We start from the raw sequence: 57,421 nt of genomic DNA, 5'->3' as shown, positions 1-57,421 counted from the left end.
CGCGGCGAGGATCACCGCGTACGCCAGGTACGGGTTGCACGCCGAGTCCAGTGAGCGGATCTCCACCCGGCGGGACGACGACTTGCCCGGCGAGTACATCGGCACGCGCACGAGCGCCGACCGGTTCGCGTGGCCCCAGCACACGGCTGTGGGCGCTTCACCGCCGACGATGAGCCGCTTGTAGGAGTTGACCCACTGGTTGGTGACGCCGGAGATCTCCCGCGCGTGCCGCAGCAGCCCCGCGACGAACGCCTTGCCGGTCTCCGAGAGCTGGTACGGGTCCTCGGCGTCGTAGAACGCGTTGCGGTCGCCCTCGAACAGGCTGACGTGCGTGTGCATCCCGGAGCCGGGCTGGTCGGTGAACGGCTTCGGCATGAAGCTCGCCCGCACGCCCTGCGTGATCGCCACCTCGCGCACCAGGTAGCGGAACGTCATGACGTTGTCCGCCATGGTGAGCGCGTCGGCGTAACGCAGGTCGATCTCCTGCTGGCCGGGCGCGCCCTCGTGGTGGCTGAACTCCACCGAGATGCCCATGGCCTCCAGCGCCTCGATCGCGTGCCGCCGGAAGTGCGTGGCCGTCTCGTGGCTGGTCTGGTCGAAGAAACCGCCGTTGTCCGCCGGGAGCGGCTCGCTGCCGTCGTCCGGGAGGCTCTTGAGGAGGAAGAACTCCATCTCCGGGTGCACGTAGCAGGTGAAGCCCGCCTCGCTGGCCTTGGCCAGGGAGCGCCGCAGGACGTGCCGCGGGTCGGCCCACGACGGCGAGCCGTCGGGCATCGCGATGTCGCAGAACATGCGGGCCGAGTAGTGCGCGCCGTCCGGGGTCTGCCAGGGCAGGACCTGGAACGTGGACGGGTCCGGCTTGGCCACCATGTCCGACTCGTACACCCGGGCGAAACCCTCGATGGCCGAGCCGTCGAAGCCGATGCCCTCGCTGAAGGCGCCCTCCAGCTCGGCCGGGGCCACCGCGACGGACTTGAGGAAGCCCAGGACGTCGGTGAACCAGAGCCGGACGAACCGGATGTCCCGTTCCTCTAGGGTGCGGAGCACGAACTCCTGCTGGCGGTTCATGGCACGAAGCCTAGGTAAGTCCGGTGGACCGCGCGTCGGCGACTCGTGCCAACGGCGGTCGGCCGGGTACAACGCCCAGGTCACGCGGAGTGGCGGTGTGGTTCGGCACAGTTCCGGCCCGAAGTGGACCTACGATCCCCCACATGTCCCGTCGCCGCGTCCTGGTAGGCGCGTTCGCACTGCTGCTCGCGAGCTGCACGTCCTCCGGTGACCTGCCGGACGGCGCGCAACTGCTCGACAAGTCCGCCGCGGCCATGCGGTCGGTGGACAGCACGCACTTCACCGTCAAGGTGGACGGCGAGCTGCCCGATGTCACCGTGAAGGACGCGGAGGGCGACCTGAACGCCAAGGGCGAGTCGAAGGGTCGCGCCAAGGTGGAGCAGTTCGGCCAGCTGCTGGAGGTCGAGTACGTCCTGGTCGACCGCGACCTGTACGTCAAGGGCCCGACCGGCGGTTTCACCAAGCTCCCCGCGGCGCTGGCGGGCCAGGTGTACGACCCGACCGCGATCCTCGACCCCGAGCGCGGGGTGGCGAAGGTGCTGGACCGCGCCGAGGGCGCCAAGACGGTCAGCGCGGGCGACGGCGCGGCCGTGGTGGAGGCGACCGTGCCGAAGGACGTGGTCGCCGGGTTGGTGCCGGGTATCGGGGACGACGTGCGTGGCCGGTTCTCGCTGAAGGACGACAAGCTCACCGACGCCGTGTTCGAGCTGTCCGGTGGGGCGAAGGTCGCCATCGGGCTGTCGGACTTCAACAAGTCGTTCACCGTCTCCCCGCCGCGGTGACGTCCCGCCGGCTCGCGATAGGCGCGGGCGCTCTCGCCGTCCTGCTGGGCGCGTTGGACGCGTACGTGGTGGTCGGTGTCCTTGTCGACGTGGTGCGTGATCTCGGCGTCCCGGTGAACCACCTGGAGCGCGCGACGCCCGTGGTCACCGGGTACCTCCTCGGGTACGTCGCGGGGATGCCGCTGCTCGGGCAGCTCTCCGACCGGCTCGGGCGCCGGTTCGTGTTGAACCTGTGCCTGGCCGGGTTCGCCGTCGGCTCGGTGGTCACGGCGCTGGCGGGCGACCTGCCGGTGCTGGTGGCCGGGCGGGTCGTGCAGGGCCTGGCCGGTGGCGCGTTGCTGCCGGTGACCATGGCGCTGGTCGGCGACCTGTGGGACGAGCGGGGGCGGGCGGGCGCGTTGGGCGTGGTCGGCGCGGCGCAGGAGCTGGGCAGCGTGCTGGGCACCCTGTACGGCGTCGGCGTCACGTCGTTGTTCCACGCGTGGTCGGTGACCGAGTCGCTGGAACCGCAGAGCTGGCGGTGGGTGTTCTGGGTGAACCTGCCGCTCGCGGCGGTCGCGGCGCTGGTCGTGCGGCGCACCGTGCCGGCGGGCGGCGGGCGGCCGGTGCGGGTCGACCTGGTGGGCGGCGCGTTGCTGGCGCTCGCGTTGTCGCTGCTCGTGGTCGGCCTGCACAACCCGGACCCGCGGCACGCCGTGCTGCCGCCGTGGGGTTGGCCGGTGCTGGGTGCTTCGGCGGTGGCGCTGGTGGCGTTCGCGTGGTGGGAGCGGCGGTCGCCGGTGCGGCTGCTCGACCCCGCGGGTGTGGTGGCGCGGCCGTTCGCGGCGGCGCTGGGCGTGTCGTTGGCGGCGGGTGCGGCGCTGATGGTGACGTTGGTGGACGTGGAGCTGTTCGCGCAGACCGTGTTGCGGATGGACGCGACCGCGGCGATCGCGTTGCTCGCGTGGTTCCTGGTGGCGTTGCCGGTGGGCGCGGTGCTCGGCGGGTGGCTCGCGGGCCGGGTCGGCGACCGGTGGGTGGCGGTGGCCGGGATGGCGGTGGCGTGCGGCGCGTACGCGTTGATGGCGCGGTGGCCCGCGGACGTGGCGTCGGGTGTCCTGCACCGGGACCTGGTGGTGGCGGGTCTCGGGTTGGGCCTGGTGATCGCGCCGGTGTCGGCGGCGGTGCTGCGGGTCGTGCCCGCCGACCGGCACGGGGTGGCGTCGGCGGCGGTCGTGGTGGCGCGGATGACCGGGATGCTGGTCGGGGTGGCGGCCCTGTCCGCGTGGGGGCTGCACCGGTTCCGGGAGCTGACCGCCGAGCTGGACACGCCGCTGCCGTTCGGGGTGCCCGCGGCGGAGTACGCGCGGCGGCTGGCCGACTACCAGCGGGCGTTGACCGACGCGTTGCTGACCGAGTACCGGGAGATCTTCCTGATCACCGCGGTGGTCTGCGGTGCGGGTGCGCTGGTGGCGGTGCTGCTGCCCGCGCGGGTGCCCGTCGAGCGGACATGACATGCGCGGCGGTGCATGTCAGCCTGGAGGCATGGGTGATCCGAATGCCTGGTACTACTGCCTGACGCACCAGACGGCCGAGAAGGGCGTCGGGTGTCGCGGTGGCGACCGGATGGGGCCGTACCCGGACGAGGCGACCGCGCGGCGGGCGCTGGAGCTGGCGGGGCGGCGCACCGAGGCCGAGGACGAGGCCGACCGCGAGTGGAGGGACGAGTAGCCGGGGTTAGGGTGCAGACGTGGCCTCGATGGTGATCCGCACCGGTCGCGCGGGCCTGGACTTCGCCGGCATCCGGGCCGAGTTCGGGTTGCCCGCCGAGTTCCCGCCCGCCGTGCTGGCCGAGGCGGAGCGGGCGGTCGGCCGGGACGTGGCGGCGGGGCGCGTGGACGCGACCGCGCTGCCCCTGGTGACCGTGGACCCGCCCGGTGCGAAGGACCTGGACCAGGCGCTGCTCGTGGAGCGCGTCGGCCGTGGTTTCCGCGTGCGGTACGCGATCGCCGACCTCGGTGCGTTCGTCGAGCCGGACGGCGCGCTGGACGCGGAGGTCCGGCGGCGCGGGCAGACCCGGTACCTGCCGGACGGCAACGTGCCGCTGCACCCGACGTCGTTGTCGGAGGGCGCGGCGAGCCTGCTGCCGTCGCAGACCCGCCCGGCCGTGCTGTGGACCTTCGAGTGCGGGCCGGACGCCGAACCGGCGGACGTGCGGGTGCAACGTGCTGTGGTGCGCTCCACCGCGCAACTGGACTACGAGGGCGTGCAGGCGTCGTTCGACGCGGGCACGCCGCACCCGTCGGTGGCGGCGCTGGCCGACTTCGGGCGGCTGCGGCGGGAGCGTGCCGTCGAGCGCGGCGCGGTCGAGCTGCGGTTGCCGGAGCAGGAGGTCGAGCCCGACGGGAACGGCGGGTGGCAGCTCGTCGTCCGGCCGCGATCGGCCGTGGACGCGTGGAACGCCGAGGTGTCGCTGCTGACCGGCATGGCGGCGGCGCGGATCATGCTGGACGCCGGGGTCGGTGTGCTGCGCACGCTGCCGGACGCGGACAACGGCGCGGTGGACGCGTTGCGGCGCTCCGCCGCCGCGCTCGGCGTGCCGTGGCCGGCCGGGATGACGCCGGCGCGGCTGCTGGCGGGCCTGGACCCGATACGACCGGAGTCGTTGGCGTTGTTCGTGGACGCCACGCGGTTGTTGCGCGGCGCCGGGTACACGGTCTTCGACGGCGAGATCCCGGCCGTGACGACGCACGCCGGGGTGGCCGCGCCTTACACGCACGTGACCGCGCCGTTGCGGCGGTTGGTGGACCGGTTCGCCGCGGAGGTGTGCCTCGCGGTGACGGCCGGTCAGGACGTGCCGGAGTGGGTGCGGCGGGCGTTGCCGCGGCTGCCGGGCGTGATGGGCGGCTCGGACGCGGTGACGGGCAAGGTCGAACGGGCGTGCCTCGACCAGGTGGAGGCGTGGGTGCTCGCGGATCGCGTGGGTCAGGACTTCGACGCGGTCGTGCTGCGGTCCGACGGTGACGGCGCGGACGTGTTCGTGACGCGGCCACCGGTGATGGCGCGGTGCACGGGCGCGGGTCTGCCCGAGGGCGAACGCGTCCGGGTGCGGCTGGTGCGGGCCGACCCGGCGTCGCGCGAGGTGGCGTTCGCGCCGGTGAGCGCCTGATGCTGCCGGTGGACGACCTGGGCGAGCCGGTGCCGCTGCCGACCGCGCCGCGCCGCGTGGTGAGCCTCGTGCCGTCGCTCACCGAGGCGGTCGCGGGCGTCGGCGACGTGCTGGTGGGCGTCACGGACTACTGCACGCACCCGGCGGACCTGTCCGCGGCACGCGTCGGCGGGTCCAAGTACCCGGCGGTGGACCGGGTGCTGGCGCTCGCGCCGGACCTGGTGCTCGCCAACAGCGAGGAGAACCGGCCCGAGGACGTGGCGCGGCTGCGTGCCGACGGCGTCCCGGTGTGGGTGACCGCCGCGCCGGCCACCGTGCCCGCCGCGTTGAAATCGCTGCGGCGGCTGCTGGGCACGGCGTGGGACGTCGAACCGGACTGGCTGGTCGAGGCCGAGCGGGTGTGGCGCGTGGTCGAACCCGCCCGGTTCCGGGCCGTGGTGCCGGTGTGGCGCAAGCCGTGGGTGGTGCTCGGCCGCGACACGTTCGCCGGCGACGTCCTGCACCGGCTCGGCGTGGTCAACGCCTACGCCGACCACGCCGAGCGCTACCCCCGCCCGACCCTGGACGAGTTGCGGGCCCGGGACGCCGACCTGGTGGTGCTGCCCGACGAGCCGTACCTGTTCACGCCCGACGACGGTCCGCAGTTCTTCCCCGGGCTGCGCCCGGTGCACGTGTCGGGCAGGCACCTGACCTGGTACGGGCCGTCGCTGGTCGCGGCACGCGCCGAGCTGGCCCGCGCGCTCGCGGGCTGACCGTCAGGGCCGGAAGCGGTCGGTGGCGGCGAGCAGGGCCCGGAGGATGCCCGGCTCGTCGTAGGCGTGACCCGCGTCGGGCACCACGACCAGCTCCGAATCGGGCCACGCGCGGTGCAGCTCCCACGCCGTCATCGCGGGTGTCGCCACGTCGTAGCGGCCCTGCACGATGACACCGGGGATGCCCGCGAGCTTGCCCGCGTCCCGCAGCAACTGGCCCTCCTCCAGCCAGCCGCGGTGGACGAAGTAGTGGTTCTCGATGCGGGCGAACGCGAGCGCGTACCGGGGTTCGGCGAACGCCGCCACCAGCTCGGGCCGCTCCAGCAGCGTCACCGTGGAGCCCTCCCACACGCTCCACGCGACGGCCGCCGGCTCGTGCACCGCCGGGTCGGGGTCGGCGAGCAGCCGGGCGTACGTGCCGATCACGTCGCCGTCCGGGGCGAGCGCCGCCACCCGCTCCCACAGCTCGGGGAACAACGTGCCCGCGCCGCCGCCGTAGAACCAGTCGAGTTCCCGCTGCCGCACCGTGAAGACACCGCGCAGCACCAGTTCGGCGACCCGGTCGGGGTGCGACTCGGCGTAGGCGAGGGCGAGCGTGCTGCCCCACGACCCGCCGAACACCTGCCAACGGTCGACGCCCAGGTGCTCGCGCAGCCGTTCCATGTCGGCCACCAGGTGCCAGGTGGTGTTGACGGACATGTCCACGCCGGGGTCGCTCGCGTGCGGCGTCGACCGCCCGCAACCACGCTGGTCGAACAGCACGATCCGGTACGCGGCCGGGTCGAACAGCCGCCGGTGGGCGCGTGAGCTGCCGCCGCCGGGACCGCCGTGCAGGAACACGACCGGCTTCCCGTACGGGTTGCCGCACACCTCCCAGTAGACGCGGTTGCCGTCGCCGACGTCGAGCAGGCCCTGGTCGTATGGCTCGATCTCGGGGTACATGAGCCCCACTCTGCCGGACGCGGGCGGGGCGAAGATCACCCCGGCGGGGCCGTCGGACCGGGCCGACCGCCCCAACCGGGGATCAGCCGATCAGTGGAACGTGTGCTCGGGCCCCGGGAACTGGTGGGCCTTCACCTCGGCCGCGTACTCGCGGGCCGCGCCGAGCATCACGTCCGCCACGTTCGCGTACCGCTTCACGAACCGGGGCGACTTGCCGCGCCGCAGGCCCATCATGTCCTGCCAGACCAGCACCTGGGCGTCGGTGTCGGGTCCCGCGCCGATGCCGACGGTCGGGATCTCCAGGTCGTGCGTGACCTGCTTGGCCACCTCGGCGGTCACCATCTCCAGCACGACCGCGAACGCGCCCGCCTCCTGCACGGCCCGCCCGTCGGCCACCACCTGGTCGAACGCGTCGTTGCGGCCCTGCACGCGGTACCCGCCGAGCTGGTGCTCGCTCTGCGGCGTGAAGCCGATGTGCGCCATCACCGGGATGCCGGCGCGGACGATGGCCTCGATGTGCGGCGCGAAGTGCCGGCCGCCCTCCAGCTTCACGGCGTGCGCGCGGCCCTCCTTCATGAACCGCACGGCCGTCGCCACGGCCTGCTCCACGGACACCTGGTAGGAGCCGAACGGCAGGTCCGCCACGACCAGCGCGCGCTTCACCGACCGCGTCACGGACCGCACCAGCGGCAGCAGCTCGTCCACGGTGACCGGCAGCGACGTGTCGTAGCCGAAGACGTTGTTCGACGCCGAGTCGCCGACCAGGAGCACTGGGATGCCCGCCTCGTCGAACAGCTCCGCGCTGTACATGTCGTAGGTGGTGAGCATGGGCCACGGCTCGCCGCGTTCCTTCAGCTCACGCAGGTGGTGGATGCGCACCTTCTTGGTGGGCGTGGCGGGTGCACTGGCCCCGCCGCCGTAAGGCGCGGCTACCTCGGCAGAGGTCATCGTCGACCGTCCTCCCTCGAAGCCCGCCCCATCGCGGGTCTCCGGGCGTCGTTGCACGGTTACCAGCCCAGAGTGACACCCTCCGGACCGGATGTGCGCGGTCTGCGAGTCACCTCACACGGCCCTGCTCAGGAGCACCGCTTGCCCGGCTGGGGCAGCTCCAGGTCGATCAGGTACGCGTCGCCGACCGGGTCGACGCACGCGTTGCCCTGGAGGTACGCGGTGTGCTGGTTGCCCTCGAACGTGAGCAGCCCGCCGCCCAGCGCCTGCGCCAGGTTCACGCCCGCCTGGTAGGGGGTGGCGGGGTCGCCGGTGGTGGAGATGACCAGGACCGGCGGCAGGCCGGACACCGGCTTCTTCTCCGGCGCGGTCGGCGGCACCGGCCAGAACGCGCACGAGTCGAGCGTGCCCACCGCCGGGTTGCCGTCGTCCAGGAACGGCGCGGCGGCCTTGTAGCGGCGTGCCAGGTCGTCCAGCACGGCGCGGTCGGTGATGCGTGGCTCGTCCACGCACTTGATGGCGGTGAACGCGTCCGTGGTCGTGGAGTACCGGCCGTCCGCGTCGCGGTCGAAGTACGCGTCGGCCAGTTGCAACAGCACGCTGCCCTGGTTGTTCTTCAGCTCCGCGAGACCCGCGTTGAGGGGGGTCCACAGCTCCTCGGCGTACATGGCCTGGATGGCGCCGGTGATCGCGTCGCTGTAGGAGAGCTTGCGCGAGCCGACGTCGACCGGCCGTTGCGCGAGCGGCAGCGTCAGGTCGCGGAACGCCTTGCTCGCGTTCGCCGGGTCGTTGCCGAGCGCGCACTCCTGGCGCTGCGCGCACCACCGCGCGAACTCCTCGAACGCCTTCTGGAACCCGCTGCCCTGCGCGATCAGCGACTCCACCTGGTTCTGCGTCGGGTCCACCGCGCCGTCCAGCACCAGCGCCCGCACGTTGCCGGGGAACGCCTGCGCGTAGTTCGCGCCGATGTGCGTGCCGTACGAGTAGCCCAGGTAGGTGAGCTTCGCGTCGCCCAGCGCGGACCGCAGCACGTCCAGGTCGCGCACCACGTCGCGGGTGCCGATGTTCGCCAGCAGGTCCGGGCCGCTGGTCGTGGCGCACTTCTCGGCGTACGCCTTGTTCTCCGCCTCGGTCTGCGCGATGCCCGCGGGCGACGTGTCGAGGTCGACGTCCAACCGCTCCTCGTCGCGCTCGGCGTCGCTCAGGCAGCGCACCTGCGGCTCGCTCGCGCCCACGCCGCGCGGGTCGAACCCGACCAGGTCGAAGCGCTCGCCCAACCCGGACCGCCCGACCTGCGTGCTCAACCCGGCCGCCGCCGACATGCCCGACGCTCCCGGACCACCCGGGTTGACGAACAGGGAGCCGATCCGGTCGCCGGTCGCCGCGCGGCGCAGCAGGCCGATCTTGATCGTGCGGCCGGTGGGCGCGGCGTAGTCGAGCGGCACCTCGACACGGGCGCACTGGATGCGCATGTCCTTCCTGGTCCGGAACTGCGCGCGGGTGGTGCCGGTGGTGGCGTAGTCGGCGCAGTCCTCCCAGCCGATCCGCTGCCCGTAGAACCGCTCCAGGCCCGCGGGCACGGCCCCGGCGGGCCCGCGCTGTTCGAGCGACGTGCGCGCGGTCGGTGTACCCCCGACAACGGACGTGCACGACGCCAACACGGGCAGGACGAGGAACAGCATTAGGGAACGACGCACGACATCGATCGTAGGTGTGACTCGTCGGCCACAACGGTCACCAAGGCCGGGCGAGCTGAGCGAGAATGCCCCCATGCCACAGCTCCGACTCGCCCTCGCCCAGGTCAACGCCTGTGTCGGCGACCTGGCCGGCAACTCCGAACTGGTCGTCGCCTGGTCCCGCAAAGCCGTCGAGGCGGGAGCGCACCTCGTCGTCTTCCCGGAGATGGCGCTCACCGGCTACCCGGTCGAGGACCTGGCGCTGCGCGAGTCGTTCGCGCGGGCGTCCCGGCAGGCTCTGACCGAGCTGGCCGTGCGGCTCGACGACGCGGGGTGCGGCGGGCTGCCGGTGTTCGTCGGCTACCTGGACCGCGACGAGCACGGCACGCGCAACGCGGCGGCCGTGCTGCACGGCGGCGAGGTCGTGGCCCGGCAGCACAAGCACCACTTGCCCAACTACGGCGTGTTCGACGAGCGGCGGTACTTCACGCCCGGCGACACGTTGGACGTCGTGCGGCTGCACGGCCTGGAGATCGGCATGGTGATCTGCGAGGACCTGTGGCAGGACGGCGGTCCCGTCGCGGCGCTCGGCGCGGCGGGCGTGGACCTCGTGGTGTCGCCGAACGCGTCGCCGTACGAGCGGAAGAAGGACGACGCCCGGCTGCCGCTGGTGGCGCGGCGCGCGGCGGAGGCGAACGCGCCGCTGGCGTACGTGAACATGGTCGGCGGGCAGGACGAGCTGGTGTTCGACGGCGACACGATGGTCGTCGCCCGGGACGGCGCGCTGGTGACCCGCGCGCCGCAGTTCGTGGAGCACCTGGTCGTGCTGGACCTCGACCTGCCCGGCGGCGCGGCGCGCACCGAGGGCGAGGTCAACGGTTTCGAGGTGCGCCGCCGGACCCTCTCCGCCACGCCCGTGCCCGCCTACGAGCCGCTGCCCGTGCCGCAGCCCGCGGAACCGCTGTCCGACGAGGCGGAGGTGTGGCACGCGCTGGTCACCGGGCTGCGCGACTACGTGCACAAGAACGGGTTCCGGTCCGTGGTGCTCGGGTTGTCCGGCGGTATCGACTCGGCGGTCGTGGCGGCGTTGGCCGTGGACGCGTTGGGCGGGGACTCGGTGTACGGCGTGTCCATGCCGTCGGTGTACTCGTCGGACCACTCGAAGTCGGACGCGTACGACCTGGCCCAGCGGACCGGGCTGCACTACTCGGAGCAGCCGATCGCGGACATGGTGCGGGTGTTCGTCGACCAGCTCGGGCTGACCGGTCTGGCCGAGGAGAACGTGCAGGCCAGGTGCCGGGGCGTCACGCTGATGGGGCTGTCCAACCAGCACGGCCACCTGGTGCTGGCGACCGGCAACAAGACCGAGCTGGCGGTGGGGTACTCGACCATCTACGGCGACGCGGTGGGCGGGTTCGCGCCGATCAAGGACGTGTTGAAGACCCTGGTGTGGGACCTGGCGCGGTGGCGCAACGCGCAGGCGGAGAAGCTGGGCGAACTGCCGCCGATCCCGGAGAACTCCATCACCAAGCCGCCGTCGGCCGAGCTGCGGCCGGGGCAGCTGGACGCGGACTCGCTGCCCGACTACGAGCTGCTGGACGCCGTCCTGGACGACTACGTGGAGGGCGACAAGGGCTACCACGACCTGATCGCCACGGGGTTCACCCACGAGCTGGTCGACAAGGTGCTGCGGATGGTCGACCGCGCCGAGTACAAGCGGCGCCAGTACCCGCCGGGCACCAAGATCTCCTTCAAGGCGTTCGGCCGGGACCGCCGCCTGCCCATCACCAACGGCTGGCGCGAGGGCTGACCCGCGCGACACGGCCTCCCGGTGCCGCCGGGAGGCCGTGTCGCGTGCTCAGGCCGGTGCGGCGTGCCCGGTGCCCGCGTCGCGCTTCGCCGCCGCGGGCACGGCGCGTCCGCCCGACACGGCCGCCGCGATGGCCACCACGCCGAGCACCAGCAGCGTGATGCCGAACAGCCAGGCCAGCGCCACCATGCTCGACAGCGGGGCCACCAGCACCACGATGCCGGCGATCACCGTCACGATGCCGGAGAACACGGCCCACCCGCTCTCGCCGAAGCCGTGCAGCACCTCCGCCACGCCGCCGACCACCCAGATCGCGCCCAGCAGCAGCGCCAGAACGGCGATCGTCTGGAACGGCGAGCGCAGGCACAGGATGCCCGCGATCAGCGCGAGCACGCCGGTCACCGCGAACAACACCCGCTGCCCGGTGTCCGCCCCGGTCCGGGTGAACGAGCTGACCAGCCAGAACACCCCGGTGACCAGTAGCTGGACGCCGAACAGGACGGCCGCGGTGAGGATCGTGATACCGGGCCACAGCAGCACCAGCAACCCGATCAGCACCGTGATCACGCCGAACGTGATGCGCAGCGCTTTCGACCGGCCGAGCAGCGCGAGCGGCTGCGCCGGACCGGTCGCACCGCCCGCATCGGTTTCGAAGTGCGCCATGGCGACCAGGGTGCGCCCGGCACCCGGACCGCGCAGCGCTACCCCTCGACCGGGTGACCGCAGCCCCACCTCCGTTCCCACCGGGGTGACCGGCGGCGGGCCCGGCCCGGTGCGCCGAGGCCGAGGCACCGCGGGTCGCCGAGCGGCGGGTCGTCGGGCGGGTGAGCGGGGGTGGGGTGGTCAGCGGGAGGTTCCATGACTCACCGAGTGACGAGCACCGGCGTTTCGTACATTTTCGGTTCGGTCTTCACCCGAACGTGTCAGCGCTGGGGTGGTGACTGGACCGGCAGCGGCCCCGACTGCGGCTGCTGCGGCACGGGGAAGCCCCGGGCCGGGGTGTTCTGGTTGGCGTTGGCGTAGTCACCCGGGATGGGGTCGAGCACCGACACCAGCACCACGCGGTTCTCCGGGTCGTCGATGCGGGTCCCGTTGCGGTCCCGGTAGACGAGGTCGCCGTCCGCGTCGATCTCCACGATGGCCCCGACCTCGGCCAGCTGCTCCTCGTCCAGGTCGACCAGGCGTTCCCGCCGGGACGGGACCACGCGGTACACGGGCCAGCCCAGGTGCGCGAACGACCGGTGGAACTCGGACAGCAGGTGCGTCATCTGCTGCTGCCACGGCAACGGCATGGCTTCGACCAGCGACCTGGGCAACACGGCGTACCCGGCGTCGACGCCGGGTGGCTGCGTGTTCAGGTAGTCCCGGACCGGTGTGCTGGACGCGGGCGGACCGGCGTGGCGCTGGATGGGGTCGGGGGTGAACATCGGTGGTGCCTCCCTGCACGCGATCACACGCCCGGCCGAACGGCCAGTGGCATCAACTCGTGGTAGTCCCAGTTGACCTTGCTGATCTTCACCACGTCCCCGGTCTGCGGGGCGTGGATGTACTCGTCGCCGCCCAGGTACATCGCCACGTGGTGCACGGTGACCGGGTTGGCGGGGTTGGTCGCCCAGAACAGCAGATCACCCGGCTTGGCCTCGCGCACGGGGAGGTGCGCGCCGCCGGAGGTGTACTGGTCGTTCGCGACCCGGGGGATCTTCACGCCCGCCGCCGCGAACGCCTTGACCAGGATGCCGGAGCAGTCCCACTGGTCGGGCCCGTTGCCGCCCCACAGGTACGGCTCGCCGAGCTGCTGCTTGGTGAACTCGATGGCGGTCGCGGCGGCCGAGGAGGCGAGCAGGAAGTCGCCGACGCCCGCGCCGCAGCCGGCCGGGTCGACCACGTTGCCCAGGTCGCCGATGAGGAACGCCGCCATGGCCTCCCAGTTGTGGTACCGGTCGGGGAACGCCGAGCGCTCCACGGCCTGCGCCGAGTCACCGGGGCGGCGGGTCTGCCAGTCGGGGACGTTCTCCAGCACGTCGAAGAACTTGTTGATCGCGTAGATCGGGTCGGTGACCTGGGCGGGCGAGCCCCAGCCCATCGAGGGGCGCATCTGGAAGATGCCCAGCGAGTCGCGGTCGCCGTAGTTGAGGCTGCGCAGGCCGGACTCCGTCATGCCCGCCTGGATGGCGATCTGCCACGCCAGCGGCGGGAGCTTGCGCTCCTGGCCGATGGAGATGATCTTGGCGACGGTGCCGCGCTGCTCGTCGTCGAGCCGGCTGGCGTCGTAGCGGCCCTTCTCCTCGCCGCCCGCCTCCCAGGGGCCGATGGACGCGTTGCAGCCCACGGCGCGGATACCGCCGGCCTCGTCGCTCGGCGTGGTCCCGTTGACCACGGTCGAGACGCCGTTGGTCACGGTGACGGTGACCACGGCGACGACCGCCACGACCACCAGCGCGATCTTCAGCATCTCAGCCCACCCTGCTGTACTTGTGCACGCGCCAGCCCTCGGGCAGCCTGGCCACGGTCAGCACGAGCTTGCCGGTTTCCAAGTCGGCTTCGAAATCGACCGAATCGGTGGTGGACCGAACGGCCTTCACCTTGCTCTTGATCTCGCTCGGGACGTTCGCCGGGTCGACCGACTTGAGGGTCGGCAGCAGCTCGTCGGACGTCCACCGCTGGAGACCTTCGAGCCACTTGGCGTTCGTGGTGCCCGCCGGGTGGTCGAGCCACGCGTCCACCCAGCCCTCCGCGGCCAGCTGGGCGTCGGGGCTGACCGGCGCGGACGGCGCGGCCGCGGTGGGGCTCGGCGCCTTGGTCGGCAGCGGCGACGTGGTGCCCGCCGAGGGCAGCACGCCGACCTGGTTGCCACCGGGCGCGCCCGACGGCGAGGTGGTGAGCACGCCGCCCGCGGTGTTGCCGCCGCTGCGCGGGCCGACGGCGTTCTCGACGACGATGCTGGTCGTGGCGACCAGCGCGATGACTCCGACGATGGTGGCGATGAGGTGGCGGGGCGAGCGCAGCGGCCACCCCCACAGCCTGCGGTAGACCGCGGCGCGCCCCCGGTTGGTCCTGATCGGCATCAGCTGTCCCTGACTTCCAGCCCGCGCGAGGGTCGGTAGATCACGTGGACCTGCCGCCCGGCGACCACTTCGGTTTCAGCTCGGCGCGGTCCCGGCACGGCCGGGCCCTCCGAGACGCGGGAGAACCCGTTCGTGACGCGTGAGGGCACCAGGACCGCGTCGTCCAGCCGGTCCCAGTTGCGGTCGGCGACGGGCGGCGTGTCCACCACCCGCGACCGCCCGGACGGCAACGCCGCCGGTCCACCGTGACCGCCCGCGGGCAGCGCGGCGTGCCCGACCCCGGCGACCGCGCCGGAGCCCAGTTGCCCCGCCGCACCACCCGTGCGGTCGAGCCGGTGCGCCGTGGCGACCACGGGGTTGGCCGCCTCGGGCCGCACCCGTCCCCGCCCGCGCTGCGGCACTTCGGGGCCGTCGGGATCCGTGTCGCGCACGGTGTCCCAGAACTCTTCCTGCGGCGTCGGGCCGGCGTCCTTCTTGCGGCGGAAGCGGGACAGCAGGCCGCCCCGCATGGGCAGCGCGTTCCCGGCGGGTCCCACGGACACCTCGACCATCTGCCACATGCGCCGCATGGGTTTGCCCACCATGAAGCACACGAGGGTCAACATGAGGCCGAGCAGCGTGCGGGTGAGCAGCGACAGCCCGGTGGCGTTGAAGATCGCCTGGAGCAGCAGCGCGTGGGTGCCGGCCAGCACCGCGAGCACGAGCACGTTGAACACCGTGACGGCGGCGGCGCGACCGACCTTGCGCAGCAGGTCGTGCTGGATCAGGGCGACCAGGCCGATCAGCGGCCCGGCGAGGGTGAGCAGTCGCAGCAGCAGCTGGGCGAGCAGCACGGCCGCCTTGGCGAACAACTGGAACAGCGAGAACGCGACCGCTTGGAGCAACGACAGGAAACCCGCGCCGGTACGGCCGCCGTCGGCGCCGGTGAAGTAACCCTTCGCCGGTCCGAGCTGCTGGGAGATGAGCTTGTACTCGTCCTTCTTGGCTTGCAGGGCGGTGGCGTCGCCGTCCTTCTGCTGGTCCAGCTCGACCACGGTCCACGCCTGGGAGTTGAGCAGCCGGGGACCGAACTCCTTGGCCTGGGTGGCGTCCGGCGTGCCGAACTCGCCACGCAGCCAGCTCTGGTAGACGACGGAGTCGTGCAGCTGGGAGGGCAGGACGTGCAGCGTGCCCTGTTCCTCGGGGTTCTCGATGAACCCGGCTTGGATCTCCGCGGTCTTGGTGACGAGTGTTTCGTCGAGGAGCTTGTAGAACTGCGGCAGTGCCAGTGCCGAGGTGGCGAGCCACATCGCGGCGAGCGCCCACAGCCCGCGTTTGCTGATGGCCGCGAGGTCGCCGCGCCAGATCTGCCGGAACATCAGCACCGCGAGGATGAGCGCGACCAGGCCGAACCACCGCAGGTAGACGTTGTCGTAAACCCGCTGCACGCCGTCCTTGACCGCGTCGTCGAGCGGCTTGAGCAGGCCGTTGCCCATCACCGTGTAGTGCAGCGCGTTGGTGATGCCGACGATGTTCTTCGAGACGTTGAACAGCTCGTTGCCCATCCAGGTGTCGAGCACCGCGGTGGTGTCCGGCAGCCTGAGGCAGGTCTCCTGGTACGCGTGCCACACCAGGCCCGCGTACCCGTAGGTCAGGTACGGGGTGTCCTTCATGCCCTGGCCGTTGGGCGGGTCGAGCGCGCCGACCATGCCGGAGCCCGGCCGCTCCGGGTTGGGCGCCTCGCCGCACTCCGCCGCGTTCGCCGCGGGTGCGCCGATCACGACCTGGAGGCTGACGATCGCCGCGACGGCGGCCGTGGACACCCAACGCGTCCCACGTGACCGGACGCGGGCAGGCCGGGTGTCACGGCCCGCGGCGGCGGTGGGTTTGAACCGCCGCCGCGCGAGGAGCGCGGCGGCGATCGTCGCCACCAGCAGGAGGGTGCTCATGCCGCACCTTCCCGGCCCGGACGGCGGTTTCCTCCCTCACCGTGCGTCGAGTCGACCAGCTCCGGGTCGACGAGGCCCACCTCCAGGTCGGCCGCCAGCTCGTCGTCGAACTCGTCGGGTTCGTCGGCGTACGCGAACGGGTCCTGGGGCGGGGACGAGAGTTCGACTTCCGGCTGCTCGTGGCCGTCGCGCAGGGCGTCCGGCGTGGTGTCCAGGGAGTTGCGGAGGTGTTCCAGGTGGGGGCCGGAGAAGTCGATGCGGATGCGTTCGACGCCGCCCGCGCCGTCGCCGAAGATGAACTGCCGCGGCGCGCGGTCGCGCTCGGTGTTGTTGCGGACGCCGCCGGGGCGGCGGCCGAGGGACGCGACCACCTGCTCGTAACCGGCGCCGATCGGGACCTTGAGCAGGCGCAGGGCGTCGGCCTGGGCCTGGTCGTCGTCCAGCCGGCCGACGAACACCGAGTCGAGCAGGGTGACGAAGCCCTGGATCTTCAGGAAGTCCGCGGGGATCTGGGACGACAGCAGGACGCGCACGTTCCACTTGCGGGAGTCGCGGGCGAAGCGGTTCATCAGGACGCGGCCGGTGGGCACTTCCGACAGGAAGAACGCCTCGTCGATCCACACGCCCTTGCGGAGGTCCTTGGGGCGCTCGTAGATGGACCGCTGGGTGAGCCACGCGGCGAGGTTGAGCATCTCGACGCCGAGGGCTTCGGCGTCGGTCCAGTGCTCACGCCCCACGCCGTCCTTCGGCAGGTTGAGGCCCGCCATGGTGAGCACGGTGAGCCGGTCGTCGCGCTGCTCGTTGTACGGGTCGGCGTCGACCTCGGGGATGAGCAACGACATGCGCTCCCGCATCTCGTCCAGGAAGTCGGCGACGACCACGGCGTGCTCGTGGTGCTCGGAGGCGTCACGCCGCAACGCCTCGAACACCTGGCCGGGGTGCGCGTCGGGCCGACCGCCGACCGTGCGCACGGCCCGCAGCAGCACGATCCGCGTGTGCGGCAGCCGGGCCACCTCGAACGGCAGCAGGCCGGACAGCACGTCGAGCACGAGGCGGCGACGCGTGGCGGCGGCGAGCGCGCGTTCCCGCCGCCAGGTGCGCTCCGGGTCCTCCTCGTCCAGGAAGTGGTCGAGCTGCGGCTCGGCGACCACCCGGTACGGGTTGAGGATGCCGGGCTGCGCGTTGAGCAGGTTGATCGGCCGCGCGTACGGCCGCAGCTCGGGCAGCTCGCACAACGCGGCGAGCGGACCGGACGGGTCGAGCAACGTCCAGTGCGCGCCCGCGCGCAGCGTCTTGTAGACGATGCCGCCGCCGAGGAACGACTTGCCCGCGCCGAGACCCGCCACCATGGCGGTGAGGCCGGACGCGTCACGCAGCTCCTGCGCCATCCACGGGTCCCACGCCACGGGGCGGCGGGTGGCGGTGACGGTCTCGCCGAGCAGGATGCCGCGCCGGTCGCCGACCTCGGCGGTGGCGGTGGGCACGGCGGACGCCGCCCACAGCACCGACCCGCGCCGCAGGTAGGCCGACGACGACAGGGGCTCGCCCGGGATGAACTCGCGGGCGATGGCGTACTGGGCCTCGGGGTGCTCGATGGCGACCTTCGGCTTGTACAGGTCGAGCAACGCCTGCGCGAGCCGCAACGCCTCCCGCTCGGTGGGCCCGGACACGGCCAGCCGCCACCACGACCGGACGCGCGTGCCGAGGGCGGTGAAGCCCGAGGTCATCTCGTCGTCGATCTCCAGCACGCGGGACGCCTGGCGGGCCAGCGACTGGGGTGGTTCCAGCTCGTGCTCGTCGGTGTAGTGCCGCACCTGCGAGCGCACCTTGTTCATCTGCCGCGTGAGTTCGCCGGACACCTCTTCGGGCCGCCGCACGTAGATGCGCGCCGACCACTCGACGGCGGCGGGCAGGCGGTCGGACCGCTGCACCCACGGGTCGTCGACCTCGGGGATCTGGAGACCGTGCATGAGGCCCACGGTGAGCACGGCGACGTGCCGCTTGATGCCCGCGTTGGACCCCGTCCGCCCGCGCACGGTGACGGTCGGCGCGTACGGCTCCTGGTGGAAGTCCGCGGCGTCGGTGAACGACGCGAGGTCTTCGGGTTCCCACGGCGCGCCCGGCACGGCGGGCAGGTTGCGCGGCGCGGGCAGCCCCAGCGAGCACGACCGGTGCATCAGCCAGGACATCTCCTCGGCGGTCACCGGGCGGCCTTCGAGGCCGGCCGAGCCGATCACCTGGTCGAGGTGGTCGACCTCGGACTCGATGGCGACGAGTTCGGCGTCCACGGCGTCGGGGAAGACCTTGCGCAGCACGGGCGCGGCGCGTTCCACGGCGCGGTCCATCATGTTGCGGGTCTGCACCTGGACGCCGAGGTAGACCTCCTTCTCCGCCATGGACCGGCCCATGAGCTGCTGCTGCTCGCCGACCATGTAGTCGTCGAACGACAGCGTGCCGGGCGTGTCCGGCAGCCGGCGCACGGCGTTGTGGACGTGCGCCTCCGCCCACATGCGGATCGGGTACGGCCGCGTGGTGACCCGCAGGTGCATCCAGCGGCCCTGGAGTTCGGCGTACTGGCCCGCGATGGCGGCGATCAGGTCCTGCCGCTGCGAGTCCGAGCGGAACGACCAGCGCTGCGGCGCGAGCTTGTACCAGGCGTAGACCTCCTGGCCGGTGCGCAGCAGGTGGCCGTCGATGCTGCGGGCCGCGATCGACGGGGTGTAGCTCGGCACGGCCTGCTCTCCGGGCAGGCGTCGGCCGCGCTTGGAGTAGACCTTCCGGTCGTCCCGCGCCGCGGCCGCGTGCTGGGCCACGTGCTGCGCGGCGGAACGTCGGTTGCGGTCACGCCGGCGTCCGAACACCGCGAACCTCCTTCTTACGGCGGTCTGGCTGCCCGCGGTGCGGGGATCGGGCCGCGCGGGCCGCGCGTTTCACGGCCTTGGCGGAGGTGCTCCTGCGAGGTCGGTCGCGGTTGACCCGGATGCGGGCGGCGCTGGCCGCCCCGCCCGCGCCCGCCGTGCGCTCGCGCGGCGAGTTCAGCTCGCGCACCCACATCGTCAGCACGGACGACAGCGGGCGCTCGTGGCTGATCCGGGCGCAGATGAACCGGGTGAGCGCGACCGTGATCACGAAACCCCAGCCGGTGTTGATGAAGTCGAAGCCGAAGCCGACCTGGCGCTGCACGGCGGTGACCAGGATGAACACCACGATGCCGACGCCCCAGGCCACGTAGCGCGCGCGCCACGGGAAGGTCGCCTTGGGCGGTCCGAGCCAGACGGCGTCGACCCGGTAGACCTCGTCGTCAGTGCGTACCCGCAAGGGTCACCCGCCGGTGAACAGGCCGGCGATCCACTGGCCGATGTTCGCCCCGGCGTTCGTGGTCACCGCCAGTCCGATGATGGCCAGCGCGATGATGACGCCGCCCAGGCGGCGCATGACCCCGGCGTTGTCGCCCTTGCCCCCGCCGAGCCACAGCAGCAGGACCGCGACGGTGAGCAGCAGCAGGGGGACGAGGTTGTCGAGGATCCACTGGCGTATCCCGCCTGTGCCCAGGCCGGGCCCTGTCTGCTGAGCGAGTGTTACCAGGGTGTGGGCGGTCATCTCGTACTCCTGAGTACGCAGGACTTCGCCGGGCGGGCCGAGGGGTGCCCGTCCGGTTCGTGCGCTATCGAGTAGAACACGTCTTCGTCACGAGGTGTGTCGGTTGGTTTGCGGTGGGTAGATCAATAACCGTTCCCCCGGGAGTCGATTACGTCTAATCTGGCCACAGCCATCATGGTTCGAGGGGGGCCAAGGGAGAACCGGCGGCACTCGATTCTCCCGATTGCTGAGATAGTTCACCCGACTGCGGACACGCTGGTCACGCACGGTGTGCGCGTCTCTGGTGCCCCCTGTTCGCCCGACTTCGCCAATAACCCGTCCGGCCGAGCGGAAACACCCGTTCGGACCGCACGTCGGAGTGACGACGCCGAGGAGGCTCACAGATGTCCCAGCCGCCCGAAGCCGCACCCGACCCGGCCGCCGACGTGAAAGAGATCACCGTCGCCGTGACCGTCCCGGGTGACGATCAGGCTACCGGCACGGAGGCGCACCCGGGGCGGCGGGTGCAGCGGACGGTCAACTTCGACCGGGACGTGCTGGAGCGGGCCCGCGCCGCGGCGACCTACCTGGCGGCGTACGAGCCCGCGGCGGGCGTGCGCAGCCTCGCGGACATCGTGAACCCGGCCGTCGAGGCGTACGTGGCGGACCTGGAGCGGCGGTTCAACGGGGGCGAGGCGTTCCGGCCCGTGCACCGGATGCCGCCGGGCCGACCGGCCCGGCGCTGAACGACGCGCGGCGGGGCCCTTCCACCCCCCAGTGCGGTGGAAGGGCCCCGCGCGTCCTCAGCTGGTCCCGGAGATGCGCCAGAAACCCCACGTGGGCAGGGTGTCCGGGCCAACGGGGCCCTTGGTCCAGAAGTAGTCGTCGACGTTGGCCAGCCACGAGGTGCCGATCGGGCCCATGGTCGCCCACACCACCGACGACGGCTGCGTGTCGATGGACGCCTGTGCCCACGCGTCACGGACCTTCATCGGGCGGTTCCACCACAGGAACGGCGTGCGCAGCAGGTAGTTGCCGTACCGGCTGCCGTGCACCGCGCTGTGCACGGCCCCCGTGTCGAAGCCGTTGATCTGGTGCAGGCCGCGGAACGCCCGGCCCCACCGCTGCGCCCAGGACTGGCCGCCCGCCGAGGACCGGAGGATCGAGCAGGTGTAGAGGCTCATCCACTCGACGTCGCGGTTGCCCCACCGGGCGTCGTTGTTGGACAGGAACGTGTCGGTGTTGTTGCTGCACCCGGCGAACGAGAAGCCGTTGGGCGAGCCGTTGCCCTGCCAGTAGGTCATGTCGACGTCGTCGGTGTACAGGTGGTCCCAGCCGTTGGGCAGCGACGGGTCCTTGAAGTCCCGCTCCCACGCGTTGCGGTCGAGCCAGCTGAACTGGACCGGGATGCCGCGGCTGGAGAACTGGTTGTTGAAGCCGTTGACGTTGTAGCTCGTCCACGGCAGGCCGGCGCACCGGCCGGTGCCCTCGCTGCCCACGTCGATCCGGTTGGTCCACAGCGGCGAGACGGCGTTCTCGACGCGGGGCGGCTGGCTCGGACCGGGTTCGGGCAGGGTCGCGTCGACGGCGGCGGGCACGGTGACGGCCTGGACCTCCGCGCCGTCCGGTGCGGCGCCCGCGCACCGGATGCCGGGCTCCAGCCTGCCGACCTTCTCCGACAGGGCGGGCGCGTCGTACACGTACGACACGCCGGTGAGACGGGTGCTCGCGGTGAGCATCTTGGCGCAGCGCTCACGGGCCGAGGTCAGGTCGAGCACCGGCACGGTGCCGACCTTGACCACGTCGCGGGTGCTGTAGGTCAGGCCGGACACCGCGCCCTGGCCGTCGAACGCGATGCGCAGCTTCGCGCCCGCGCCCTCCAACGGCACGCCGTCGAGGGTGAAGGCGTACGACACGGCGGTGTCCAGCGGGGCGGACACCACGGTGTTGTTGTTCGCGTCGACGACCTCGAAGGTGGTGTTCCGCGCGGCGGCCACGGCGTTCGCGGGCAGCAACCCCGCGCCGCGCAGGGCTTCCTGGGTGCGTTTCACGGCGGCGTCGGCCGGGATGGCGCGCAGCTGCTTCAGGGCGTCGACGTCGATCCGGGACTGCGTGGTCGCGATCCCGTCCTCGTCCGCCTTGCCCGCACCGCCGTCGAGGCCGGGGACTCTCAGGTAGGTGGCCTCGTCGGCGAACGTCACCGCCCCGTCCTGGTCGCGTTGCACGGTCTTCAGGCCGAACGCCCGCTGTAACGCGGTGGCCTGGTCCTGACTGAGACCGGTGGCGCGCACGGCGTACACCGGCAGCTCGGCGGTCGCCGCCCGCGCCGTCACCGCACTGGTGACGGCGGACGCGCCGACCAGCCCGGTCAGGGCGAGCCAGGTGGCGGCCCGCTTGGTGGTTGACATCGGGTTCCTCCTCCTCGTGCCGCGGGGCAGGGCCCGCGGTTCGGCAGGAGGACGGGGTGGCGCGGTGCTTGATACCGAGGACCACTCGAACGGCCGCACTCGTGTAACGCGCGGCTCGCGCACAAGAGGTGGTAGGCGGACGAGTGCGTCCCGAGCCGGCTTCGGCGTGCCGAAGCCGGTGGCGCGGATGAGCCGGCCGTAAGCCGGATTCTGTCCCCGGGCGCCTCGCGGCGGTCCCGGTGGGCGGCCATCCATCTCGGCCCGCCGTCACCGACGGGCTCTTGCGGCCTACCCGCAGGCATCGGGCGGGCCGCCCTCGATCGCCTGCGCAGGCGCCGTGGCGCCCTCTTGGCCTTGCTCCGGGTGGGGTTTACCTAGCCGCCCCCGTCACCGGGGGCGCTGGTGGTCTCTTACACCACCGTTTCACCCTTACCCCGGCTCGCGCCGGGGCGGTCTGTTCTCTGTGGCACTGTCCCGAGGGTCGCCCCTGGTTGCCGTTGACAACCACCCTGCCCTGTGGAGTCCGGACTTTCCTCGGCGACGGACATTTCCGTCCGCCGACGCGACCGCCCTGCCGACTCATCCGCACGCCCAGCATAGCGGGCCGCGTCCCAGGCTCTGGAACCAGCCACCCGAAACCTTGTCGTGATGTGGGAGGAACTGCTCTACTCGAAACATGGCTGGAATTGGGGGACTTACCCGTCGCAGGCATGTGGACTACGGCCGGACGGCCGCCGCGATCTGTTGTCGATGACGCCTTTTACCTCGTAGTCCGAGCCTTTTCGGGAAGGTGTCAGCGAGCCATGTCCGCCATTCTGGTTATTTCCGGCAGCCCCTCTCCCGTGTCACGCACCGGGATTGTCGTGGCGCACGTCGACGAACTGCTCCGTGCCGCCGGGCACGACGTGCGCGTGCTGCACGTGCGGCAGCTTCCGACGTTGTCGCTGCTCACCGAGGACATGCACGACCCGGAGATCGCGGACGCGGTGAGCGCCGTGCTGCGGGCCGACGGGATCGTCGTCGCGAGCCCGGTCTACCGGGCGGCCTACAGCGGACTGGTGAAGGCGTTGCTGGACCTGCTGCCGAAGAAGGCGTTGCGCGGTCGGGCGATCCTGCCGCTGGCCACCGGCGGCAACCAGGGATTCCTGGTCGCCATGGACTACGCGTTGAACCCGCTGCTCGCCGGGAAGGGCGCGGACCAGGTGCTGCGTGGTGAATTCGTGCTCGACCCGGACATCGTCGGCGACGTGATCGCGCCCGAGCCCGCGGACGCGATCCGCATCGCCGTGGAGCGCTTCGGGCTCGCCGTGGAGGAGGCCCGGTTCCGCCGCCGGCGACCCCACCTGCGCCCCGCCGTCTGATCAGTCCAGGTGCGAGGTGTCGTTCACCAGTCGCACCGAGGCGTGGCCGTCGGGGTAGAACTCGACCCGGGACAGCGACGCCAGGTCCAGGTGGAGCCGGTAGAGCAGCGACGGCCCGGTGTCCAGGCCGATCCGCAGCAGCGACTTGATCGGCGTCACGTGGCTCACCAGCACGACGAGGCCACCGGCGTGCCGGGCCAGCACCTCGTCCAGCGCCGCCCGCACCCGCCGGTGCACCTGGTCGAAGCTCTCACCGCCGGGTGGTGGCGTGGCCGGGTCGCCCAGCCACCGCCGGTGCAGCTCCGGGTCGCGCTCGGCGGCCTCGCCGAACGTCAGCCCCTCCCACGCACCGAAGTCGGCCTCGACCAGCCCGTCGTGCACGACCGGTGCTACGCCCAGCGCGCGGCCGACCGCCGCCGCCGTGTCCCGCGCCCGGTCCAGCGGCGACGTGACGACCACCGCGCCGTCCGCGACCTTCGCCAGCCGTGCCGCGGCGGCCTCCGCCTGCCGCCTGCCGAGGTCGGTCAGCGGCGGGTTGCCGCGACCGGAGTACCGGCGGGCCACCGACAACGCGGTCTGCCCGTGCCGCAGCAGGAGCAGCCGGGTCGGCTCGCCGACCGCGCCGTGCCACGACGGTGCGGCCGGCGGGGTCGGTGACGAGGTGACCGCGCCGCCGTCCATCGCGAGGTTCGCCAACCGGTCGGCGTCCTTGTTGCGCTCGCGCGGCACCCACGTGTAGGTCACCCGCTCGAACCCGTCCGCGACCTCGCGGGCCTCCGCCGCGAGCGGGCGCATCGACGGGTGCTTCACCTGCCAGCGGCCGGACATCTGCTCCACGACGAGCTTGGAGTCCATCCGCACGTCCACCGCCGAGGCGCCGAGTTCGGCCGCCGCGCGCAGCCCGGCGATCAGGCCCCGGTACTCGGCGACGTTGTTCGTGGCGAACCCGATGGCCTCGGCGCGCTCGGCGAGCACCTCCCCGGTCGCCGCGTCACGCACCACCGCGCCGTACCCGGCGGGCCCCGGGTTGCCCCGCGACCCCCCGTCCGCCTCGACGACGACGTTCACAGCCCGGACTCGCCCGTGCGCACCATGATCGCGCCGCACTCCTCGCACCGCACGACCTCGTCCGCGGCGGCCTCCTTGACCTGCGCGAGCGCCGAGCGGTCGAGTTCGATGCGGCACGCGCCGCAGCGGCGGGACTGGAGCAGCGCCGCGCCGATGCCCTTGTGGGCGCGCACCCGCTCGTAGAGGGCGAGCAGCGGTTCGGGGAACTGCTTGGCGACGAGGGTCCGCTCGGCGGTGCGCTTCGTCTCGGTGGACTCCAGGTCGGCCAGCGCCGAGTCGCGGCGGCGTGCGGCGTCGGACAGCGACTCCTGCGCCTTGTCCAGCTCGACCCGCGCGTGCTGCGCGTCGGCTTCGACGGCCTCGCGGCGCTCCATCAGCTCCAGCAGGTCGTCCTCCAGCGCGGCCTGGCGGCGTTGCAGCGTGGCGAGTTCGTGCTCCAGGTCGGTGAGCTGCTTCGCGCCGACCGAGCCGGACCGCATCAGCTCGCGGTCGCGGTCGCCGCGGGCCCGGACCTGGTCGATCTCGGTCTCCTGGCGCTTGACGTCGCGGTCGAGGTCACCGAGCGCGGTCTCGACCGTGGTGAGCGCGTCCTGCTTGGCCCGCACCAGCTTCTCGGCCTCGGCGATCTCCGCGATCTCCGGCAGCGTCCGCCGGCGGTGGGTGACGCGGGACAGCTCGGCGTCCACCTGCGCCAGGTCGAGCAGCCTGCGCTGCACGGCGGGATCGGCTTTCACGTTAGCGGCCTCCAGTTCGGGTCGTCGCGCCGACGGTCCACGGGTCGGTCCGGCGGGTCGAGACGAGGGTGTCGACCGTACCCCCGAGCGCGTCGCGCACGATGCCCGCCGCCTGCCCGCACCAGGGGTGCTCGCTGGCCCAGTGGGCCACGTCGACCAGCGCGGGACCGCCCGCGGCGAGGTGCTCGGACGCCGGGTGGTGCCGCAGGTCGGCCGTCACGTAGGCGTCGACGCCGGCCCGCGTGGCGGCGGCCAGTTGGCTGTCACCCGCGCCACCGCACACCGCGACCCGCCGCACCGGCCGGTCCGGGTCGCCCGCCGCGCGCACGCCCCACGCGGTCGCGGGCAGGGCGTCGGCGACGCGTCGCGCGAACACGTGCAGCGGCTCGGCGGCGGGCAGCTCACCGACGCGGCCGATCCCGGTCGCGCCGGGCAGCTCGGGGATCTCGTGCAGGGCGAAGCCGACTTCCTCGTACGGGTGGGCGGCCCGCAACGCGGCCATGACGTCGGCCCGGCGCGCGCGTTCCAGCACGACCTCCAGGCGCGTCTCGGGCAGGCGCTCCAGCCGGCCGAGGGTCCCGACGGCCGGGTTCGCGCCGTCGACCGGGCGGAACTGGCCGGTGCCGTCCACGTACCAGGCCGCGTCGCGATAGTCGCCGACGGCGCCCGCGCCCGCGGCGTGCAGGGCGGCCAGCACGCGTTGGGCCTCGGCGACCGGCGCGTACGTGGTGAGCACGTCCAACGCCCGCGCGGGCGCGGCGCTCAACGGGCCGGTGACGGTGAGCCCGAGCGCTTCGGCGAGCGCGTCGGACACGCCGGGCGACGCGACGTCGGCGTTGGTGTGCGCCGTGTACAGGGCGACGCCGCCACGGACCAGCCGGTGCACCAACGCGCCCTTGGGGTGGTCGGCGGGCACGCCGTGCACGCCCCGCAGCATCAGCGGGTGGTGCGCCACGACCAGTTGCGCCCCGACCTCGAACGCCTCGTCCACGACCACCGGGTCCGGGTCGACGCAGAACAACACCCGCGTCACCGGCTCGTCCCGGTCGCCGCACACCAGCCCGACCGCGTCCCACGACTCGGCCCCGGCCGGCGGGTAGGCGGTCTCCAGCACGGACAGCACGTCACCGACCGACGTCACCGGTCCTCCACGCTCTCGTCGATCTCCTCGCGCACCACGCGCAACGCGTCCACCAGCACCGCGAACTCCTCCGGCGGTCGCACCGCCACCCGCAGGTGGTCCCGGGTCAGGCCGGGGAACGTGTCACCGCGCCGCACCGCGACGCCCTTGTCCCGCAACGCCAACCGCACCCGCTCGCCGTCCGGCACGCGCAGCAACGCGAACGGCGCGGCGGGCGGGACCACCACCAGGTCGCCCAGCGCGCGCACCGCCCACGCGGCGTGGTCGCGGGCCGCGCGGGCCGCCGCCGCGGCTTCCGCGACGGCCGCGGGCTCGCAGCACGCGGCCACCGCCTCCAGCACCAGGCTGCTCACCGGCCACTGCGGCCGGGGCAGCGCGAGCCGCGCCAGCAGGTCCGGCGCGCCCAGCGCGTACCCGGCACGCAGCCCGGCGAGACCCCACGTCTTGGTCAGCGACCGGAACACCAGCAGCCCCGGCAGGTCCGCGCCGGCCAGCGACTCCACCTCGCCGGGCACGGCGTCGGCGAACGCCTCGTCCACCACCAGGACCCGGCCGGGCCGGGCCAGCGCGGCCACCACGTCCGCCGGGTGCAGCACGGACGTCGGGTTCGTGGGGTTGCCCACGACGACCATGTCCGCTTCCTCGGGCACCAGCTCGGGCCGCAGCCGGTAGCCGTCCTCGGGCGAGAGCAGCACCCGGTGGACGGGCACGCCCGCGTCGAGCAACGCCACCTCGGGCTCGGTGAACGACGGGTGCACGACGGCGGCCAGCGCCGGCCGCAGCGCGGGCAGCAACGCGAAGCCCTCGGCCGCGCCCGCCAGCGTCAGCACCTCGTCCGGCGCGCGACCGTGCCGCGCCGCCGCGGCCCGCCGCGCCCGCAGGTCCTCGGCCGCGGCCGGGTAGCTCCCGAGCCGGTCCAGCACGGCCGCCAGCCGGGTGCGCAGCCACGCGGGCGGCGCGGGCGCCCGGACGTTGACGGCGAAATCGGCGAGCCCGGGAGCCGCGTCGACGTCCCCGTGGTGCCGCAGCAGCGCCCGTCCGGAATCCTGGCTGGTCATCGCCGGGAGTCTAGGCGATCACGGCGGTCACCCGAGCCGGGACGCCGCCCAGTCCAGGTGCGCCGCGGGCAGCCGCCGCAACACGTCGAGCGCGGCGGAGTCCGCCACCTCGGGCAACGCCCGCGTGGTCTGCGCGGCGAGGCTGCGGCAGTAGGCCAGGGTCTCCGGCACGAGGTCGCCCGCGCGCAGCTCGGCGAGCAGGCGGGCCAGCTCCTCGTCGGCCAGCGACCGGCCGCGCTCGGCCAGCAGCTCGCGCTGCGCGCCGGTCAACGCACGCAGCAGCGGGAACGTGTAGACGCCCTGGCGGATGTCGTTGCCGACCGGCTTGCCGACCTGCTCGGCCGTCGACGCCAGGTCCAGCAGGTCGTCGAGGATCTGGAACAGCAGGCCGAAGTGCTCGCCGTACTCGGCGAGCCGCACCGCGACCTCGCCGCCGTCCGGCACGCCCGCGCAGTGCGCGGCCAGCACGCAGCCGACCCGGAACAACGCGCCGGTCTTCAACGCGACCGACCGCAACGCGCCGTCCGGCGAGCGGTGCGCGTCGTACAGGTCGAGCACCTCCAGCACCTGACCGTCGACCAGGTCCGCCACGGCCTCCGCGAGCCGGCCCGCCGCGAACGGCGAGACGGTGTCGAGCGCGGCCTGGCTGGCGCGGGCCAGCATGAAGTCACCGACCAGCACCGCCGGACCGGGACCCCACTCGGCGTTGACCGTGCGCACGCCACGCCGCTCGGCGGCGTCGTCCATCAGGTCGTCGTGCACCAGCGAACCCGCGTGCAGCAGCTCCACGCACGCCGCCGCCGTCACCGCCTGGTCCGGCACCCGCCCGCTCAACGCGAGCACGCCGCCCAGCAACACCACCGAGCGCAGCCGCTTGCCGCCCGCGGACGTGATGCGGCCGGCGAACTCGTTGACGACGGGCACCCGGGACGACGTGGCGAGCCGCCCGATCTCGGTCTCGACGGCGGTCAGGGCGTCGGCCAGCGCGGGCGTCGTGGGCATGGTGGTGAGCACGCCCCGATCGTCGTCCCGAACGCCTGAGAACGCGCTGAGACCGGTGCCGGAATGGATCAGACCACGGATGCGGCGACCGCGAGCAACACCACCGCGACGCACAGCAGCCAATGCCAGCGCACGGGTGGTCCCGAGTGCCTGGGCGGGAAGTCCCGCAGTGGCGTGTCGCTCATGTTTTTCTCCCCGTGGAACGACTACAGGAATGTCGTCGCGGGGATAGCGGAAAACGTTACCCGGAAACCGGCGGCCGGCTCTGCTCGCGCTTCGGCAGGTTCGCGTCGACCTCGGACAGCAGCCGGGCCCGCTCCTGTCGTGCCTGCTCACGGCGCTCCATGTCCCGCACCAGGTGCACGACGTCCTCCGCGCCGTACCCGGCGGATTCGCGGTAGAAACGGTTCTCGAACCACCACCACGAGCGCAACCCGATCCGCGCCACGCGCACCGGCTGACGCCACCTGCGCACGTCCAGTGACGGAAAATCCGCGATGCGCACCGGCGGGCACCCGGTGGCCACGAAGAATTCCCGCTTGCGGAACAGGAAGCCGCGGTCGGCGAAGAATCCCGCGTTGTCGTCGACGAACAGCCCGGCGCTCGGCACGGACGGCCGGTGCCGGGCGAACGCTGGCGTCTCCGGCCACGAGCGCTGCCACAGCGAGACGCCCGCGAAGACCGCGCACGCCGCCAACAGCAGCACCACCACACCGAACAGATATGACATGAGACCCCTAACACCCGGCCGCATCCGATCGTCCCGACGCACCGGACGCCCGTCCAGGAAACTCACCCGTAGCGGGCAACCTGGCAGACTCGCGCCGTGCCGACTGTCGCGTTCATCTGCACCGGGAACATCTGCCGCTCCCCCGTGGCAGCGATCATATTCCGCGCCCACCTCGACCGGGCCGGGCTGGGTGGGGCGGTGACCGTGACCAGCGCCGGCACCGGCGGGTGGCACGTCGGCGAGCCGGCCGACCCGAGGGCGGCGAAGTCACTCGCCGACCACGGCTACCCGACGGAGCACACCGCCGCGCAGGTGTCCGACGAGCACCTGGACGCGGACCTGGTGGTGGCGCTGGACTCCGGGCACGCCCGCGCGCTGCGCCGGATGACCGACCCGGACCGGGTGCGGCTGCTGCGGTCGTTCGACCCGGACGCCGACGGCGTCGACGTGCTCGACCCCTACTACGGCGACGAGGCGGGTTTCGACCTGGTCGTGACGCAGGTGGAGGCGGCCGTGCCGGGCCTGCTGGCGTGGGTGCGGGAACGGCGGTGACGACACCCGCGTCCGCCGCCGCCCGGTGGACCGGGTCCACCGCGACCGCCGTCCGCCCGCTCGGGTCCGACGTGCACGAGGTGGACCTCGCGAACGGCGACGTGGTCGTCGTCAAGCGGCACGGCGAACCGGCGGCGGTGCGGGCGGAGGTGGCGTCCCTGGCGTGGCTCGCCGTGCCGGCGGGACCGCCGGTGCCCCGGGTGCGTGGTCACGACGAGCACCGGCTGGTGGTGGACCGCGTCGCGCCCGGCCCCGCCACGCCGCACGCCGCCGAGGAGCTGGGCCGCCGCCTGGCCGGCCTGCACGCCGCGGGCGCGCCCGCGTTCGGCGCGCCGCCGCCGGGTGGGCCCGCCAAGGCGTTCATCGGCGGGGCCGACCTGCCGAACCAGCCGGCACGCGGCTGGCCGGAGTGGTTCGCCGAGCACCGCGTCGCCCACTACGTGCGGCAGGCGGTGGACCGGCACGTGCTCACCCCGGCCGAGGCACGCGTGGTGGAGGCCGTGCCGGTGGCCGCGCCCGACGAGCCGCCCGCCCGGCTGCACGGCGACCTGTGGCACGGCAACGTGCTGTGGGCGGCGGACGGGCGGGCGTGGCTGATCGACCCGGCCGCGCACGGCGGCCACCGCGAGACCGACCTGGCCATGCTCGCCCTGTTCGGCTGCGCCCACCTGGACCGGGTCCTGGCCGCCTACCACGAGGCGCGCCCGCTGGCCGACGGCTGGCGCGACCGCGTGCCGCTGCACCAGTTGTTCCCGCTCCTGGTGCACGCGGTGCTGTTCGGCCGCGGCTACGCGGAGCAGGCCCTCGCCGCGGCCCGCGCGCTGCGCTGATCGCGACCGGGTGCGGGTCACATCCGGCCAGGGCTTACCGTGGGGAGGTGCGGTTCAGGTTTCTGTTGCGGCCGGGCTGGCTTGCGCTGACGCTGGCGGTCTGGGTCTTCGCGGGCGCGTGCTTCGCGCTGCTCGCGCCGTGGCAGTTCAGCCGCGACCGGGAGCGCGTGGCGCAGAACGACGCCGTGACCACGTCGGTGCGCACTGACCCCGTGCCGGTCGCCGAGGTGCTGGACCGGCCCAACTCCGACAACGAGTGGCGACGCGTCACCCTCACCGGCCGGTACCTGCCGGAGGGTCAGGCGGTGGCGCGGCTGCGCACCGTGCAGGGCGAGGCGGCGTCCGAGGTGCTGACGCCGTTCGCGCTGGTGGAGGGCCCCACGGTGCTGGTCGACCGCGGTTACGTGCGACCGGTGAACGGGTTGAAGACGCCGGAGTTGAAACCCGTGCCCGAGGGCACCGTGACGCTGGTCGCGTGGGTGCGAGCGGGCGAGTCCGACAGCCGGGACGCGATCGAGCGCGACGGCCACCGCGAGGTCTACTCGATCAACTCGGCCGTGGTCGGCCGCGCGGCGGGCATGGACATCCGGCCCGGCTACTTCCAGCTCGTCGAGGGCCAGCCGGGTGGCGAGGAGGCCCTGCCGCTGCCGAAGCTCGACGCCGGCCCGTTCTTCTCCTACGCGCTCCAGTGGGTCGCGTTCGGCGCGATGGCCCTGGGCGGCTGGCTGTACTTCACGGTCCGCGAGGCCCGGCCGGGCGGCGCGCTCGACGGGCCGGCCAAGCCCAGGCGCAAGTCGGTGGCCGAGATGCTCGCCGAGGACGAGGCCGCCGGGTCCGTCACGGAGGCCGGCGAGGTCACCGACGTCGACGACGGAGCAGCGCGACCAGCGCGGTGACGCCGGCGGCCGACGCGCCGACCACCCGGGACAGCTCGACGGCACGCGTCACGTGCCCCGCGTCGGGGTTGCGCCCGTGGCCGAGCACCGGCCGGTCCTCCGCGCCGTGCGCGTACACGGTGCGCCCACCGAGCCGGATCTCCAGCGCACCCGCGAACGCCGCCTCCACCTGACCCGCGTTGGGGCTCGGGTGGGCCGACGCGTCCCGCCGCCACGTCCGCCACGCCTCGCCCGCCGACCCGCCGACCACCGGCGCGCCGGCCGCCGTGAGCAGCGCCGCGAGCCGCGCGGGCAGCAGGTTCGCCACGTCGTCCAGCCGCGCCGAGGCCCAGCCGAACCGGCAGTAGCGGGTGTTGCGGTGGCCGACCATCGCGTCCAGGGTGTTGGCCGCGCGGTAGCCGAGCAGGCCGGGCACGCCCGCGACGGCGCCCCAGAACAGCGGCGCGACCACCGCGTCCGAGGTGTTCTCGGCGACCGACTCGACCGTCGCCTTGGCCAGGCCCATCGTGTCCAGCCGGGACGGTTCCCGGCCGCACAGGTTCGGCAGCCGCCGACGCGCCGCCGCCACGTCGCCGCCGTCCAGCTCGCGGCCCATCGCGGTGCCCTCGTCGGCCAGCGACGACCCGCCGAGCACGGCCCAGGTGGCGGCGGCGGTGGTGACGGCCTGCACGACGGCGCTGCGGCGGCCGAGGTGTTCGACGGCGACACCGGCCAACACGGAACCGCCGACCAGGGCCGCGGTGTACGCGACGCCGGCCGCCCGGTGGTCCCGGTACGCCTTCCGCTCCAGGGCCGCGGCCACCCGACCGAACCCCGCGACCGGGTGATACCTCCGCGGGTCTCCGAACACCGCGTCCGCAGCCACGCCCAGCAACAACCCGACCGCGCGTCCCACGCTCACACCGGCACGGTATCCCGCGACTGTCGGTAGCCCGCACTAGGGTTGCCTCCCGTGGAACCGGCCCGCTTGAAGCTCTACGCGTACCTGGACGCGCGTGACCACCAACGCACCTACCTGGCGATCATGCGGCTGTTCACGTCCACGCTGCTGGCCGACCTGTCGGCGGGCGAGGTGGCGGGCGCGCTGGCCGGCGCCGAGCGCGAGGGCCGCGTGGAGCCGGGCGAGTCACGCATCGAGAACGTGCTCAGCCGGCTCCGGCAGCTCGTCGAGTGGGGCAACCTGGTGCAGGGCCGCCGCGAGGTGGTGGCGGCCAGCATCGCCGAGTTCCAGCACGGCAGCGTGCGTTACCAGGTGTCGAAGCTGGCCGTGCGGGTGCAGCGGGACGTGGACGAGCTGCTGCGCGTGCCCGAGGGCGCGCGCGAGGTGTCCCGGGAGCTGCTGCCCGCCGTGGAGCGGGGCTTGGGGCAGCTCGGGCGCTCCCTGGCGGCGGCGCTGGCCGACGAGGCCGCGAGCAGGCCCCGCGAGGTGCTGGCCGAGCAGGTGACGACGTTGTTCCTCCAGCACGCCGAACTGGCCGCCACGGTCCGCGACTTCTACGCCTACCTGGGCCAGGTGGTGACCCGCCACCACCTCGCGCCCGAGGAGATCTCCGGGTTCCGCAACCTGCTGGTCGAGTACATCCAGATGGTCGTGGAGGACGTGCTGCGGCACACGCCCGCCATCGCCGCCGCCCTCGCCGGCCTGGCCGGCGCGCGTGGCGAGCTGCTGCGCCTGCTCGGCCGCGCCGACCTGGGCGACCGGGTGGAGCGGGCGCGGGGCCGGTCCGCGGCGGACTGGCAGGAGCTGACCGACTGGTTCGTGGACCGGCCCGGCCGCCCGAGCCAGGTGACGGCGTTGCGGGACGCCACCGCACGCGCGATCGGCTCGCTGCTGGCCAGCGTGAAGCGCGCGACGTCCGGCGGCGGGCTGCTGCCGGGCAGGCGGGCCGAGCTGCTGAAGCTCGCGGCGTGGTTCGACGGCGGTGGCCCCGACCGCGCGCACGAGCTGTACGCGGCGGCGTTCGGCCTGTACTCGGCACGCCACCTCTCGCCCGCGCCGGAGCACGACCGCGACAACGAGCGCACGTCGTGGCGCGACGGACCCGTGCACGACGTGTCGGTCAGCGTCCGCAGCCGCGGCGACCGGGGCGTGCGTGGTCGCACGTCACGCATCCTGGACGACCCGATGACCGAGCAGTCGCTGCTGGCCGAGGCGCGGGAGGCGGACGAGCGGCGGGCCGCGGCGGTGGCGGAGCTGTCGGCCGCCGCGCCCCGGCTGGCGACGACGGAGCTGTCCGGCGGCGCCCTGGGCGTGCTGTGCGAGCTGCTGACCCTCGCCATGGCGCAGCGGGACCGGGCGTCGGACTCCGGTTCGGCGACGGACCCGGTGCGTGGTCTGCGGGTGACCGTGGCGCACACCCCCGGCGAAGCGACCCGTGTCCACTCACGGGCCGGCACGTTGACGTTGCACGACTCCACGCTGGTGCTCGACTGATGTTCGAGGACCTCTCCGAGATCGACGCCGCCAACGTCGTGCGCTGCGCGCGCACCCTGCTGCGCCGCCCGCTGCTGCGTGCCGACGGCCCGGACGGCGAGCTGCTGACCCTGGTCTACCGGCACCGGGTCGCGCTCCAGGACCTGTTCGCCCGGCAGCTCGGCTACCGGCTGGTGGTGGAACGGCGGTTCGCCCGGCTGTACAAGGCCGGTCCGGGCGCGGACGACACGCGGGGCGTGCCGGGCATGTCGCCACGCGGCTACGCGTACGTGGCGTTGACGATGGCCGTGCTCACCGGCATCGGTCGGCAGGCGTTGCTGTCGAAGCTGGTGGCGGACGTCCGCGCGGCGGCCGTGGAAGCCGGGCTGGCGGTGGTGGACGACGTGGCGGACCGGCGTGCGCTGACGGCGGCGTTGCGCCACCTGGTGTCGCTGGGCGTGCTGCACGAGACGGAGGGCGCGGTCGACGCGCAGACCGAGGCGTTGATCACCGTCGACACCGACCTGCTCGGGCAGTTGCTGACCGGGCCGGTGGCGGAGGCGACGTCACCGGAGCACCTGGTGCGGCTCGCCGCGCGACCCGGACCCCGCGGCGTCGAGCACGCGGTGCGCCGCAAGCTGGTGGAGAACCCGGTGGTCCGGCACGCCGACCTGCCCGCCGACCAGGCCGAGTGGCTGCGCCGCCACCAGCGCCGGGAGGCCGCGTCGCTGGAGACCGCGTTCGGGCTGCGGGTCGAGGCCCGGTCCGAGGGCGTGCTGGCGGCCGACCCCGAGGACTACCTGACCGACCTGTACTTCCCCGGCACCTCCACGGTGGCCCGGATCGCGTTGCTGGCGCTGCCCGACCTGCTCGACGGCGACCCGGTCGGCGACCGGCACCCGGTCGTCCGGGAGCGGCTGGTCGAGTCGTGCGCGCGGCTGGTGGCGGACTACCCGGCGGCGTGGTCCAAGCAGTTCACCGACGACCTGGACCGGCTGGCCGACGAGGTGCTGGAACTGCTGCGCCGCGCGGGGTTGGCCGAGCACGCGGCGGACGGCTGGTGGCTCGTCGCCGCCGCGCACCGCTGGGCGCCGGTACCCGACGGCGACCCCGAGCGCGAGGTGGAGCGGCCCGCACCGCCGCCGGAAGTGCCGAGCTGGTCCCTCTTCGACGCACCGCAGGACAAGGAGAACGCGTGAACAGGTGGCGACTGCACCGCGGTGGCATCGTCAACATCTGGCAGTACACCGAGCAGACGTTCGACTTCTCGGGTGGCCGCGCGATCTTCCAGGGCACCAACGGGTCCGGCAAGTCCCGGACGCTGGAGCTGCTGCTGCCGCTGTGCCTGGACGGCGACCTGCGCCAGGTCGGCTCCAAGGGCTTCGACACGGTGAGCCTGCGCCGCCTGATGCTCGACGACTACGACGGCGGCCCCAACCGCATCGGGTACGCGTGGGTCGAGCTGGTGCGCGGCGACGAGCACCTGACGTGCGGCCTGGGCGTGAAGGCGTCCAAGACGTCGCAGGCGATCACCGACTCGTGGCGCTTCATCACACCCGCCCGCGTCGGCCACGACCTCCGGCTGGTCGGCGCGGAGCGCACCCCGCTGGGTCCGACGCAGTTGCGCGACCTGATCGGTGCCGATTGCGTGTTGGAGGAGGCCGCGTTCCGGGCGAAGGTCGCCGAGACCGTGTACGGGGTGCCCGGCGCGCGGTACGGCGACCTGCTGCACCTGCAACGCACCCTGCGCAACCCGGACGTCGGCCTGAAGGTGCTGGAGGGTCAGCTCGAACAAATCCTGTCCGACGCGCTGCCGCCGCTGGACCAGGCGATGGTGGAGCAGCTCGCGACGTCGTTCGACGACCTGGAGTCCATCCGGGAGAACATCGTCCGGCTGTCGTCGGCGGACGCGGCGCTCGGCACGTTCCTCAAGACCTACGCGGACTACGCGCTGGGCGGGCTGCGTGCGTCGGCCGACCGGCTCACCGCCGCCGAGGACGCCGTGCGCAAGCTGGAGCGCGGAGCGGCGAAGCTGACCGCGGCGCTGGCGGAGACCGCGGCCGAGCGCGGTTCGGCCGAGCACGCGTTGTCGTCCTTGGAGGCGGGCGAGCAGCAGGCCGAGGAGACCATCGGCGCGTTGCAGGAGCTGCCCGCGTTCCGCGACCTCCAGGACCTCCGGACGCGCGAGAAGCTGGTGGCGGAGAAGCGGTCGTCGGCGGTCGCGGCGCTGGACGTGGCGAGCAAGCAGCGGTCCCAGGAGGACGGCGCGGTCGACGGCGTGCTGCGGTTGCTGCGGCGGCTCTCCGACGACCTGGGCGTGGCCGGGGAACTGGTGGAGCCGTTGCGTCACCACCTGCGCTCGGCGGGTCTGGACGCGGCCCTCGCGCCGGACGTGCCGGAGCTGTCCGTTGTCGACGCCGAGGTGCGTACGGAGTCCGTGCGCGCCAAGCCGGACCCCGAAGCCGAGCCGCTGCCGATCGAGCGCCGCGTGCCGCCCGCCGTGCGGGACCTGGACCTGGAACCGGCGGTGGCCCGCACCGCCGAGATCGCGTCCCTGGCGCGGCAGCGCGGCGCGTTGGCCATGGCCCTGCACCGGCAGGCGGACGAGCAGGAGGCCGCGCGGCGGGCCGTGGACGCGTTGCGGCAGACCGCGCGGGACGCGCGTGAGGCGGCGGCCGAGGCCGCGGCGCTGCGTGACCTGGAGGCGCGGGAACTGGCCGAGGTCGCCCGCGGTTGGCCGGCGGAGGTCCGCGCGTGGCAGGAGTCCGGTCCGGGCAGGCCGGCCGAGGACCTGCCGCTGCCCGCGACCGTGGACCCGGCCGCCGCACGCGCCCTCGCGTCGGCGGCCCGCGAGCAGGTCGGCCCGCTGGTGGCCGCGGCCCGTGCCGCCGCGCACGACGCGACCACCCGGAAGGCCGAGCTGCACGGGGCGATCGACGCGCTGGACGCGGAGCTGGCGGCGTTGCGGTCCGGCACGACCAGCGTCCCGGACCGCGGCCGGTTCACGTCGGCGGACCGCGACCCCGCGACGGGTTCCCCGTTCTACCGGCTGGTGGACTTCCACCCGGACGTGGACGACGCCCGCCGCGCCGGCCTGGAGGCCGCGCTGGAGGCGTCCGGTCTGCTCGACGCCTGGGTGCCGGCGTCCGGCGACGTCCCGACCGACCTGAGGGACGTCCTGGCGGTGCCGGGCGAGCCGGCGCCCGGTGCGTCCCTGGCGTCCGTGCTGGTGCCCGCCGTGGCGCCGAACTCGCCGGTGCCCGCGTCCGCCGTCGCGGCGTTGCTCGCCGCGGTGGCGGTGGACGAACCCGCACCCTTCCGGGTGTCCCCGGACGGCGGGTGGCACGCGGGCGTGCTGACCGGCGGGTGGCGCAAGGACGCGGCCGAGTTCATCGGCGCGGGCGCGCGGGAGGCCGCCCGCAGGCGGCGCATCGCCGAGGTGGAGGACGAGCTGGCCGAGTTGCGTGCCGACCTCGGTCGGGCGGAAGCGGACCTGGCCGCCGCGCACGACCTGGTGGAGCGGTGGGAGGCGCACCTCGACCGCTTCCCGACCGACCGCGAACTGGTCGCCAGGCACGGCCGCCTCCAGGCCGCGCAGGAGTCCGCCGACCGGGCGGCCAAGCGCGCGGAGGACCTGCACGCCGAGCTGGAGACCGCGCGGGCCCGCGGCGAAGCGGCCGACGCCGAGGTCGTGCGGCAGGCGGGTGACGCGGGCCTGCCCGCCACCCCGGAGGGCCTGCGCCAGGCCCAGGCCGCCGCCGCCGAGGCGCAGCGCACGGCCGACCGCCTCGGCGACGTGTTGCGCCGCCAGTGCCGGTCGACGGTCGCGGACCTGGCCGACGCCGGTCACCGGTACCAGGCGGCGGTCGCCGACCGGGCCGCCGCCGAGGCCGACGCCGAGGCGCGGTGCGCGGACTACGCGACGCAGGCCGCCACGTTGGCCGAGCTGACCGACGCGATCGGCGGCGAGGCCCGCGAGATCGCCCAGCAGCTGGCCGCCGCCGAGCGGTCGCGGCGGGAGATGCGTGACGAGTTGAAGGGCGTGCGCGAGCGGGTCGTGGCGGCGCGGGAGCAGGCGGCGAAGCTGACCGCGCAGCTGGACGCGGCGGCCGAGCAGCTGGCGGTGGCGCGGGACGCCCGGACCGGGGCCGTCGAGCGGTTCAAGGCGGCGATCCGCGCGCCGGGCGTGCTGGTCGCGGCGTTGCCGGACGTGCCGGAGGACGTCGAGTCGGTGCGTGCCGCGCTGGCCGTGACCGACCGGCGCGGCGCGGGCGAGGCGACGGTGATCACGAAGCTCCAGGCGCTCCAGACGTCGTTGGCGGGCAGCCACGACATCGCCGCCGAGCAGCACGAGGGGCTGCTGACCGTGACGGTGACCGGCGAGGAGGGCGCCCGGCCGGTGGCGGTCGCGGCGCGGCAGGTCACGGCGAAGCTGGCCGAGCAGAGGGGTTTCCTGGACGAGCGCTACCAGAACATCTTCGCCGACTACCTGATCCGCGACCTGGCCGAGTGGCTGCGCGGGCAGATCACGGTCGCCGAGGACCTGTGCCGGCGGATGAACGAGGTGTTGTCGAAGGCGCGGTCCAGCCAGGGCGTGCACGTGAAGCTGGCCTGGAAGCCGTCCGCGGCGTTGGAGGAGGCGACGCGGGACGCCCTGGCCCTGGTGCGGCTGTCGTACGCGGAGCGCGACCCCGAGCAGGACGCCCGGCTGCGGCGGGTGTTCACCGAGCGGATCGAGGCCGAGCGCGACACCCACACCGGTGGCTACGCCGAGATCCTGGCGCGGGCGCTCGACTACCGGACGTGGCACCAGTTCACGGTGACCGTGGCCGACACCGGCCCGGACGGCAACCCGCGTGAGCGGCGGTTGCGCCAGCTGTCGTCGGGCGAGACCCGGCTGATCTCGTACGTGACCCTCTTCGCCGCCGCGGCTTCGTTCTACGACGCCGTGAGCGACGACTTCGCGCCCCTGCGGCTGGTCTTGCTGGACGAGGCGTTCGAGCGGCTGGACGACCCGACCATCGCCCGGATGCTGGGCCTGCTGGTGGACCTAGACATGGACTGGGTCATCACGTGGCCGAGCGGGTGGGGCGTGTCGGACAAGATCCCGCGGATGCACATCTACGACGTGCTGCGCCCCAAGAACGGCCGAGGCGTGGCGTGCACCCAAACCACCTGGGACGGCGCGGCCCTGGACCGAATCGACCCCTGACCCGAGCCGGCTGTTCCGGAGCCACCCGGCTCCGGAACACCCGCCACCACCCCCGACCCCACCCGACCAGGACTTCCCAAACCGCTCCCCGACCCGCCCCACCACTCGGGCCGCCCCTCCAGCCCGATCCGCCCCGCCTCACCGCCCAGGCCGCTTTCAAGCCCGCCTCGCCCCGCCGCTCAGGCCCATCCAGCCCGACCCGCCCCACCACTCACGCGCCCCTCCACCCCGGCCCGCTCCACCGCTCAGGCCCCTCCAGCGCGGCCCGCCGCTCAGGCCCCTCCAGCCCGGCTCGCCCCACCCGCTCGGGCCGTCCCTCAGGCCCGCCCCGCCTCGCCGCTGAGGCCGTCCTCCCCACCCACCAGGTCGCCCGGGGCGCTCCCCCGCGGGGCGAACCGCCGGGCGTCCCACTTCCCGTGCGCCTGCAACAGCTTCTGCCCGATCCGCTTGAGATCGGCGATGTCCCGCCCGCTCAAGGTGCCGGCGAACTCCTCGGCCACGGCCGCCCGGTAGGTGGGCGCCGTGGTCGCCCGAAGCACCTCCCGCCCGGCATCGGTCAGCAAGGCGAACACCACCCGCCGGTTGTCAGGCGGCTGCGACCGCTCCACCCACCCCCGCCGCACCAGCCGCTCCACCAGCCGCGTCGTCCCGCTCGGGCTCACCGCCAACAGCTCGGACAACTCCGACATGGGCAACCGACCAGCCATGTCGATCCGGTACAGGGCCTCGTGCTCCAGCAGCGAACACCCGGCGACGGCCTCGACCCGCTCCCCCATCGCGACGCGCACCGCGTCCACGCCCTGCTGCATGTAGAGCCACGCCAACAGCTCATCGCTCGGCTCGAACCGGTCCACCACCCCACCCTACCAATCCACTTGACCGAGGAATATTTTCAGTGTCAACCTTTGCCCATGGAATTGACCTTGGTGACCGGCGCGACCGGTGCCCAGGGCGGAGCACTGGCCCGCCTCCTGCTGGCCGCCGGCCACCCCGTCCGAGCCCTGACCAGAACCCCCGACTCCACTGCCGCCCGGCAACTGGAAGCCGCCGGTGCCGAACTGGCCGAGGGCGATTTCGACAACCCGTCCAGCCTCCGCACCGCCCTGCGCGACGTCCGCTCGGTGTTCGCGGTGACCACCCCGTTCGGCACCGACCCGGAAACCGAGACCCGCCAGGGCATCGCCCTGATCGACGCGGCGGACGGCGTGGACCACATCGTCTTCACGTCGGCGTCGAACGCCGACCGCAACACCGGCATCCCGCACTTCGACAGCAAGCGCCGCATCGAGGAACACCTGATGTCCAAGCCCCAGCGCTGGACGATCCTCGCCCCGGCGGCGTTCATCGACGACAAGTTCGGCGACTGGACCCTCAGCGGCCTCCGCCAGGGCATCCTCGGCATCCCCATGCCCGCGACCCGCCCCCTGCACCTGGTGGCAGTGCGGGACATAGCCGAAACAGCAGCCCTGACCCTCCACAACCCGGACCGCTTCACCCGAACCCGCCTGGACCTGGCAGGCGAAGCCCTGACCCCGACCCAGATGGCGGACATCCTCACCAGGGCGATCGGCAAACCAATCCACCACCACCGCCCACCCCTGACGGTGGTGGAAAGACACTCAACCGACCTGGCCGCGATGTTCCGCTACTTCAGCGAAGTGGGCACCGACATCGACCTGCCGTCCCTGCACGCCAAGCTCCCGGAGATCACCTGGCACACGTACGCCGAGATCGCGAACACCGTGCCCTGGCAAGAACTCCTCTAACCCCCGACGCCTTTCATCCCGGCCAAGCCCGCCAGCCGGGCCGCCGCCACCCCACCACTCCCCAGCTCACCGCCGAGGCACCCGACCGAGCCCCAACACCCGACCCGGGCCCAGCCACCATCCGGCTGAGCCCAGGTCGGCGTGCTATCCGACAGCCGCCCAGGACTGGATCATGCGGTAGGCGATCGAGGCGCCCGGCGCGAGCAGCAGGTCCGGAACACTGCCCGGCACCGCCAACGCCTGCCGCACCTCCGCCCGCGACACCCACTTCGCCTGGGCGATCTCCCCGTCCGCGAGCCGCAACGGCTCGTCCGGGTCGGCGATCGCCTGGAACCCCACCATCAACGACCGGGGAAACGGCCAGGGCTGACTGCCGAGGTAGCGGATGTCGCGCACCCCGACACCCACCTCCTCCAGGATCTCCCGGGCCACGCAGGCTTCCAGCGACTCCCCCGCCTCGACGAACCCCGCCAGCACCGAGTAACGCCCGGCAGGCCACCCGGAACCACGAGCGAGCAGCACCCGGTCGGCGCCGTCGTGCACCAGGCAGATCACCGCGGCATCGGTGCGCGGGTACTCCTCGCGCCCGCACCCCGCACACACCCGCGCCCACCCGGACCGCACCGGAGACGTCGTGCCACCGCACACCGCGCAGAACTTCGCCGTCCGGTGCCAGTGGAACAACGCGACCGCCGACGTGAACAGCCCCGCGCCCATGTCGTCCAGCAACGCACCACACGCCCGCAGGTCCAGCCACTGCGGCTCCTCGGTCGGCTCGACCTGGAACCACGCGCGCCCGGTCGGCGCACTCGCCTCGGTGGCGTCCTCGGCAAGCGGAACCGCCCAGTACGCGACGCCGTCCTGCTCGCCGAGCAGCACCGCGTCCGCGGGCGGCTCATCACCGAAGTCCGTGGCCGGTCGGTCGAGCAGACGCGAAGCCTTCTCACCGACCAGCGTCCGACCGTGCGCGTCGACCGTGATCACACGCGCCTTCGGCCACAATTGGGCGAGCCGCTCCGCGTCACCACGCAACGGCTCCTGCCGGTCCGCCGTGAAGCGGGACAGAGCCGGCAGCTCCACCAGCTCGAAGGTCACGGCAGCGTGACACCCCCCAACGACCGGAGCTGCGGCGCGAGCAGGTCCGCGTCACCGACCAGCACGCCGGTGAACGCGCTGGGCGCGAAGAACTCCAACGCCGCCGCGGCCACCTCGTCCACCGTGACACCCGCCAGCCGGTCGGGGTGCCCGGTGAACCACTCGATGCCCAACCCGAGTCCGGCGAGGTTCACCAGGAACGACGCCAGGCCGCCCTGCGACGACGTCGCGGTCAGCAGCGACCCGATCGCGTACCGCCGCGCCGTGTCCACCTCGGACTCGGACGGCGGGACCAACCCGAGCCGCCCCAGCTCGTACCGCGTCTCCAGCAGCGCCGCCGCCGTCACCTCGCTGGCCGTGTCGGCGTCGACCAGCAACGCCGCGCCACCCGGCGTGAACTCCGGGTGCGACCGCGCGCTGTAGGTGTAGCCCTTGTCCTCGCGGATGTTCTCCACCAGCCGCGAGGAGAAGAACCCGCCGAACACCAGGTTCGCGATCTGCAACGCCGGGTACCGCGGATCGGTGCGCACGAGCCCGCGCCCGGCCAGCCGGATCTGCGACTGCACCGCGCCGGGCCGGTGCACCAGCAGCACGTTCCCACCCTGCACCACGGGCAGCGGCGACAGGGTCCGCGCCGCACCCTCGCCACCCCAACCGCCGAGCGCGTTCTCCACCGCGCGCACGGCCGCGTCCGGCTCGACATCGCCGACGACCACCAGCACGGAGCCACGCGGCAGCACGGCCGACGCGTGCAGCGCGAGCACGTCGTCCCGCGTGACCGCCGCGACCTCCTCGGCCTCCGGCATCTCCTTGGCGAACGGGTGGTCGCCGTACAGGTGACGCTGCAACGCCTCCCGCGCGATCACGTTCGGCTGCGACCGCGCCAACCGGATCCGCTCGACCAGCCGCGCCCGCTCCCGGTCCACCTCCTCGGCCGGGTAGGTCGCACCGGTCAACGCGTCCCGCAGCACGTCCAGCACCGTGTCCAGCCCCGACACCAGGGCGTTGCCGGACAGCGCCAGGCGCTCCGGGTCCACCGTCGCGTCCAGCTCGCCGCCGACGAGCGCCAGCTCGGTGTCGACGTCCACGCGACTGCGCCCGGCGGTGCCGGTGAGCACGGTGTTGGCCAGCACCTCGGCCCGCGCCGCGTGGGTCGAGCCGACGGTGCTCGCCGCCGGGTCGGCGAACGGAATCCGCAGCCGCACCTCCACCAGGGGCACCGACGACCGCCGGACCGCGATCACCCGCAGCCCGTTGGTCAGCACCGTGTCCACCGAGGCCAGGTCGGCGGCGGCCCGCTGCTCACCCAGCTCCGGGAACGGACGCGGCCCCAGCTCCGTGCGACCGATCTCCTCGGCGCTGCGGTGCGTCGTCGGGGCGCTCACTCGGTACCTCCGTTGTCAGAAGCGTCGCCGGCGTCCGCGCCGGCGGGGTTCAGGATCAGCACGGCCCGCGAATCCGGCCGCAACGCCTTGGCCGCCGCGGCGACCTCGTCGGTGGTGATCGCGGCCAGTTTCTCCGGCAGCTCGTACAGCAGCTCGGCGCGCCCGAACAGCAGCTCCGCCGAACCCAGCCCGAGCGTGCGGCTGGTCAGCCGGTCGTGCTCGCGGTGCATGGTCGACACCCACCGCGCGGTGACCTTCGCCAGTTCCTGCTCCGACGGACCCTCCTCGGCCAGCCGCAGCAACTCCTCGTCCACCGCCGCGATCACCTGCTCGGACGTCACGTCCGGCGGGTGGATCGCGGTGACGCTGAACGTGTCCGGGTCACGCGCCTCGAGCGGGCCGAACAACCCGCACCCGGCGCCGACGTCGACCACGAGCGCGTCCCGGTGCACCAGCCGCTGCTGGAGCCGCGACCCGTCGCCGTCGGTGAGCACACCCGCCAGCACGAGGTAGGCCAGGTACCCCTCCACCTCGGCCACCGGGTCCGGGATGCGGTACCCGAGCGCGATGGCGGGCATCGGAGCGTGCTTGTCGCTGTGGTAGGCGCGCTGCTCACCCTTCGGCGGCGCTTCCGCGAACGACGGCCGCGTCGGCACGGGACGCGCGGGCACGTCCCCGAAGTGCTTCTCCACCAACCCCTTGGCGACGTCGGGTTCGAAATCGCCCGCGACGGTCAACACCGCGTTCCCCGGCGCGTAGTACGTGTCGAAGAACGCCGCGCAGTCGTCGACCGTCGCGTTCTCCAGGTCGGTGAAGTCTCCGTAGCCGTTGTGGGCGTTCGGGAAGGTCTGGAACAGGACCGGCGGAAGCAGGATCCAGGGGAACCCGCCGTACGGCCGGTTGAGCACGTTGAGTCGGATTTCCTCCTTCACCACGTCGATTTGATTCCGCAGGTTCTCTTCGGTGAGCTTCGGCGCCCGCATCCGGTCCGCCTCCAGGAACAACGCCCGCTCCAACGCCGCGGATGGCAGCACCTGGTAGTAGTCGGTGTAGTCGGGGTGGGTCGACCCGTTGAACGTGCCGCCCGAGGACTGCACGTGCCGGAAGTGGGCGAGCTTCTCCAAGCTCTCGCTGCCCTGGAACATGAGGTGCTCGAATAGGTGCGCGAAACCTGTCCGCCCCTCCGGTTCCGACCGGAATCCCACGTCGTAGTGCACGCTCACCCCGACAACCGGGGCGCTCGGGTCTGGGGCGAGCACCACCCGCAGGCCGTTGGGAAGCGTGAACCTGTGCAGTTCGGGTAGCGCCATGGACGCAGCCTACGGCTTTCCGGCCGCGCCGGGACCGCAGGTGGCCCGCCCCGACCCATCACCGCGTCCGCCGACGGCGAACGGCCGTGATCCCACGTGCCGGGACGCCGACGAACCCGCCCGCCTCCTCTGCCCCGCTGCCCGACGGGGGTGTGGGGCGGACGGGTCAATTCTCGAACAGGGGTTCGAGGGAGGCAAGATCACTATCGGGTGAAGTCAGGAGTGCAGCAACCTCAGGTGCCCGGCCTGGGCCAGGACGCCGTCCATCGCGCCCAGGAAGGCGGGGAACCGCTGAGCAAATCGCCGCAGGTCAGCAGCCTGCTCGCCCGCGCCGTACCAGTACAGCCCCGCCCGCTGGCCGGCGAACGCGCCCAACCAGCGCTCCGACTCACCCAGCACCACCGCGTACGGGAGCGACCGCGAGAACACCATCTCCCGATCGGACTCGGGGACATCGTTGGGCGTCGCCGACACCAGATACGCACGCAGGCCACGCACGTGTTCCAGGAGGGCGCTGCCGCGCTTGGTGCGCGACGGCATCCAACGCGCGCCGAGCGCCAACGCACCGCCCGCGACCACGACCACCAGGCCGAACAACGCCGGACCGGTCACCAGGGTCAGCAGCACGGTCGCGGCAACGCCCAATCCCGCCAGCGCGATACCGACCCACCACCACAGGCTGCGCTCGGCATCCGGCCGCCGCACGAACCAGTTCTTCGCCACCACGTCGGCGTACAAGGCGTCCCGCACGCTCGTGAGGTCGATCCGCCGACCACGCAGCTCGGACAACAACACGGCATCCACACCCACGGGCAGGATCGCCTCGTACACCGCGCGCTCATAGTCCGACAGAGACGGATCTGCCGGGTTGCGACGCACCAGCCGCCAGTCGAGCGCGCCGGCCTCCTCGATCCACACGTAGTTGCGCACGGCCAGGTCGACGATCGTCGCCGTCACGTCCACCACGTCGACGTGTTCGTCCACCACGGTGCCCACTTGACCTGGGAGCACACCGTCGGGCGACGCGAACGCCACATGTCCCGCACTGTCGGTGACAAGGACGTGCACCGGCGCCACATCACCTGCCAACGCACGCGCGTCGCGTCCACGCAGGTACCAGAGCAGCACCCCACCGGCCAGCAGCAGCACGACGAGGCCACCGAGCCCGAGGGCGGTCATCGGGGTCAACGCGAACGCCGCCGCCAGCCCGGAGGTCTCCTCGATCCGCGCGTTCGCGGGTGCCACGCCGTCCTGCAGCCCGACCGCCACGTCGATGCGCTCACCTGCGGAAAGGCCGATCTCGGTGGCACGCACACCGCGGCCGTCGCCCAGTTCGGCGGTCGTGCAGGGCTTCGAGGTGCCCGGCTCGCCGGCGAGGCAGTTCACCGACTTGGGCGCGTCCGGCGTGATGACCGAGACCTTCACCGAGTCCAGCGCGGTGTCCCAGCCGCTCGCGGGCTGCCACCGCAGCTCCAGCGTGTCACCGATCTTGGCGACCGCGCCGACCACCGTGTAGGTCACCGTGGACGTGCCCGCTTCAAGCGCGACGACCAGTTCGTCGGGAGACGCCGTGGCCGTGCCCTTGCCCTGGACCGACGCGTCCGTCACCTCGAACACGCGGTCACGGGTTTCGCTGACCGCGATGCGTAGCGGCACCACGCGCTTCGCGGTCCTCCCATCGGGGATGCTGACGACCTCCGTCACGGTCAGTTTGCCGTCGCGCTCCAGTTTCAGGCGCACGTCGGACCCCACCGTGCCGGGTAGGCCGACCGGGCTGCTCGGCTGCGCCGAGGCGGTACCCGCGAGCGCGCACAGCGCGGCGGCGCAGGTGATCGCCGCTCCCCAGTTTTTCAACACGGCCGCGGAGAATAGCGGAGTCCGCTTATGCTTCAGTGCTGATTCGGGCATCCGCGATATGGGGGATCACCAGCGATGACGCAACCACCGCCACCCGGTGGCTGGCCGCCGCCACGACCGGTCGGGCCTCCGCCGATGGCCGCACCGCTGAACCCCCAGCCGACTCGCCCGTGGCCCGCCCAGCAGCCACCGCAACAGCAGCAGCCGGCGCCCCCCGCGCAGCCGTGGCAGTACCAATCACCCGGTCCGGTGACGCCGCCGCCGATGGCCCCACCTCAGCCACCGCCGGCGAACTGGGGTCCGCCGCAACCCGGCTGGGGCGCGCCGGGCCAGATGTACCCGCCTCCGCTGCCGCGCAAGAAGAGCAACGGCCCCCTAATCGCGGCCGTGCTCATCGGGGTCGTCGTCCTGGGCGTCGCGGCGATTGGTTTCATCGCGACCACCACCAAGCGCAAGAGTGTGGACGATTCCGCCTACTCGGGCTACTCCAGTTACACCTATACGCAAACAACCACCACAACGACTGAAACGACAACAACCACGAGTAGCAGCACGACGTCCACCAGGACGTCGTCCACCGGCTCCACAAAAGCCGGCCCCAAAGCCGTCATCACATTGGGCGACAATCCCATCCATGGCGCCGGCTTGGGCGCGTTCGACATCGACGGCTGCCCCCTGCCCGCTATCAGCTACTCCCCCGGCGGCCAGGACCAGTTCCTCCGCGCCGCGCTGCCGTGCATCGAAGCCATGTGGAAGCCGTCGTTCGAGAAGGCGAACCTGCCGTACCAGCCGGTCGAACTCGTGATGGTGACGTCGCAGATCACCAACACGTGCGGGTCCATGGGGCCGGACCGCACGGCTATGTACTGCGAGGGCACCATCTACTGGACGCCGAACCACTACGCCAGCGAACAGGGTGCCGCGAACCCCAACCACCCCGGCAAGTACATCGGGCAGCTCGCCCACGAGTACGGCCACCACGTCCAGTGGCTCTCGGGCATCCTGCGCGCGTCCAGCAAGGCCCAGTACGAGAAGGGCGGCTGGGACACGGAGGCCGGCCTCGACATCAACCGCCGCAAGGAGTTGCAGGCGACCTGCTTCGGCGGGATGACGCTCGCGCCCCTCTCCCGCGGCGCGGTGCCCAGTGACGTCATCTCCGTCGCCCTGACGGACGCCGGTAGCCGCGGTGACTACCCGATCTACCCCAACCGCGACCACGGCGCTCCGGAGCGCAATGCCGCGTGGGTTGACCACGGGTTCAGGAACAACGAGACGAGCGCGTGCAACACTTGGCTGGCGAGCGCGGCGGACGTCAGCTAAGCCAACTGGAGGACCGTGCACACGCCCGAGGAGCCCAAGAACAACCCGATCGTGCTCATCGGCGTGTTCGCGTTGATCATTTCGTGTGTGCTGGGCCTCGGCCTTGTCACCCAGTTGGACACCGGTCAGCGGATCAGCGGTCGGCCGGTGGCCGCCGCACAGGTGCCCGCGCAGGCCAAGACCACCGAGCAGCCGCGACCGCGCGCCGTGCAACGGCTGGGCGACCACCCGTTGATGACGTCGCCGGTGCGGTTGGAGGGCGTGACCTGCACGTTGCCGCCGTTCGGGCTGTCGGACGCGGAACTCTCCGCCTACTACGCGGCCGGTGTGTCCTGCCTGGACAAGGCGTGGGGACCCGCGTTGACCCGGGGCAACCTGCCGTTCGGGCCGCCCTCGCTGGACGCGTCGCCGGACCTGAAGGAGAGCCCGTGCGGCGCTGCTCCGTCGGAGACGGAAGCGGTCGCTTACTACTGCGGCCGCAACAAGACCATCTACATGCCCACGGGGCGCCTGCGGGACAACGGCGGCGGTGACCGCCCGGCCACGCACCTGGCGACGCTGGCGCACGAGTACGGGCATCACGTGCAGGCCCTGTCCGGGCTCCTGCGCGCGGCGGACAGCAAGATCATCGAGGCGGGCGAGGGAACGCCGGCCGGGTTGGAGATGTCCCGCCGGATCGAACTCCAGGCGAACTGCTTCGCGGGGGTGTTCCTGACCGCGGTGTCCGGTTCCATCGGCGCGGACCTGGCCCAACAGGCGGCGGACGACTTCCAGTACGCCGTCGAGGAACCCGCGGAGAAGAACGCGCACGGCAACCCGCGCAACCAGGCGCAGTGGGCGTCTTACGGGTTCACGTCGGGTGTCACGACGGCGTGCAACACCTACACGGCCTCGGCGGATGCCGTCGGCTGACCGCGCCTGCTGAACAGGTAGGCGTACAGCCCGCCGGCCAGGCCGCTCAGGCACAGCAGCGTGGCGGTCACGCGGGTTTCGAGCGGGATCGTCGAAGACGTCGCGTCGGCCGTCCGCACGGTGAACTCCCCGCTGGTGTCGGCGGGCAGGACCACCTGGACGACCTCGTTCTCGCGGTGGCCGCAGCCGTCGAGCTTGGCGGTGCGGGACCGGCCGTCGATGTCGACCCGGACGCGGTCGTAGCCGCCGTCCCCGCCGCACGACGCGGGTGTCACCACGGTCGCCTCGACCTGTCTCAGCTCCGCGGACGACCCGCCGAGCACCCAGAACGCGACCGCCGCCGCGACTCCCGCCAGTCCGACGACCAGCAGGATCAGCGCCCATCCGACTGGGCCGAGCCGAACCGCCACGGGGTGGATGGTCGCAGACGCGGTGTCGTCTTGTCGCGGGGCGGGAGGCCACCGCGCTCCACATCACCATCACCCGAAAGTGATCTTGACCACCTCGAACACAAGTTCGAATATGGACTCATGACAAATCCCAACCCACCCGGCCCGCCGGCCGGGCCGCGATCAGCCGCCCCACCCCTGTCCGTCCACTCCGGACGCGGTCCCCGGTCGGGGGCCGAACCTTGACGCCACACGGGCTCAGGCCCCCTCCGAGGCACGTCGCGGCACGGGGCACTGCCCGGCCCTGGTCGCACGTCGCTCATGGTGTTCCGAGGATCCGCTGTTCGCCCGCCTGCCTGAGGGCAGGCTGAAGACGCGGGCGGGGACTGTCCCCCACCACGCAGAATGAGGAGGTGTCGACTGCTGCCAGGGTTCTGGTGATCGAGGACGCGGAGGCCATCGCCGTCGCGGTGGGTTCGGCCCTGCGTGAAGCGGGGTACCAGGTGCAGGTCCGTCCGGACGGCCGGGACCTGGAAGGCGAACTCGCGCGGTTCCGGCCCGATCTGGTGGTGCTCGACGTGATGCTGCCGGGCCGGGACGGGTTCATGCTCCTCGAGGTCATCCGCCGCACCAGCGGGGCGGGCGTGGTCATGCTGACGGCTCGCGATGGTGTGGAGGACCGGCTGCGCGGGCTCGACCGCGGCGCGGACGACTACGTGGTGAAGCCGTTCGTGCTGGCCGAGCTGGTGGCACGGGTCAGTGCGGTGTTGCGGAGGCTGGGCCGCACACCGTCGACCGTGCAGATCGGTGACCTCGTCGTGGACGCGGATTCGGCGGTGGTGCTGCGTGGTGACGCCCCGGTGGAGCTGACCGCGACGGAACTGCGGTTGCTGCGCTACCTGGCCGCCCAACGCGGGCGGGTGGTCGGGAAGACGCAGATCCTGACCGCGGTGTGGGGTTACGAGGACTACGACCCCAATCTGGTCGAGGTGCACGTGAGCGCGTTGCGCCGAAAGCTGGAGGAGCACGGTCCCCGATTGCTGCACACGGTGCGTGGATTGGGGTACGTGCTGCGGGCGGAGGACTCGTGAGCCTTCGCACCGTGTCACTGCGGCGCCGAGTCACGACTTCGGCGATAGCGGTGCTCGGTGCCGTGTTGGTCGGCTTGGTGCTGGTTGTGGATGCGATGTTCGCGGCGCAATCGCAGCGGGACGTCGAGACGACGTTGCTGGACAAGTCACGCAACGCGCAGACGCTGGTCAAACAGCGGGTGCGCGGGGCTGAGCTGGTGGACCGGCTGGAAGGCCGGGGCGTGCAGGCGCGGCTGGTGATGCCGGACGGGAAGGTGTTCGGTCACCTGCCGGACATCGAGTTGAGCAACAAGGTGACCCGGGACCTGCCGGACGGGTCGACCATCACGCTCTACGCCGAGTCGTCGGTGATCACCGTCGCGCAGTCACGTCTGCGGCGGTTGCTGCTGCTGGTGGGCTTCGGCGCGCTGGCGGTGACAGCCGTGGCGTTGGTGTGGGTGGTCCGACGGGCGTTGGCCCCGTTGGACGCGATGACCACGCTGGCCCGGTCGATCGCGCGCGGCGGTCGGGGCCACCGGCTCAACCCGGCGCGGACGGACAACGAACTCGGTCGGACGGCCGCGGCCTTTGACGACATGCTCGACTCATTGGAGGGATCTGAAGAACGAACCAAACGATTCGTCGCGGATGCGGCGCATGAACTCAGGACACCGATCGCCGGCGTGCAGGCGGTATCCGAGGCGTTGATGCAGACCGGCAGCGCCGAGGAGCGGGAACGGCTGAACCTGCTCCTGGTGCGCGAGTCCCGCCGGGCGGGGCGGCTGGTGGACGACCTGCTGGCGTTGGCACGGATCGACGCCGGTCTGGAGCTGCACCGGGAACGGGTGGACCTGTTGGCGTTGGCGGAGGCCGAGGTGGGGCGTACCCGGCTGTTGGCGCCCGACTTCGACATCGCGGCCGAAGGCGAGTCGGCCTACGTGTGGGGCGATCCGCAACGGTTGGCGCAGGTGCTGGCGAACCTGGCCGACAACGCCCGGCAGGCAACGGGTCCGTCCGGGTGGGTGCGGCTGCGGGTGTCGACGGTGGGCAGCCACGCGCGGCTGGTGGTGTCCGACAACGGTCCAGGTGTGCCCCCGGAGGACCGGGAGCGCGTCTTCGACCGCCTGGTCCGCCTGGACGAGGCACGGGATCGCCGTTCCGGCGGTTCAGGTCTCGGCCTTCCCATCGCGCGCGGCGTGGTCCGAGCCCACGGCGGCGAGCTGTCGTGCATCGAGCCGGACGGTCCGGGGGCAGCCTTCCAGGTCCGCCTTCCGTTGGCCGACCTCGAGGCGGCCCTCAGCCAACCGCAAGCCGAGCCTCTCGCTTAGCCATTCCAACCCCTAAGGAGGACCCCAAGAAGCCATTCGCAACGGTCAGTGAGCCGTTCCCATCCTCAAGCCGCTCGTGATTTCAGGGAGCCGTCGCCCAACGCGAGCTGGCAGCCATCGCGAGCCGGCTGTTAGCTGGCCCGACCTCAGGCCGACCTGGCACCAGGCCCCACCCCTGGGCCTCGGCCTTGTCTACGACTCCGACCTCGACGTCAGCCGACCTGAACGCAACGCGCCTGGTTGCCATCGTGTTGGGCCCGCGCGACCCCGGAGTCGGGGCGGCGCGACCCGATTCCGCGGGCCGCCTGGGCGAGGGTGGGCTGGGCGCAGGGGCGGGCGGGTCAGGATTCTTTCGGTGGGGTGACCTTCTTTACGTACAGGAGGCGGTCGCCTGCTTCTACCGCGTCGGCTTCCGGCGCGTCCACGCGGTAGAGGGTGCCGGCGCGGACCACGCCCAGGACTATGTCCGGCAGGTGGCGGGGTGAGCCGCCGATTTCCGACGGTTCCACGTCGCGCTCGGCGATGGACAGGCCCGCGTCGGGGGTCAGCAGGTCTTCCACCATGTCCACGACAGACGGGGTGGCGGTGGCCATGCCCAGCAGGCGGCCGGCGGTTTCGCTGCTCACCACTACCGAGTCCGCACCGGACTGGCGCAGGAGGTGTTCGTTCTCGCGTTCGCGGACCGAGGCGACGATCTGGGCCTTGGGTGCCAGTTCGCGTGCGGTCAGGGTTACGAGGACTGCTGTGTCGTCCCGGTTCGCCGCCACCACCACGGCGCGGGACCTGGGGACGCCTGCTACGCGCAGGACGTCGTTGCTGGTGCCCGTGCCGTGGACGGTCACCAGGCCGATCGCGGACGCGGCGTCCAGTGCCTGCTGGGCGGTGTCCACGACGACGATCGACCCCGGCTCCATCCCGTCGCCCAGCAGGGCGCTGACCGCGGAACGTCCTTTCGTCCCGTAGCCGACGACCACCACGTGGTCACGCACCTTGGTCCTCCACTTCTGGATCCGCAGCGCCTGCCGCGAGCGTTCAGTGAGCACTTCGAGCGTCGTGCCGACCAGCACGATCAGGAACAACACCCGAAGGGGGGTGATGACCAGGACGTTCACCAGCCGGGCCGACGAACTCGCCGGGGTGATGTCGCCGTAGCCGGTCGTGGACAGCGACACCGTCGCGTAGTACACCGCGTCCAGGAAGGACAGGCCGTCCTCGTTGACGTCGCGGTAGCCGTCCCGGTCGAAGTAGACGATCAGCACAGCCGCCAGCAGGGCCGCGAGGGCGCCGATGACGCGCTTCATGATCGCGCGGACCGGGCTTTGCACCGTGTCCGGCATCCTGATCACGCCGACCAGCGAGTGGCCGGGCCGTTCGCTGAGCGGCTCGCTCGGGTTGAGCCGGCGGATCATGAGAGCCTTTCCGGGAGTAGCCGCCACAGGCGGGCTGCCGCCTCCGCGCCGCGGAGCAGCAGCGGCACGACGACGCGCTCGTTCGGCGCGTGGATGCGATCATCCGGCAACGTCGCCCCCAGGTACACGACCGGCACGCCGAGGTCTCGCCGCAACACCGCCGCCGGCCCGCTGCCACCCGTGCGGCTGAACCGCACGGGCTGGTCGAACGCCGCCTCCAGGGACTCCTTCACCGCCCGCACGGCGGGGTGGTCGACCGGCATCGCGTACGGCGGCGTGCCGTTGCCGCGCGGGATGACCTCGGCGTGCAGGCCGGGGGGCGTGTTGGCGGCGACGAACTCGCGCAACGCCTCGGCGATCCGCTCCGGCTCCTGGTCGGGCACCAGCCGGAACGACAGCTTCACCGCGGCCCGCGCCGGGACGATGGTCTTCAACCCCGGCCCGGTGTAACCGCCGGTGATGCCGTTGACCTCGGCCGTGGGGCGGACCCAGACGCGTTCCAGCGTGGTCCACCCCGCCTCGCCGGACAACGCCCGCGCGCCACCCGAATTCGCGAGCCACACGTCCTCGTCGAACGGCAGCGCGGCGTAGTCGGCACGCTCGGCCTCCGTCGGCTCGACCACGTCCGCGTAGAAGCCGGGGAGCCGGACGCGCCCCTCGTCGTCGTGCAACGCGGCCACCAGGCGGGCGATGGCGGTGGCCGGGTTCGGCACGCTGCCGCCCGCCCGGCCGGAGTGGACGTCGGCGCTGCCGCCGGTGAACACCACCTCGGCGGCGTAGTTCCCGCGCTGGCCCGTGCACACCGTGGGAGCGTCACGCGCGTACAACGGCGTGTCGGTGAAGACCACGAGATCGCACGCCAGGTCGGCGCGGTGGTCGTCCAGGAGTCGCGCGAGGTTCGGCGAGCCCGACTCCTCCTCGCCCTCCACGAACAGCTTGATCGTCACCGACGGCCGGTCGGCGCCCATCGCCGCCAGGTGCGCCTTGACACCGAGCAGGTGCATCGCGACCTGCCCCTTGTCGTCGCTCGCGCCCCGCCCGAACAACTCCTCGCCGACCAGGGTTCCCTCGAACGGCGGGTGCTGCCACTGCTCGACCGGGTCGACCGGCTGCACGTCGTGGTGCCCGTAGACCAACACGGTCGGCGCGTCGGGATCGGCGGCGGGCAGGCAGGCGTAGACGGCGGGCAGCGCGCCGGAATCGGACCAGACGCGCACGTCCGGCCAACCGTCGCGGCGCAGCGCCGCCGCCAGCCACTCGGCGGATGCCGCCACGTCGTCGCGGTGCGCCGGGTCGACGCCGATGGACGGGATGGCCAGCCACTCGCGGAGGTCCGCGACGAAGTCGTCGGCGAACCGGGCCACCGCCGCGCGCTCGGGATGTTCGGGATTCACCGGATCACCACTCACGGTGCGGGAGGATAACCCTGGACGGGCCGCCGGGTGGGTGGCATGACAGGGTGAACGACATGGAACCGACTCGTTCCCGTTCCTGGTCGGCGCTCGCGCTGGCCGGGTTGCTCGGCGCGGCGGGGGTCACGCACTTCGCGCGACCACGTCCGTACGACGCGATCGTGCCGCGATCGCTGCCGGGCAGAGCACGGACCTGGACCTACGCGTCGGGTGTCGCGGAGGTCGCGTTGGCCGCCGCGGTGGCGGTCCCGCGCACGCGTGGGGTCGGCGGGTTGCTCGCCGCGTGGTTCTTCGCCGCCGTCTTCCCGGCGAACGTGAAAATGGCTTACGACTACCGGGTGAAGTCGCCCCGGGCGAAGGCCGTCGCTTTCGGACGGCTGCCGCTGCAACTGCCGCTGATCCTGTGGGCGTTGCGCGTGCGTCGCGCCACGCGCTGACCCCTCGCGCCGGTCACTCTCGGCACTGGGTGCGATACTCAGCGCGTCCGGTATCTGTCGTTGCAACAACAACCAGCCCTAGGATGCCCGAGTGCAACCGCTTCTCCACCCCGCCGCCTCGGCACTCGGTTGGCACGGCACCGTCGTCCCCGACGTCGCCGTGCTGGGCCACCAGGTGTCGGCCGTCGTGCGGGTTCGCGCCGATGTGCACGAATGGCGCCGCGCGAACGGGTGGCCGCCCCAGGCGAACCCGTCGTGGTTCCGGTCGTGGTTCGAACCGGCCGCGCACGACCGACTTCCGCTGCCCGCCGTGGAACTCGTCGGTGTCCTCGTGGGCGAGTCGACGGTGGACCGCGCGTTGCAGTCGTGCGGGACGTTGATGACGCTCGCGCCGTGCTCCGTGGTGCTGCCCGCGCCGCAGGGCGAGCGGTCCTGGCCGTTGATGGAGCTGGACTACTACGGGATAGGCGTGGTCGCCGTGGACGAGGCGGGCACGGCCGAGCTGCTGGTGCCGCCGGAGGACCGGTCGACCGAGTTCGGGCCGTCGCTGTTCGGCCGCTGGCTGCTGGAAGTGCTCTACGACCGGGTGTTGAAGGAAGCCCCGGCCCGCGTCGAGAGCTGAACGCGGCTCGCGTCGAGGACAACGAACACGAGTCGAGCGCTGAACGGCCCGGGCCGAGGGGCGAACGCGGCTCACGTGGGGAGCAAGCGGCTCACGTGGGGATCGAGCGGATCAGGGCGCGGAGGCCGTCGGCGTCCAGGAGGTCGGCGGGGCGCAGGGTGTGGTCGTGGCGGACGTAGTGGAACGCCGCGCGGACCCGTTCCACCGGGGTGTCCGACAACGCCGCCCACGCCAGGCGGTACGCCGCCAGCTGCACCGACAGAGCGGGCAGGCGTTGTTCGTCGGGCACGGCACCGGTCTTCCAGTCGACCACGGTCCAGCCGCCGTCCGGGTCGGCGAACACGGCGTCCATCCGGCCGCGCACCGACATGCCCTCGATCTCGGCCTCGAAGGGCACCTCCACGTCGTGTGGTGTCCGGTCCGCCCACTCGCTCGCCAGGAACGCCTCTTGGAGGCGTGCGAAATCGGTGTCCGGCGCCGCACCCTCGTCGGCGGCACCGGGTAGTTCGTCCAGGTCCAGCAGGCGGGTCGCGCCGAACCGCTGCTCCAACCAGGTGTGGAACGCCGTGCCGCGCCTGGCCAGCGGGTTCGGCGGGAACGGCAGCGGGCGGCGCAGGCGGTGGGCCAGCTGGTCCGGGTCGGCGGCCAGCTCGACGAGCTGGCTGACCGAGAGGTGTTCGGGCAGGACCACGCGTTCGCGGCGGTCCGCGGCGGCTGCTCGTTCGGCGAGCAGCACGTCCACGTCGCGGGCCCAGCCCTCCGGGTCGTCCCCGTCCTCCGCGCCGGCGGACGCGATCGGCTGGGAGGGGGTCGGGTCGGACGAGGCCGCCGGGTGTTCGGTGGGGAACGGGTCGGCGGGCGGCTCCAGGTCGAGCAGGGCCGGGGCCAGGTCCGGCGGGGCCAGGTCCGGCGGGGGCACGTCGGAGTGCTCGGGCGGCAGGTCCGCCAGGTCCTCGGGCGGCTCCGGGGGCAGGTCGAAGTCGGGTTCCGGCGGCAGGTCGAAATCGGGGTCCGGAGGCAGGTCGAAGGCGGAGTCCGGGGGCAGGTCGAAATCGGGCGGGGGCTCGGGTAGCGGCACCTCGGGCAGCGAGGCCGCGTGGGCGGTGACCGGCGGGGCGGACAGCGGGGTCACCGGGGGCGAGGTCGGCGAGGCGTCGGACGGCGAGGGCGAGGGCGAAACAGTAGGCGAGGCGTTGGGCGACGAGGGCGAAACAGTAGGCGAGGCGTTGGGCGACGAGGGCGAGACAGTCGGCGAGGCGTCGGGCGACGAAGGCGTAGTGACAGGCGGAGTGGCCGGACGGCGGTGCGCGGCCGGTGGGGTGGGCTCGGCGAGGAGGCGGTCCAGGGCGGCGTGGACCAGGGTTGCCCCCTCGGTCACGGCGGCGCGGCGTTTGCCCAGGGGGTCGGCCGGCCAGGTGGCTGATTTGGCCTGGGCGGCCAGGGGGTTGGGGGTGTCCTCGGCCGGGGGGTCGGCCCAGTGGACGATGTCGGCGGGCGGGTGGTCGGCCGACTGGACGGCCGCGCGCAGCTCGGTCAGGAACGCCGAGGGCCCCTTGGGCTTGTCGCCGGTTTCCGCCCACCAGTGGCCGGACACGAGGAGGCTGTGCTCGGACCTGGTCAACGCGACGTAGAGCAACCGCCGCTCCTCGACCAGGCGGCGCTGCTCGAAGTCGTCCGCGTGGCGGTCCAGGGCCTCTTCGACCTCCTTGCGGTTGGCGCCACCGGGTATGCGGAGCTTGGGCAGGTCCTCGGCGTCGCCACGCAGCTCGGCGGGCAGCTCGGCCACGGCCTTCAACCAGCACGACGTCTTCTTCCGCCCCGGGAACACGTCCTTCACCACGTGCGGCACGGCGACGATGTGCCACTCCAGCCCCTTCGCGGAGTGCATGGTGAGGATCTGCACGCGGTTCGGGGCGACCTCCACCTCACCGGGCTCCAGGCCGTCCTCGGCGTGCTCGGCGGTGTGCAGGTAGTCCAGCAGCGCGGGCAGCGTGGCGGACGGGCTG

At 72.8% G+C, this 57,421-nt stretch carries 50 protein-coding genes and 1 other RNA gene (2 of these 51 running past the window's edge); 21 read left to right on the top strand and 30 right to left on the bottom strand.

Going from position 1 to position 57,421, the window contains the following annotated elements:
- Window positions 1-1,068, bottom strand: partial view of a type I glutamate--ammonia ligase gene (gene glnA, locus KZQ38_RS19495; protein WP_219443526.1) — the 5' portion only. It extends 276 nt beyond the left edge of the window; only the first 1,068 of its 1,344 coding nucleotides appear in the window; the start codon lies at window positions 1,066-1,068; its stop codon lies beyond the left edge, outside the window.
- 143 nt (window positions 1,069-1,211) lie between these two features.
- Here glnA and KZQ38_RS19490 point away from each other — a divergent pair, with 143 nt between their 5' ends.
- Genes KZQ38_RS19490 through KZQ38_RS19470 form a run of 5 tightly spaced genes read left to right on the top strand, consistent with a single transcriptional unit; the run spans window position 1,212 to window position 5,750 of the window.
- Window positions 1,212-1,850, top strand: a complete 639-nt coding sequence (locus KZQ38_RS19490) for an LppX_LprAFG lipoprotein (protein ID WP_219443525.1) — start codon at window positions 1,212-1,214, stop codon at window positions 1,848-1,850.
- Window positions 1,847-3,343, top strand: coding sequence for an MFS transporter (locus tag KZQ38_RS19485; RefSeq protein WP_219443524.1), 1,497 nt, complete (start codon window positions 1,847-1,849; stop codon window positions 3,341-3,343). Before KZQ38_RS19490 ends, KZQ38_RS19485 begins: the two co-directional genes overlap by 4 nt.
- Before the next feature lie 31 nt (window positions 3,344-3,374).
- Window positions 3,375-3,560 carry a hypothetical protein gene (locus KZQ38_RS19480; protein ID WP_219443523.1) on the top strand — a complete coding sequence of 62 codons (186 nt, stop codon included), beginning with the start codon at window positions 3,375-3,377 and terminating at the stop codon, window positions 3,558-3,560.
- Between the two features lie 28 nt (window positions 3,561-3,588).
- Window positions 3,589-4,998 (top strand): RNB domain-containing ribonuclease, encoded by a 1,410-nt coding sequence (locus KZQ38_RS19475; RefSeq protein ID WP_219443572.1) that lies wholly within the window; start codon window positions 3,589-3,591, stop codon window positions 4,996-4,998.
- Window positions 4,998-5,750 (top strand): helical backbone metal receptor, encoded by a 753-nt coding sequence (locus KZQ38_RS19470; RefSeq protein WP_219443522.1) that lies wholly within the window; start codon window positions 4,998-5,000, stop codon window positions 5,748-5,750. Before KZQ38_RS19475 ends, KZQ38_RS19470 begins: the two co-directional genes overlap by 1 nt.
- A 3-nt stretch (window positions 5,751-5,753) precedes the next feature.
- Here the strand turns inward: KZQ38_RS19470 and pip are convergent, their stop codons facing one another.
- From pip to KZQ38_RS19455, 3 genes are all read right to left on the bottom strand, one after another.
- On the bottom strand, window positions 5,754-6,692 hold the full coding sequence (gene pip, locus KZQ38_RS19465; protein ID WP_219443521.1) for a prolyl aminopeptidase: 939 nt from the start codon (window positions 6,690-6,692) through the stop codon (window positions 5,754-5,756).
- Between the two features lie 90 nt (window positions 6,693-6,782).
- Window positions 6,783-7,640: a 3-methyl-2-oxobutanoate hydroxymethyltransferase gene (gene panB / locus KZQ38_RS19460; RefSeq protein ID WP_219443520.1), complete on the bottom strand. Its 858-nt coding sequence runs from the start codon at window positions 7,638-7,640 to the stop codon at window positions 6,783-6,785.
- A gap of 128 nt (window positions 7,641-7,768) precedes the next feature.
- A complete protein-coding gene (locus KZQ38_RS19455; RefSeq protein WP_219443571.1) occupies window positions 7,769-9,322 on the bottom strand; it encodes an alpha/beta hydrolase in 1,554 nt (517 codons plus the stop codon).
- A gap of 88 nt (window positions 9,323-9,410) precedes the next feature.
- On the opposite strand from KZQ38_RS19455, the gene KZQ38_RS19450 reads away from it, so the two are divergent.
- Entirely contained in the window at window positions 9,411-11,126 is a 1,716-nt protein-coding gene (locus KZQ38_RS19450) for an NAD+ synthase (RefSeq protein WP_219443519.1), read from the top strand.
- A 48-nt stretch (window positions 11,127-11,174) separates the two neighbouring features.
- On the opposite strand, the gene KZQ38_RS19445 is transcribed toward KZQ38_RS19450, so the two are convergent.
- From KZQ38_RS19445 to KZQ38_RS19410, 8 genes are all read right to left on the bottom strand, one after another.
- The gene (locus KZQ38_RS19445) at window positions 11,175-11,789 is read right to left on the bottom strand and encodes an HdeD family acid-resistance protein (RefSeq protein WP_219443518.1); all 615 of its coding nucleotides are present in this window, start codon (window positions 11,787-11,789) and stop codon (window positions 11,175-11,177) included.
- A gap of 260 nt (window positions 11,790-12,049) precedes the next feature.
- On the bottom strand, window positions 12,050-12,553 hold the full coding sequence (locus tag KZQ38_RS19440) for a hypothetical protein (RefSeq protein WP_219443517.1): 504 nt from the start codon (window positions 12,551-12,553) through the stop codon (window positions 12,050-12,052).
- Window positions 12,554-12,576: 23 nt separating this feature from the next.
- Window positions 12,577-13,578 carry a C40 family peptidase gene (locus tag KZQ38_RS19435; RefSeq protein ID WP_219443516.1) on the bottom strand — a complete coding sequence of 334 codons (1,002 nt, stop codon included), beginning with the start codon at window positions 13,576-13,578 and terminating at the stop codon, window positions 12,577-12,579.
- A gap of 1 nt (window position 13,579) precedes the next feature.
- Window positions 13,580-14,191, bottom strand: a complete 612-nt coding sequence (locus tag KZQ38_RS19430; protein WP_219443515.1) for a hypothetical protein — start codon at window positions 14,189-14,191, stop codon at window positions 13,580-13,582.
- Window positions 14,191-16,119 carry a hypothetical protein gene (locus KZQ38_RS19425; RefSeq protein ID WP_219443514.1) on the bottom strand — a complete coding sequence of 643 codons (1,929 nt, stop codon included), beginning with the start codon at window positions 16,117-16,119 and terminating at the stop codon, window positions 14,191-14,193. The genes KZQ38_RS19430 and KZQ38_RS19425 overlap by 1 nt, the downstream gene beginning before the upstream one ends.
- Window positions 16,116-18,980 carry an ATP-binding protein gene (locus KZQ38_RS19420; protein WP_219443513.1) on the bottom strand — a complete coding sequence of 955 codons (2,865 nt, stop codon included), beginning with the start codon at window positions 18,978-18,980 and terminating at the stop codon, window positions 16,116-16,118. Before KZQ38_RS19420 ends, KZQ38_RS19425 begins: the two co-directional genes overlap by 4 nt.
- Window positions 18,961-19,437 (bottom strand): hypothetical protein, encoded by a 477-nt coding sequence (locus KZQ38_RS19415; RefSeq protein WP_219443512.1) that lies wholly within the window; start codon window positions 19,435-19,437, stop codon window positions 18,961-18,963. The genes KZQ38_RS19420 and KZQ38_RS19415 overlap by 20 nt, the downstream gene beginning before the upstream one ends.
- Window positions 19,438-19,440: 3 nt before the next feature.
- Window positions 19,441-19,719, bottom strand: a complete 279-nt coding sequence (locus KZQ38_RS19410) for a hypothetical protein (protein WP_219443511.1) — start codon at window positions 19,717-19,719, stop codon at window positions 19,441-19,443.
- A 383-nt stretch (window positions 19,720-20,102) separates the two neighbouring features.
- Between KZQ38_RS19410 and KZQ38_RS19405 the strand changes: the two genes are divergently transcribed.
- Window positions 20,103-20,444, top strand: coding sequence for a ParB family protein (locus KZQ38_RS19405; RefSeq protein ID WP_219443510.1), 342 nt, complete (start codon window positions 20,103-20,105; stop codon window positions 20,442-20,444).
- A 57-nt stretch (window positions 20,445-20,501) separates the two neighbouring features.
- On the opposite strand, the gene KZQ38_RS19400 is transcribed toward KZQ38_RS19405, so the two are convergent.
- Both KZQ38_RS19400 and rnpB read right to left on the bottom strand, forming a co-directional pair.
- Window positions 20,502-22,106: a DUF6345 domain-containing protein gene (locus KZQ38_RS19400; RefSeq protein ID WP_219443509.1), complete on the bottom strand. Its 1,605-nt coding sequence runs from the start codon at window positions 22,104-22,106 to the stop codon at window positions 20,502-20,504.
- Window positions 22,107-22,290: 184 nt separating this feature from the next.
- An RNA gene (gene rnpB / locus KZQ38_RS19395) (RNase P RNA component class A) lies at window positions 22,291-22,688 on the bottom strand.
- A 221-nt stretch (window positions 22,689-22,909) separates the two neighbouring features.
- Here rnpB and KZQ38_RS19390 point away from each other — a divergent pair.
- Entirely contained in the window at window positions 22,910-23,467 is a 558-nt protein-coding gene (locus tag KZQ38_RS19390) for an NAD(P)H-dependent oxidoreductase (RefSeq protein ID WP_219443508.1), read from the top strand.
- On the opposite strand, the gene KZQ38_RS19385 is transcribed toward KZQ38_RS19390, so the two are convergent.
- From KZQ38_RS19385 to KZQ38_RS19360, 6 genes are all read right to left on the bottom strand, one after another.
- On the bottom strand, window positions 23,468-24,535 hold the full coding sequence (locus tag KZQ38_RS19385) for a bifunctional RNase H/acid phosphatase (protein WP_219443507.1): 1,068 nt from the start codon (window positions 24,533-24,535) through the stop codon (window positions 23,468-23,470). It abuts the gene before it with no gap.
- Complete coding sequence (locus KZQ38_RS19380) at window positions 24,532-25,269, bottom strand: zinc ribbon domain-containing protein (protein ID WP_219443506.1); 738 nt, start codon at window positions 25,267-25,269, stop codon at window positions 24,532-24,534. The genes KZQ38_RS19385 and KZQ38_RS19380 overlap by 4 nt, the downstream gene beginning before the upstream one ends.
- A 1-nt stretch (window position 25,270) precedes the next feature.
- A complete protein-coding gene (locus KZQ38_RS19375) occupies window positions 25,271-26,410 on the bottom strand; it encodes a Nif3-like dinuclear metal center hexameric protein (protein ID WP_219443505.1) in 1,140 nt (379 codons plus the stop codon).
- Entirely contained in the window at window positions 26,407-27,468 is a 1,062-nt protein-coding gene (gene cobC, locus KZQ38_RS19370; protein WP_219443504.1) for an Rv2231c family histidinol phosphate aminotransferase CobC, read from the bottom strand. The genes KZQ38_RS19375 and cobC overlap by 4 nt, the downstream gene beginning before the upstream one ends.
- Before the next feature lie 27 nt (window positions 27,469-27,495).
- Complete coding sequence (locus KZQ38_RS19365) at window positions 27,496-28,482, bottom strand: polyprenyl synthetase family protein (RefSeq protein WP_308258481.1); 987 nt, start codon at window positions 28,480-28,482, stop codon at window positions 27,496-27,498.
- Between the two features lie 229 nt (window positions 28,483-28,711).
- Window positions 28,712-29,200 (bottom strand): hypothetical protein, encoded by a 489-nt coding sequence (locus KZQ38_RS19360; RefSeq protein ID WP_219443503.1) that lies wholly within the window; start codon window positions 29,198-29,200, stop codon window positions 28,712-28,714.
- Window positions 29,201-29,344: 144 nt separating this feature from the next.
- On the opposite strand from KZQ38_RS19360, the gene KZQ38_RS19355 reads away from it, so the two are divergent.
- From KZQ38_RS19355 to KZQ38_RS19345, 3 genes are read left to right on the top strand one after another with little or no spacing between them, the layout of a single operon-like run.
- Window positions 29,345-29,752, top strand: a complete 408-nt coding sequence (locus KZQ38_RS19355; RefSeq protein ID WP_308258480.1) for a low molecular weight protein-tyrosine-phosphatase — start codon at window positions 29,345-29,347, stop codon at window positions 29,750-29,752.
- On the top strand, window positions 29,749-30,582 hold the full coding sequence (locus tag KZQ38_RS19350; RefSeq protein WP_308258479.1) for a fructosamine kinase family protein: 834 nt from the start codon (window positions 29,749-29,751) through the stop codon (window positions 30,580-30,582). Before KZQ38_RS19355 ends, KZQ38_RS19350 begins: the two co-directional genes overlap by 4 nt.
- A gap of 47 nt (window positions 30,583-30,629) precedes the next feature.
- Entirely contained in the window at window positions 30,630-31,478 is an 849-nt protein-coding gene (locus KZQ38_RS19345) for an SURF1 family cytochrome oxidase biogenesis protein (RefSeq protein WP_219443500.1), read from the top strand.
- Here the strand turns inward: KZQ38_RS19345 and KZQ38_RS19340 are convergent.
- Window positions 31,438-32,379: a cobalamin biosynthesis protein gene (locus tag KZQ38_RS19340; RefSeq protein ID WP_219443499.1), complete on the bottom strand. Its 942-nt coding sequence runs from the start codon at window positions 32,377-32,379 to the stop codon at window positions 31,438-31,440. The two genes, KZQ38_RS19345 and KZQ38_RS19340, sit on opposite strands and share 41 nt — an antisense overlap.
- A gap of 51 nt (window positions 32,380-32,430) precedes the next feature.
- Between KZQ38_RS19340 and KZQ38_RS19335 the strand changes: the two genes are divergently transcribed.
- From KZQ38_RS19335 to KZQ38_RS19325, 3 genes are read left to right on the top strand one after another with little or no spacing between them, the layout of a single operon-like run.
- The gene (locus KZQ38_RS19335; RefSeq protein WP_219443498.1) at window positions 32,431-33,912 is read left to right on the top strand and encodes a DUF2397 domain-containing protein; all 1,482 of its coding nucleotides are present in this window, start codon (window positions 32,431-32,433) and stop codon (window positions 33,910-33,912) included.
- Window positions 33,912-35,090, top strand: a complete 1,179-nt coding sequence (locus KZQ38_RS19330) for a TIGR02678 family protein (protein ID WP_219443496.1) — start codon at window positions 33,912-33,914, stop codon at window positions 35,088-35,090. Before KZQ38_RS19335 ends, KZQ38_RS19330 begins: the two co-directional genes overlap by 1 nt.
- Window positions 35,087-39,103 carry a TIGR02680 family protein gene (locus KZQ38_RS19325; protein WP_219443494.1) on the top strand — a complete coding sequence of 1,339 codons (4,017 nt, stop codon included), beginning with the start codon at window positions 35,087-35,089 and terminating at the stop codon, window positions 39,101-39,103. Before KZQ38_RS19330 ends, KZQ38_RS19325 begins: the two co-directional genes overlap by 4 nt.
- A gap of 317 nt (window positions 39,104-39,420) precedes the next feature.
- On the opposite strand, the gene KZQ38_RS19320 is transcribed toward KZQ38_RS19325, so the two are convergent.
- Entirely contained in the window at window positions 39,421-39,957 is a 537-nt protein-coding gene (locus KZQ38_RS19320; RefSeq protein ID WP_219443492.1) for a MarR family winged helix-turn-helix transcriptional regulator, read from the bottom strand.
- 57 nt (window positions 39,958-40,014) lie between these two features.
- On the opposite strand from KZQ38_RS19320, the gene KZQ38_RS19315 reads away from it, so the two are divergent.
- Window positions 40,015-40,869: an NmrA/HSCARG family protein gene (locus tag KZQ38_RS19315; RefSeq protein WP_219443490.1), complete on the top strand. Its 855-nt coding sequence runs from the start codon at window positions 40,015-40,017 to the stop codon at window positions 40,867-40,869.
- 144 nt (window positions 40,870-41,013) lie between these two features.
- On the opposite strand, the gene nudC is transcribed toward KZQ38_RS19315, so the two are convergent.
- From nudC to KZQ38_RS19295, 4 genes are all read right to left on the bottom strand, one after another.
- Window positions 41,014-41,964: an NAD(+) diphosphatase gene (gene nudC, locus KZQ38_RS19310; protein ID WP_219443489.1), complete on the bottom strand. Its 951-nt coding sequence runs from the start codon at window positions 41,962-41,964 to the stop codon at window positions 41,014-41,016.
- Window positions 41,961-43,349 (bottom strand): M16 family metallopeptidase, encoded by a 1,389-nt coding sequence (locus KZQ38_RS19305; protein WP_219443487.1) that lies wholly within the window; start codon window positions 43,347-43,349, stop codon window positions 41,961-41,963. The genes nudC and KZQ38_RS19305 overlap by 4 nt, the downstream gene beginning before the upstream one ends.
- The gene (locus KZQ38_RS19300; protein WP_219443485.1) at window positions 43,346-44,659 is read right to left on the bottom strand and encodes a M16 family metallopeptidase; all 1,314 of its coding nucleotides are present in this window, start codon (window positions 44,657-44,659) and stop codon (window positions 43,346-43,348) included. Before KZQ38_RS19300 ends, KZQ38_RS19305 begins: the two co-directional genes overlap by 4 nt.
- Before the next feature lie 216 nt (window positions 44,660-44,875).
- Entirely contained in the window at window positions 44,876-46,516 is a 1,641-nt protein-coding gene (locus KZQ38_RS19295; RefSeq protein WP_308258478.1) for a DUF2207 domain-containing protein, read from the bottom strand.
- A 387-nt stretch (window positions 46,517-46,903) separates the two neighbouring features.
- On the opposite strand from KZQ38_RS19295, the gene KZQ38_RS19290 reads away from it, so the two are divergent.
- Window positions 46,904-47,836, top strand: a complete 933-nt coding sequence (locus KZQ38_RS19290; protein WP_308258477.1) for a neutral zinc metallopeptidase — start codon at window positions 46,904-46,906, stop codon at window positions 47,834-47,836.
- Window positions 47,837-47,851: 15 nt separating this feature from the next.
- Window positions 47,852-48,748 (top strand): neutral zinc metallopeptidase, encoded by an 897-nt coding sequence (locus KZQ38_RS19285; protein ID WP_219443483.1) that lies wholly within the window; start codon window positions 47,852-47,854, stop codon window positions 48,746-48,748.
- Here KZQ38_RS19285 and KZQ38_RS19280 read toward each other — a convergent pair.
- Complete coding sequence (locus tag KZQ38_RS19280; protein ID WP_219443482.1) at window positions 48,718-49,158, bottom strand: hypothetical protein; 441 nt, start codon at window positions 49,156-49,158, stop codon at window positions 48,718-48,720. The genes KZQ38_RS19285 and KZQ38_RS19280 overlap by 31 nt on opposite strands.
- 392 nt (window positions 49,159-49,550) lie before the next feature.
- On the opposite strand from KZQ38_RS19280, the gene KZQ38_RS19275 reads away from it, so the two are divergent.
- Both KZQ38_RS19275 and KZQ38_RS19270 read left to right on the top strand, forming a co-directional pair.
- Window positions 49,551-50,228 carry a response regulator transcription factor gene (locus KZQ38_RS19275; protein WP_219443481.1) on the top strand — a complete coding sequence of 226 codons (678 nt, stop codon included), beginning with the start codon at window positions 49,551-49,553 and terminating at the stop codon, window positions 50,226-50,228.
- A 77-nt stretch (window positions 50,229-50,305) separates the two neighbouring features.
- The gene (locus tag KZQ38_RS19270) at window positions 50,306-51,535 is read left to right on the top strand and encodes a sensor histidine kinase (protein WP_308258476.1); all 1,230 of its coding nucleotides are present in this window, start codon (window positions 50,306-50,308) and stop codon (window positions 51,533-51,535) included.
- A 341-nt stretch (window positions 51,536-51,876) separates the two neighbouring features.
- Here the strand turns inward: KZQ38_RS19270 and KZQ38_RS19265 are convergent, their stop codons facing one another.
- Together KZQ38_RS19265 and KZQ38_RS19260 are read right to left on the bottom strand one after the other, a co-directional pair.
- On the bottom strand, window positions 51,877-52,944 hold the full coding sequence (locus KZQ38_RS19265) for a potassium channel family protein (protein WP_219443479.1): 1,068 nt from the start codon (window positions 52,942-52,944) through the stop codon (window positions 51,877-51,879).
- On the bottom strand, window positions 52,941-54,338 hold the full coding sequence (locus KZQ38_RS19260; protein WP_308258475.1) for a M20/M25/M40 family metallo-hydrolase: 1,398 nt from the start codon (window positions 54,336-54,338) through the stop codon (window positions 52,941-52,943). Before KZQ38_RS19260 ends, KZQ38_RS19265 begins: the two co-directional genes overlap by 4 nt.
- Before the next feature lie 74 nt (window positions 54,339-54,412).
- Between KZQ38_RS19260 and KZQ38_RS19255 the strand changes: the two genes are divergently transcribed.
- Complete coding sequence (locus tag KZQ38_RS19255) at window positions 54,413-54,793, top strand: DoxX family protein (RefSeq protein WP_219443477.1); 381 nt, start codon at window positions 54,413-54,415, stop codon at window positions 54,791-54,793.
- A 91-nt stretch (window positions 54,794-54,884) separates the two neighbouring features.
- A complete protein-coding gene (locus tag KZQ38_RS19250; protein ID WP_219443476.1) occupies window positions 54,885-55,415 on the top strand; it encodes a hypothetical protein in 531 nt (176 codons plus the stop codon).
- 91 nt (window positions 55,416-55,506) lie between these two features.
- On the opposite strand, the gene KZQ38_RS19245 is transcribed toward KZQ38_RS19250, so the two are convergent.
- Window positions 55,507-57,421 carry the 3' portion of an ATP-dependent helicase gene (locus tag KZQ38_RS19245; protein ID WP_219443475.1) on the bottom strand. It continues 1,880 nt past the right edge of the window, so the window shows 1,915 of its 3,795 coding nt (coding positions 1,881-3,795); its start codon lies off the right edge, out of view; the stop codon is at window positions 55,507-55,509.

Origin of the sequence: Saccharothrix obliqua (assembly GCF_019375475.1) — a bacterium.
In the GTDB taxonomy this organism is placed as follows: Bacteria; Actinomycetota; Actinomycetes; order Mycobacteriales; family Pseudonocardiaceae; genus Actinosynnema; species Actinosynnema obliqua.
This window is presented reverse-complemented; position numbering and strand designations above follow the sequence as displayed.

Excerpts from the sequence above, each read along its gene's own strand:
- KZQ38_RS19490 (WP_219443525.1), top strand. The coding sequence starts at position 1,212 with ATGTCCCGTCGCCGCGTCCTGGTAGGCGCGTTCGCACTGCTGCTCGCG.
- KZQ38_RS19480 (WP_219443523.1), top strand. The coding sequence starts at position 3,375 with ATGGGTGATCCGAATGCCTGGTACTACTGCCTGACGCACCAGACGGCC.
- KZQ38_RS19475 (WP_219443572.1), top strand. The coding sequence starts at position 3,589 with ATGGTGATCCGCACCGGTCGCGCGGGCCTGGACTTCGCCGGCATCCGG.
- KZQ38_RS19470 (WP_219443522.1), top strand. The coding sequence starts at position 4,998 with ATGCTGCCGGTGGACGACCTGGGCGAGCCGGTGCCGCTGCCGACCGCG.
- pip (WP_219443521.1), bottom strand. The coding sequence starts at position 6,692 with ATGTACCCCGAGATCGAGCCATACGACCAGGGCCTGCTCGACGTCGGC.
- panB (WP_219443520.1), bottom strand. The coding sequence starts at position 7,640 with ATGACCTCTGCCGAGGTAGCCGCGCCTTACGGCGGCGGGGCCAGTGCA.
- KZQ38_RS19455 (WP_219443571.1), bottom strand. The coding sequence starts at position 9,322 with ATGCTGTTCCTCGTCCTGCCCGTGTTGGCGTCGTGCACGTCCGTTGTC.
- KZQ38_RS19450 (WP_219443519.1), top strand. The coding sequence starts at position 9,411 with ATGCCACAGCTCCGACTCGCCCTCGCCCAGGTCAACGCCTGTGTCGGC.
- KZQ38_RS19445 (WP_219443518.1), bottom strand. The coding sequence starts at position 11,789 with ATGGCGCACTTCGAAACCGATGCGGGCGGTGCGACCGGTCCGGCGCAG.
- KZQ38_RS19440 (WP_219443517.1), bottom strand. The coding sequence starts at position 12,553 with ATGTTCACCCCCGACCCCATCCAGCGCCACGCCGGTCCGCCCGCGTCC.
- KZQ38_RS19435 (WP_219443516.1), bottom strand. The coding sequence starts at position 13,578 with ATGCTGAAGATCGCGCTGGTGGTCGTGGCGGTCGTCGCCGTGGTCACC.
- KZQ38_RS19430 (WP_219443515.1), bottom strand. The coding sequence starts at position 14,191 with ATGCCGATCAGGACCAACCGGGGGCGCGCCGCGGTCTACCGCAGGCTG.
- KZQ38_RS19425 (WP_219443514.1), bottom strand. The coding sequence starts at position 16,119 with ATGAGCACCCTCCTGCTGGTGGCGACGATCGCCGCCGCGCTCCTCGCG.
- KZQ38_RS19410 (WP_219443511.1), bottom strand. The coding sequence starts at position 19,719 with ATGACCGCCCACACCCTGGTAACACTCGCTCAGCAGACAGGGCCCGGC.
- KZQ38_RS19405 (WP_219443510.1), top strand. The coding sequence starts at position 20,103 with ATGTCCCAGCCGCCCGAAGCCGCACCCGACCCGGCCGCCGACGTGAAA.
- KZQ38_RS19400 (WP_219443509.1), bottom strand. The coding sequence starts at position 22,106 with ATGTCAACCACCAAGCGGGCCGCCACCTGGCTCGCCCTGACCGGGCTG.
- KZQ38_RS19390 (WP_219443508.1), top strand. The coding sequence starts at position 22,910 with ATGTCCGCCATTCTGGTTATTTCCGGCAGCCCCTCTCCCGTGTCACGC.
- cobC (WP_219443504.1), bottom strand. The coding sequence starts at position 27,468 with ATGACCAGCCAGGATTCCGGACGGGCGCTGCTGCGGCACCACGGGGAC.
- KZQ38_RS19360 (WP_219443503.1), bottom strand. The coding sequence starts at position 29,200 with ATGTCATATCTGTTCGGTGTGGTGGTGCTGCTGTTGGCGGCGTGCGCG.
- KZQ38_RS19330 (WP_219443496.1), top strand. The coding sequence starts at position 33,912 with ATGTTCGAGGACCTCTCCGAGATCGACGCCGCCAACGTCGTGCGCTGC.
- KZQ38_RS19315 (WP_219443490.1), top strand. The coding sequence starts at position 40,015 with ATGGAATTGACCTTGGTGACCGGCGCGACCGGTGCCCAGGGCGGAGCA.
- KZQ38_RS19300 (WP_219443485.1), bottom strand. The coding sequence starts at position 44,659 with ATGGCGCTACCCGAACTGCACAGGTTCACGCTTCCCAACGGCCTGCGG.
- KZQ38_RS19265 (WP_219443479.1), bottom strand. The coding sequence starts at position 52,944 with ATGATCCGCCGGCTCAACCCGAGCGAGCCGCTCAGCGAACGGCCCGGC.
- KZQ38_RS19255 (WP_219443477.1), top strand. The coding sequence starts at position 54,413 with ATGGAACCGACTCGTTCCCGTTCCTGGTCGGCGCTCGCGCTGGCCGGG.